This is a genomic window from Herbaspirillum huttiense (genome assembly GCF_047300815.1).
In the GTDB taxonomy this organism is placed as follows: Bacteria; Pseudomonadota; Gammaproteobacteria; order Burkholderiales; family Burkholderiaceae_D; genus Herbaspirillum; species Herbaspirillum huttiense_A.
Genome location: NZ_CP178608.1, coordinates 793345 through 849987, shown reverse-complemented (window position 1 = coordinate 849987; position 56643 = coordinate 793345). Strand labels below are relative to the sequence as shown.

Genomic DNA, 56643 nt, shown 5'->3' with positions numbered 1-56643 from the left:
CGTTGTAGCTGGGCAGCACCACCGGCGCATAGGGACCGGCCGGCGCATGCAGGGGCGTGAAGGAGGCCTCGGCGGCGGCCAGGAAGCCGGCGATCTCCTCGACCGACTCGCCCTTGATGCGCATGGCCAGCAGGATGCCACCGAGCTCGAGATCACTCACGCGGCCATCGAGCATGGCCGCATACATCAGTTGCGCATCCTCGCGCGAGAGGCTGCGGGCGCCGTCCTTGCCGCGTCCGATTTCCTTGATGAAACGGGCCGCGGCAAAGGGAGCCGCTGCGGCGGCGGCAGCGCTGGAGGCAGGCTCGACGGCCGCAGCCGGAGCAGGAATGTGGGCATCGTTTTGCATGGCCGAAGGGTACACCAAAACCGCCGGATGCCGCAGCCGGGGCGCTTGGCCGATGGCTTTCCATTACAATAGCGCCTTTGCCGCGCGGCCCCTCCGGGCTTTTTGGCGGCTGCTACATTGAGTCCATCCCCATGTTAGTTCTCGGCGTCGAATCTTCCTGTGACGAAACCGGCCTTGCTCTGTACGACACCGAGCGCGGCCTCTTGGCGCATGCCCTGCATTCGCAGATTGCCATGCACCAGGAGTACGGCGGCGTCGTCCCCGAGCTGGCCTCGCGCGACCACATCCGCCGCGCCATTCCGCTGTTGCAGCAGACCCTGTCCGATGCGCAGGTGCAAGCCGCCGACATCGACGCCATCGCCTATACCCAAGGACCGGGCTTGGCCGGAGCGCTGCTGGTGGGCGCGTCGGTGGCCTGCGGATTGGGCCTGGCGCTGGACAAGCCGGTACTGGGCATCCATCACCTGGAAGGCCACCTGCTCTCGCCGCTGCTGGCGAGCAAGCCGCCGCGCTTTCCCTTCATCGCGCTGCTGGTCTCGGGCGGGCATACGCAACTGATGCGGGTCGATGGCGTGGGCCGCTATGAACTGCTGGGCGAGACGCTGGATGATGCCGCCGGGGAAGCCTTCGACAAGTCGGCCAAGCTGCTGGGACTGGGATATCCGGGGGGACCTGCGATCTCGCGCCTGGCCGAGTTCGGCGATCCGGCCGCCTATCAGCTGCCGCGTCCGATGCTGCATTCCAAGAATCTGGATTTCAGTTTCTCGGGCTTGAAGACGGCGGTGCTGACCGTGGTCAAGCAGCACAGCGCCAATATTTGCGAGCAAGACAAGGCCAACATCGCGCGTGGTTTCGTCGATGCCATCGTCGACGTGCTGGTGGCCAAGTGCATGACGGCCCTGAAACAGACCAACCTGAAGCGTCTGGTCATCGCCGGCGGTGTCGGTGCCAATGCGCAGCTGCGCGCGGCCCTCAATGCGGCGGCGGCCAAGCGGCGTTATGAAGTGTTCTACCCGGAGCTGCAATTCTGCACCGACAACGGTGCCATGATCGCCTTCGCCGGTGCCATGCGCCTGCGTGAGGAGCCGGGTGCGGCGCGCAAGGAATACGGTTTTGGCGTGCGTCCGCGCTGGCCGCTGGATGAGTTGCGGCCGCCGCAGGCAGCCCTGCCCACGGCCTGATCGGCGCAACTTGTGGAGCACCCGAACGAGCGGCGCTCCTGACCTGGTTCTTCAACCTCAAGCGAAAGCGGCCAGCGGCGTAATCGCCTTGGCGATGGCTTTACCCTCGGACAATTGCGCCATGCGCAGGTCATAGGCCGTCTGCAGATTCAGCCAGCCTTGCGCTTCGCTACCAAAGTAACGCTCCAGGCGCAGGGCCGTATCAGCGCTCACACCACGCTGGCCTTTGACGATTTCACTCAGGCGCGAATACGGGACATGCAGTGCCAGTGCCACGGCACGCACGCTGACGCCCATGGGCTTGATGTAATCTTCGAGCAATACTTCGCCGGGATGAACCGGGCGCATTCCGTTTTTGTACATGATCGGCTCCAATATTCTCAAATTTCCGAATAGTTTAAATTTGCATCAATCGTCTCAATCTGGAAAATATTTATACAATTAAAAAAGGGCCGCAATGCAAATTGCGGCCCTTCTTTTCATCCCAATCGGCAGGCTTACTTGGCCGCCTTCTTCTTGTCGCCAATGCGGCTTTCCTTGCCCGCCAGCAGGTTGCCGATGTTCTTGCGATGGCGATAGATCAGCAGTGCGGCCATGGCGACCACGGCCAGCAGGATGCCATCGGTGGTGCCGAACAGCAGGCCGTAATAGAAGGGTGCAAACAGCGCCGCCACCAGCGCGGCCAGCGAGGAATAACGGAAAGCGAAGGCCACCGCCAGCCAGGTCGCCAGCGTGGCCAGGCCCAGCCACGGATCCAGCGCCAGCAGGATGCCCAGCGCAGTGGCCACACCCTTGCCACCGACGAAGCGGAAGAACACCGGCCACAGGTGGCCCAGGAAGACGGCCAGCGTCACCAGCGCGATGCCGGTATCGTCCACGCCATAGTGGGGTCCGAACTTCTGCGCCAGCCATACCGCCAGCCAGCCCTTGAAACCATCGCCCAGCAAGGTGAGCGCGGCGGCCTTCTTGTTGCCGCTGCGCAGGACATTGGTCGCGCCCGGATTCCTGGAACCATAGGTGCGCGGATCGGACAGGCCGAACAGCTTGGACACCACCACCGCAAAGGACAGTGAACCGATCAGGTAGGCCGCGATGGCAAAGAGGATGTTGTACATGAAGTGGGGCTTTCTGCTTGTTGCTTTCGGTTGTCTCTGTTATCGGGGAGCGGCGTCAGCGCACGTCAAGTGTCGTCAAGTTTGAACGTGACGGTTCACGCTGCATCGGCCAGCGCACACTGCACCGCCTTGGCCGGCAACACCTTCAGGATCACGGCCGGATCGATGCCGATCAGGAAACCGCGCCGTCCGCCGTTGATGTAAATCTTGTCCAGTTCGAGAATGGTCGACTCCACATAGACCGGCATGGTCTTGCGCGTGCCGAAGGGCGAAGTACCGCCGATCAGGAAGCCCGAGTGGCGATTGGCCACCTCCGGCTTGCACGGCTCGACCGACTTGCAGCCGATCTGGCGCGCCAGGTTCTTGGTGGAGACCTTGCAGTCGCCATGCATGAGCACTAAGAGCGGCTTGGCGGCCTCGTCCTGCATCACCAGGGTCTTGATGACCGCATGCTCCTCCACGCCCAGTTCGCGCGAGGACACCGAGGTGCCGCCGTGCTCCTCGTAGGCGTAGGGATGCTCGGTGAACGCCACGCCCTGCTTGCGCAGGAATTGCGTGGCGGGAGTTTCGGAGATGTGTTCTTTCTTGGCGCTCATCGGTCTCTTCCTGACGGCACACTGACCGGCCGCACAGGCCGGCCGGGCCGTCATGGGCGCACATTATGCCGCAAGATCAGCCGCGGGGGTGATGTGCGGCATGCAGTTGCTTCAGGCGCTCGCGTGCCACGTGGGTGTAAATCTGCGTCGTGGAAATGTCAGCATGGCCCAGCAGCAGCTGTACCACGCGCAGGTCGGCCCCATGGTTGAGCAGGTGCGTGGCAAAGGCATGGCGCAGCGTGTGCGGCGACAGGCGCACCGTAATACCGGCCTGCAGCGCGTATCTCTTGATGAGGGTCCAGAACATCTGGCGCGTCATCGGACCGCCGCGCGCGGTCACGAAGAGTGCATCATCGATCTGTCCCTGCAGGATCTGGCTGCGCGCCTCGGCCAGATAGCGCGCCATCCACGCACCGGCTTCTTCGCCGAAGGGCACCAGGCGCGTCTTGCTGCCCTTGCCGGTCACGCGCAGCACGCCTTCATTCATGCCGACCTCGATGCTCTTCAAGGTCACCAGTTCCGAGACCCGCAAGCCGCTGGCATACATCAGCTCGATCATGGCGCGATCGCGCAGGCCCAGCGGCGTGTAGACATCGGGCGCGGCCAGCAGCGCTTCCACCTGCCCTTCCGACATGGTCTTGGGCAGGCGCTGCGGCTGGCGCGCCGAGCGCAGCTTCAGGCAGGGATCGGCGGTGACGTGATGTTGGCGCAGGGCCAGCTGGAAGAAGCGTTTCAACACCGCCAGGCGGCGATTGGAAGAACTGGGCTTGGTCTCATCATGGCGCGCAGCGAAGTAGGCGTTGAGGTCTTCGGCCTGCGTCTCGTACAAGGCCTTGGCGCGCTCCTGATGCAGCCAATGGGCGTACAGGGTCATGTCGCGCCGGTAGGCCTCCAGTGTGTTTTTGGACAGGCCATCTTCCAGCCACAGGCTGTCGCAGAATTCGTCGATGGCCTCGCGGCTCACGGACGGGGCTTCGATCTTTGGTGTGGTGCGTCCCATGCGTCTTCTTCAGTATCCCGCCACGCCTTCATGGCGCAGCAGCCAGCGCTTGACCTCCAGGTGGAAGCCATCCTCATCATCATGATGCGAGAAGCCGCCCAGCCCGCCCGCGGCCGTCACCCGATGACAGGGGATCACCAGCGGATACCAGTTGGCCCCGCAAGCCTGACCGACCGCGCGCGGGGCGGACTGGATGCGCTTGGCGACCTGGCCATAGGTCAGCACCTGACCACAGGGGATCCCGGCAATGGCTTGCCAGACGCGCTGCTGGAAGGCACTGCCCACACTCAGCAGCGGCAGTTCGAAACGAAAAGCGGGGTCGGCCAGATAACGCGTGATCTGCTGCACCGCCTGCGCGGCCACGGCATCGGTGGCGTCCTTCTCGGCGTAATGCGGCGGCAGGTAGACCATCTCGACCAGGGCGCCGGCCTGGGTGCGCACCCCCATGCCGCCGAAGGGCGTAGGCACCACGGCGGAGAACAGGGCGGTCAATGGAGAATCTGCTGGGGTCATCGGGAGCCGTGGCATGGACCTGGGGCAGCTATTGTAAGCAATTCACGCGCGGGCTTGATACCATCAGGCAAAACTTGATGGAGACCGCATGAGCACCACCCCCTTGCACACCGAACCGGACCACCTGGTCATCACCGCCCCCACCCTCAAATCCGGCATGGTCTGGGTGCAACAGTGCCTGGGCGTGTCCATGGCCCCGCGCATCGGCGGCCAGCACGTGCGGCTGGGAACGCACAACGCACTGCTGTCGCTGGGCGAGGGCTTCTACCTCGAAGTCATCACCATCGACCCCAACGCCGATGCGGCCGAGCGGCCGCGCTGGTTCGGCATGGATCATCTGGACAAGGACGCTGCGCCCCGCCTGGCGCACTGGGTGGCGCGCACCAGCGATATCGCGGCCGCAGTAGCGGCCAGCCCCGTCTCACCGGGCGTGATCGAACCCATGAGCCGCGGTGCGCTGGACTGGCTCATCACCATCGCCGCCGACGGGAAGCTGGCCTGCGAGGGCGTCATGCCGTCCCTGATCCAGTGGCTCAGCCAGCCGCATCCGGCCAGCGCCCTGCCCGACCGAGGATGCCGCCTGCAGCAATTGATCCTGGAACATCCCGCCGCACAGGAACTGCAAGCCGCATGGCAGGCCATCGGGCTGGCCGATGCGCGTATCGTGTTGCAGGAACGAAAGCAGGCCAGCCTGCGTGCTGTGGTGTCCACGCCACACGGGGAGCGTGTGCTGGGCTGACGGCTTCGTGCGGGACGCAAAACATATAAACCGTATAAACCGTATAAACGATTTATATCCTGCATCACCACCACGCGGCACAAAGAAAAAAGGCGCATCCTCGGATGCGCCTTCAAAATACTCCAGATGCATTCCCGACCGTTTGAACGGTTTCAATCGAATGCACGTCTCCTCAGTTTCCCGGTATTGATACCGTTTGTTATGCACCACCCGCTTTGTATTCGGTGCTGCCTCGCCACGCCCGGGCCGATGTGTCGGCGGGGTCGCTGCCGAGGCAAGTACATCAACAACTCACTAGAAAAACTCAACACCAAACTCGATTGCCGGGACGGCAAATGCACGGTGCCGATTCAGCAAAGCACGCACTTTAGCAGCACTTTGTGCCGTCTCAAAGCACTTTTTCAGGGCAAAACGAACATACTTTTTAGCAACTTGACAGACATCTGACGAAATCGGCACCGGTCCGGTGCAAACCCGGTGGCGGCGCCGATTTCATCGTCTCATGCCCTGATTGCGGATCAGTTGTAGATCAGGTTGGGCAGCCACAGCGACAGGCCCGGCCAGTAGGTCACCAGCGCCAGGAAACCGAGCATGGTCAGCAGCCACGGCATGACTGCAATGGTCAGTTCGGTGATGCCCATCTTGGTGATGCCCGAGGCCACGTACAGGTTCAGTCCCACCGGCGGATGGCACATCCCCACTTCCATGTTGACCACGATGAGGATGCCGAAGTGCACCGGGTCGATGCCCAGCTTCATCGCCACCGGGAACAGGATCGGCGCCAGGATCAGCACGATCGACGACGGCTCCATCACGTTACCGGCCAGCAGCAGCAGGATGTTGACCACCAGCAGGAAGGTGATCGGTCCCAGTCCCGAATCGGTGATCCAGGCCGCCATCGTCTGCGGGATGTTTTCGCTGGTCACCAGGAAGGAGAACAGCACCGCATTGGTGATGATGTAGAGCAGCATGGCCGACATCGAGGCCGAATCCAGCAGCACCTTGGGCACCTGCTTCAGGCTCAGGTCCTTGTAGACGAAGACCGCGATGAAGAAGGCATACACCGCCGCCATGGCTGCTGCTTCCGTGGGCGTGAAGACACCGGTGTAGATGCCGCCCATGACGATGACGATCAGGAACAGGCCCCAGCCGCTCTTGCGGAAGGCTGCAGCGCGTTCGGCCCAGGTCGCCTTTTTCAGACGCGGATAATTGTTCTTGCGCGCCAGGAACCAGGTGGTCAGGCCCAGCAGGAAGGCCAGCAGCAAACCCGGCACCACGCCCGCCATGAACAATTTGCCCACCGAGGTATTGGTGGAGACCGAATACATCACCATTACGATGGAAGGCGGGATCAGGATGCCCAATGCGCCGGAGGTCGTAATCACGCCTGCACCGAATCGATTCGGGAAGCCCTGCTTGACCATCGCCGGCAGGATGATGGAACCGATCGCCACCACGGTCGCGGGCGACGACCCCGACACCGCTGCAAACAGCGCGCAGGCCAGCACCCCGGCCAGCGCCAGGCCGCCATGCCAGTGGCCCACCATGGAGGTGGCGAAGTTGATCATGCGCCGCGCCACACCGCCGTGGGTGAGGAAATTGCCGGCCAGGATGAAGAACGGGATCGCCATGATCTCGAACTTCTCGATGCCCGTGAACAGCTTCAGTGCCACCGACTGGATCGGCACTTCGGTCATCGTGAACAGGAAAGTCAGGACCGTCAGGCCGAGCGAGATCGAGATGGGCATCCCGGTCAGCATCAACCCGAACAGCAAGACGAAAATGATCAGTGCATTCATGCTTTACCTCCGCTGGTTTCTTCGTCCAGACCTTCCACGTGGGCGTGGTCATGTTTAGGCAAATCGCCGGTGCGATGGAAATTCCACGCGACCTGGAGGAAACGGAAGCACATCAGGTACGACCCCAGCGGCACGGCCAGGTAGACGATCCACATCGGCAGTTCCAGCACCTCGGAGGTGCTGTCGTGCTGTGCGATGTCGTAGACGAATTCGGCACCGAAGGTCCCGACGATGCCGGTAAAGAGCGCGCCGGCAAACAGGCCCAGCAGCACGAACTTGTTGCGCCACGGGGTGTTCATGCGGTTGATGAGCACATCGACGCCGACGTGGATGCCAGTGCGCACGCCGTAAGCGGCGCCGAACTTGGCCATCCACACGAACATGAAGATGCACAGCTCCTGGGCCCAGCTCATGTTGATCTGGATGAGCTGGTCCTGCAGCCAGGGAATATCCAGGCCCGAGGCGTAGCGGTGTACCACCGCTACAAAAATGATGAAGGTGGCCGCGGCCATGAGGAACGCGATCAGCCACTCTTCCAGGTGGTCGAGTAACTTCATGAAGTCTCCTTGCGCCAGCAGGCCGATACCACAGCGGTATCAGCCCATGACATTGCTTGTCCGGATTGTTCTTGGTGGTATTGCGCCCGCTTCATTGCGAAGGCGGGCGCCCGTTGGAGCTAACGGATTTACTTCTGGCCCAGCGCTGCCGATTCCTTGTTGACGGCGTCGATCAGCTCCTTGCCGATGCGGCTGGCCATCTGCTGCTGTACCGGCAGGAGAGCCTTGCGCCATTCTGCCTTCTGCGCGTCGGTCAGGCGGTAGACGGTGGTCTTGCCGGTCTTTTCGACAGCGGCCAGAGCAGCATCGTTTTCCTGCTGGGCGATGGCGTTGGCGTACTTGGTCGCATCCTTCATGGCGCCTTCGAGCTGGGTGCGCACGTCGGAGGGCAGGCCGTCCCAGAACTTCTTGTTGACGATCACCGCATAGCCCAGGTAGCCGTGGTTGGAGACAGTGACGTGCTTCTGCACTTCATGCATCTTCTGGGTGTACAGGTTCGAGGGCGGGTTCTCGGTGCCATCGACCACGCCGGTCTGCAGCGCCTGGTAGACCTCGGAGAAGGCCAGCACCTGCGGGTTCGCACCCAGTGCGCGCATCTGGGCATCGAGCACCTTGGAGGACTGGATGCGCATCTTCAGGCCACGGAAGTCCGAGGGCTGATGCAGAGGCTTGTTGGCCGACATGACCTTGAAGCCGTTGTCCCAGTAGGCCAGGCCGGTGATGCCCTTGGGTTCCAGCTTCTTGAACAGATCCTTGCCGATCGGGCCTTCGGTCACGCGGTACAGCACGTCCTTGCTGGGGAAGATGTAGGGCAGATCGAAGACCTCGAACTCCTTCACCCCCAGCGGACCGAACTTGGCCAGCGACGGGGCCAGCATCTGCACGGCACCCAGTTGCAGGGCTTCCAGTTCTTCCTTGTCCTTGTACAGGGTGCTGTTGGGATAGACCTCGACCTTCACGCGGCCCTTGGTGGCTTTCTCGGCCAGCTCCTTGAAGCGCTCGGCGGCCTTGCCCTTGGGCGTGTCGTTGGCCACCACGTGACTGAACTTGATGATGATGGGCTGTTGCGCGAAGGCGCTGGCCACCAGGCCGGCATTGACGACGGTGGCCGCAGCCAGCGCAAAGACGATGGACTTCAGTTTCATGCTTGTCTCCCCAATGAGATGGAAATGATTTAGTTAGTAATTTTTATGGACTAAGGCCGGTCTTGGCGGGGACCGGATTGTGCTGCCGAATTTTGCGCGGCCTCACCAAAAGGGGGCAAGTGTGGTTAACCACAATGTCCTTGCCGTCCACTTCCCGCCGCGCAGGAAGCTGGCGCAAGCCTTGGGGCGCAGCTACACTGGCGGCGTCATGAAAACCGTCCCGCCGCCCCCGATCGCTCCCCAGCCCGATGCCGCCTCGCAGCTGCAGGCCTCGGGCCGCAAGACCACCATGCGCTGGCTCATTCCCTTTCTGCTGGTGTGCCTGTTCCTGGTCACGCTGATCTGGCTGCCGCGCCAGGCGCAGCAGATGGAAGCCAGCGAACGGCTGGAGCAACTCATCGCCGATTCGCTATGGGTGGAACAGGCGATCCGTTTCCAGTTGAGCCGCGATGACGAGAGCATGCGCATCATCGGCCGCGAGATCAGCAACGGCCGCCTGCACCAGGAGCATTTCCGCAGCCGCTTGAATGCCCTGCTGCGCAACAACCGCGAGTTCTATCGCGTGACCTGGTTCAATGCCGAGGGCCATCCGGTAGCCTCCACCGAGGATCTGCCGATCAGCCGCAAGGATCTCTCGCAACCCTCGCTGATGACGGCCGACCGCGCGCGCCAGATGCGCCGTCCGCTCTACAGCCCGCCGGCCATCCCGCCCGGCATCGCCGAACCGATGCTGATGGATTATCACGTGCCGCTGTTCCATGACAATCACTACATCGGCAGCCTGGTGGCCAGCTATGCGGTGGCGCGCATCCTCAACGAGATGGTGCCGTGGTGGTTCGCCCAGGACAATGAAATCTCGCTCACCGATACCGATGACAACGTGGTGGCACGGCGTACCTCGGGCGGACCGGGCCTGAACGTCTACACCCATCGCCGCGAACTGGAGCTGCCGGGCCTGACGCTGGTGCTGCATACCAACAGCACCAAGAGTGCGCCCAAGCTGCTGCCCAACCTGCTGGTGGGCTCGGTGATCGTGCTCTCGCTGGGTCTGCTGTGGAGCCTGTGGGCACTGTGGCGCGACATCAACCGGCGCACCAAGGCCGAGAAAGCCCTGCTCAATGAAGCCGTGTTTCGCGCGGCGATGGAAAACTCGCTGGTCACCGGCATGCGGGCGCGTGACCTGCAGGGCCGCATCACCTACGTCAACCCGGCCTTCTGCAAGATGGTCGGTTACGCTGCAGAAGAACTGGTGGGCCGGATCCCGCCCATGCCCTACTGGGCGCCGGAAGCCATGGATGAATACCAGGAGCGCTTCTCCAACGTGCTGGCCGGGCGGGTCACGCCGCAATTCGAGACCATCTTCCAGCGCCGCGACGGCGAACGCTTCCCGGTGCTGATCTTCGAATCGCCGCTGGTGGACCAGGATGGCAAGCAGACCGGGTGGATGGGTTCCATCCTCGACATTTCCGAACGCAAGCGCGCCGAAGACCTCAACCGCACCCAGGAAGAAAAACTGCAGGCCAGCGCCCGCCTGGCCAGCATGGGCGAGATCGCCTCGACCCTGGCGCACGAGCTGAACCAGCCGCTGGCGGCCATCTCCAGCTACACCACCGGGGCGCTGAACATGATGCAGCAGGGCCAGGCCGATCCCAAGGCGCTGCAGCCGGCGCTGGAAAAAATCCACACCCAGGCCCAGCGCGCCGGCCACGTGATCCGCAGCGTGCACCAGTTCGTCAAGAAGCGCGAACCGGCGCGCCAGCGGCTGCAGATCCGGCAACTGGTGGACAACGTGGCCCCGCTCATCGAATTGCAGGCGCAGCAGTTCTTCGTGGTGCTGCAATGGCAGGTGCCCAAGTCGCTGCCGCCGGTGCTGGGCGACCAGGTGCTGCTGGAGCAGGTGATCCTGAACCTGACCCGCAACGGCATCCAGGCCATGGCCGCCGTGCCCTCGGCGCGCCGCATCCTGCGCGTGACGGCCGAGCTGACCCGCAATGACGATGGTGCAGAATCGGTCACGGTCTCGGTGATCGACCAGGGGCACGGGATTGCCGAGGAAGTGGCGGCGCGCCTGTTTTCCCCCTTCTTCTCGACCAAGGCCGAGGGCATGGGCATGGGCTTGAACATCTGCCGCACCACCATCGAATTCCACGGCGGCACCCTCACTTACACCGATAACCCGGCAGGCGGTACAATCTTCCGGTTTTCGCTGCCGGCCCAAAGCGGGCAGCCACAATAACGAGACGCCCCTCCCACACTGGATTCCCGCCCCGCATACCGATGCTGCACATAGTCGACGACGAAGAAATCATCCGCGATTCGCTGACCTGGCTGGCGCGCTCGCGCAACATCGCCGCCATCGGCTATGAGAGCGGCACCGCCGTGCTGGGCGCACTGGCCCATGCCACCGGCATCGATGCCGAGGGCGAATGCCTGCTGCTGGACGTGCGCATGCCCGGCACCAGCGGCGTGGCACTGTTCAATGAATTGAAAACCAAGGGCCTGCTGCACCGGCGTCCGGTCATTTTCCTCACCGGTCACGGCGATGTGCCGATGGCCGTGGACATGTTGAAGAACGGTGCCTTCGATTTCTTCGAGAAGCCCTTCAACGACAACCAGTTGATGGACCGCGTACTGGAAGCGCTGGAAGTCTCGCGCGCCGGCGGCGCCGAGGATGCCGTGCAGAGCCGCCTGGCGGCGCTGTCGGCGCGCGAGCGCGAAGTGCTGGACCTGATCCTGGCCGGCAAGATGAACAAGGTCATTGCCGATGAGCTGGGCATCAGCATGCGCACCGTGGAAGTCCATCGCGCCCACATCTTCGACAAGATGAACGTCAAGACTGCCGTCGAGCTGGCGCGGCTGCTGAAGTAATTCCAGGTGGAGATCCTCAACCTCCTGCTGCCGGATTTCAGCCTCATTGCGCTGGGCCTGCTGATCCATCGCATTTCCAACTGGGGCGAAAAATTCTGGGCCGGCATGGAAAAGCTGGTCTATTTCGTCCTCTTCCCTGCGCTGCTGTTCTATTCGACGGCGCGCCTGAAGGTCGATCTCTCGGTCACCGGCGGCATGGTGCAAACCGGGGTTGCGGCGCTGCTGGTGGGCATTGCGCTGACCTGGCTGGGCAAACCCTTCCTGCGCGCCACGCCCATGACTTACGAGTCGGGCATGCAATGCGCCTTCCGCTTCAATTCCTATATCGCGCTGGCGCTGGCCACCCGCATGGCGGGCGAAGAAGGCGCGGGCCTGATGGCCATCCTGCTGGGCTTTGGCGTACCCCTGTGCAATATCGCGGCCGTGCATGCGCTGGCTGCAAAAAACAGCAACCTGCTGCGCGAGCTGGCCCGCAATCCCTTGCTGGTGGCCACTGCTGGCGGGTTGACGTTTTCTGCACTAGGGCTGCATTTACCGGAAGTGGCCAGCGTGGTGCTCTCGCGGCTGGGCGCAGCTTCCATTGCATTGGGCCTGCTCATGGTCGGCGCCGGACTGCGGCTGTCGGGCTTGAAAGAGAGCAAGCCGGTAGTGGCCTGGTTCATCGTCATCAAGCTGCTGGCCGTGCCGCTGGCGGGCTACCTGATCGGCATGCTGCTGCAGCTGCCGCCGCTGCAGTGGCGCATCGTGGTGCTGTTCTGCAGCCTGCCCACCGCCTCCAGCGCCTACATCCTGGCCGCGCGCATGGGCGGCAACGGGCCCTTCACGGCCTTCCTCATTTCATTCGGGACGCTGCTCTCGGCATTGACCATTCCGGTCTGGCTGGCGCTGGTGCACTGAGCGGCTCGCCGCTCACCCCACCCCGTGCCGGGCCAGCGCCCATTGCACGTGTTCGAGCACCAGTGGGGAGGGGTGTGCAAGACGCGCGCGCAAGGCCGCCACGATGGCCGCATCCCCTCGATGCGAGGGCGCATCGGCCGCATTGCCCAGCCCGACGGCCAGGTTGCGTAGCCAGCGCTCGTGGCCGATGCGGCGGATGGCGCTGCCTTCGGTGTTCTTCAGGAAGACCTCTTCACTCCAGCCGAACAGCTCGACCAGGCTCGCCCGGTCGAGACCGTGGCGCGGATCGAAGTCCGGCAGGCTGGCACGCTGGGCGAACTTGTTCCACGGGCAGTAAAGCTGGCAGTCGTCGCAGCCATAGATGCGGTTGCCGATCAGCGGGCGCAGGTCTTGCGGGATGCTGCCCTTGAGTTCGATAGTGAGATAGGAAATGCAGCGCCGCGCATCCAGTTCATAAGGGGCCACGATAGCCCCGGTCGGGCAGGCCGTGATACAGGCGCTGCATTGGCCGCAGTGCGAGGTGACCGGTTCATCCACCGGCAGCGGCAGGTCGGTCAGCATCTCGCCCAGGAAGAACATCGAGCCGGCCTCCCGATGCAGCAGCAGCGTATGCTTGCCGCGCCAGCCCAGGCCGGCCTTCTCGGCCAGGGCCACTTCCATGACCGGGGCCGAATCGGTGAAGACGCGGTAGCCGAAGGGGCCGATGCGGCCTTCGATGCGGGTGGCCAGCTGCTGCAGGCGGGCGCGCAGGACCTTGTGGTAATCGCGTCCGCGCGCATAGAGGGAGACCTGGGCGGCGGCCGGATCGGCGCTGCGCGCCTCTTCGCGGGCGCGCCAGTCAGGTTGCTCGGGCTGATCCGGATCGGCGGCGGCAGGCAGGTAGGGCATGCGCACGCTCACCACGCGCACCGTGCCCGGCACCAGTTCGGCCGGCCGTGCCCGTTTCAGGCCGTGGCTTGCCATATAATCCATCTCGCCGTGATAACCCTTGTCCAGCCAGGCCTGGAAGCCCGCCTCGCGGTGCGACAGGTCGACGTCGGCGATGCGCACCTCGGCAAACCCCAGCTCCCGGCCCCAGGCCTTGATGGCGGCCGCCAGCGCCGCCAGATCGGCGGGATCGGCGATGGCAGTGCTCCCGATCGGATCGGCAGGCGTGGGGTGAATGGACATGAGCGCTTGAACCTTCAGACTAGAACCTTGTAACGAACCATCCCGGATGACCCAGAACAGCATGAGCATGCAGCGACTCCACCTCCACCTGCCCGACGAAGCCGCCACCGCCCGCCTGGGCGCCGACCTGGCCCAGGTGCTGGCGCCGGGCCTGGCGATCTACCTGCATGGCGACCTCGGGGCCGGCAAGACCGCGCTCACGCGCGCCCTGCTGCATGCGGCGGGCTACCAGGGGCGGGTCAAGAGCCCGACCTACACGCTGGCGGAGCCTTATGAAGTTTCCTTCGCAGGCCGCATGGTAACAGTCATCCACTTCGATCTGTACCGCATGGCCAGCCCGGAAGAATTTCTCGATGCCGGTTTTCGTGAACATTTCAACGAAAACTCCGTCTGTATCGTCGAATGGCCTGAAAAGGGCGATCCGGTGTTGCCGCCACCGGACATACACGTCAACCTGTCGCTTGCAGGGGACGGTCGTGATGTAGAATTGCGTGCGTTGTCCGACAAGGGTCATCAATGCCTCGCTCGACTGAAATTCGCTCCCAACCTGTGAAGTCCAAAACCCGCCGCACCATCCTCAAAGCCGGCGGCGCCCTGTTCGTCTCCGTCGTCACTCCCCTGCCCGCCCTGGCTTCGCAGATCCTGGCCGTGCGTGTCTGGCCGTCCGAGGACTACACCCGCGTCACGCTGGAAAACGACAGCGACCTCAAGGTCACCCACTTTGTGGTCAAGAACCCGGAGCGCCTGGTGGTGGACATCGAGGGCATCGACCTCAATACCACCCTGAAGGACCTGGTCGCCAAGATCCAGCCCAACGACCCCTACATCAAGCAGGTACGCGTGGGCCAGAACCGGCCCAGCGTGGTGCGCCTGGTGTTTGATCTCAAGGACGAGATCAAGCCGCAGGTCTTCACCCTGGCCCCGGTGGGCGAATACAAATACCGCTTCGTCATCGACCTGTACCCGGCCGCGCCGCCGGACCCGATCGCCGCCCTGATCCAGAAGGGCGAGTGGAACAAGGAAAGCCCGGCCACTCCGCCGCTGGCGCAAGGGCCGGTGACGCCGCCCAAACCCGATCCGGCCCCGCTGGCCGAGATCAAGCCGCAGCCGGAAGACAAGACCGAGCGCAACCCCAAGGTAGTGCCGGACGAACCGCGCATGCAGCTGACCCGCATGATCACCATCGCGCTGGACCCCGGCCACGGCGGCGAAGACCCCGGCGCTACCGGTGCGCGCGGCAACCGCGAGAAGGACGTGGTGCTGTCCATCGCCAAGCGCCTCAAACGCAAGATCGAGCAATACCCCAACATGCGCGTCATGCTGACCCGCGACGCCGACTTCTTCGTGCCCCTGGGCCAGCGCGTGGTCAAGGCGCGCAAGGTGCAGGCCGACCTGTTCGTATCGATCCATGCGGATGCCTTCGTGCAGCCGACTGCGCGCGGTTCTTCGGTGTTCGCCCTGTCGGAAAAAGGTGCCAGCTCCACCGCCGCACGCTGGCTGGCCAACAAGGAAAACTCGGCCGACCTGATCGGCGGCGTCAACATCAAGACCCATGACCGCCAGCTGGCCAGCGTCCTGCTGGACCTGTCGACCACGGCGCAGATCAACGACAGCCTGCGCGTAGGCAATGCGGTGTTGAAGGAAATCGGCGGCATCAACAAGCTGCACAAGGGCGCGGTGGAACAGGCCGGCTTTGCCGTGCTGAAGGCACCGGACATCCCCAGCATCCTGATCGAGACCGCCTTCATCTCCAACCCTGAAGAAGAAGCCAAGCTCACCGACGAGCGCTACCAGGACCAGATGGCCGATGCCATCCTGACCGGCATCCGCAACTACTTCGCCAAGAACCCGCCGCTGGCCAAGAATCGCCTGACCTGATCCTCGGCCCTGCCCAGGCGGCCGACAACAAAAAACCCGGTACTGCTGCTGCAGGCCGGGTTTTTTATCGGGTGCGTCCTGCCGGGGACGCCCACATCAGGCGTTGCTGACCTTGCGCTTGCCGCGCAGCTTGCGCCACACCTGCCACAGCGCGCCCAGCACGATGGGGATCACCGCACCGACCAGGCCGATCAGGACCAGGGTATTGAGGTTCTCCCGTACCACCGGGATATTGCCGAACAGGTAGCCCAGCACCACCAGGCTGACCACCCACAGGAAGGCGCCCAGCACGTTGAACAACTGGAAGCGGGCGAAGCTCATGGCCGAGACGCCGGCGATGAAGGGCGCGAAGGTGCGCACGATGGGGGTGAAACGGGCGATCACGATGGTCTTGCCACCGTGTTTCTCGTAGAAGCTGTGGGTCTTGCGCAGGGCTTCGGGGTTCAGCCAGCGATAGTTGTGGGTGTAGACACGTTGTCCGACCCAGCCGCCGATCCAGTAATTGAGCGTGTTGCCGGCCACCGCCGCTGCCACCAGCAGGCCCATCAACAGCCAGATATCCATCGAACCCATGGCACAGAAGGTGCCGGCGATGAACAGCAGCGAATCCCCCGGCAGGAAGGGCAGGACCACCAGCCCAGTTTCACAGAAGACGATCAGGAACAAAACCGCATAGATGAGCGTGCCGTACTGCTCGATCAGGACACCCAGGTATTTGTCCACGTGCACCAGCACGTCCAGCAACTGCAGATAATCCATAAAGCCCAATCGTTGGTGATTCATCAAGGCCGGGGCTCCCCATCGCCGCGCGGCCGGATATTTCCCCCATGCAAATGCCGGCGGGGAAACATCGTGCAGGCCAAGCTCGCTTGCGTACCTGCGCAGGCATCATACAACACTCATCCCCGCCGGACTCAAGAAGCCTCGCCAACGGCCGATAAAATCCTTGGGAGAAACCTGCCCCGCGAGAATCCTCACACAAGCTCGCGCGCCTGTTGCTACGGCCCCGGGCGCGTCGTCCCGGCACGCACAAGGGGAAGGATTTGGCATATGATCAAAGTCAGGTTCATTCAGCCTTCCCGTGCCAGATATGCATCATCACGCATGGCATGCGCCTTCCCGTACAGGGGCTGCACGCCGCAAGGCAGGCGGTACGGAGGCGCCAGGGCAGGCAGGTTTGAAGCAACCGGGTAACAACGGGGAACCCGGGCAATCGCAACTCCGCACTGCATGAGGCAAGACGCACCAGGCGTCATTACCGGCCAGAGGGGGCGCTGTATGGGGAGCCAGGAGTCATTCGTGGGCCAGTTCGATCACTCGTCGCAGCCGCTCGGGGCGCAAGGCGATTTCCAGCGCCTGCGCGAGGACGAACGCGAGGCGCTGCTGGGCGCCTTGTGGCGTTCCATGGCCATCCTCGAATTCGCCGCCGACGGCACCATCCTCGATGCCAACGACAATTTCCTCGCCATGCTGGGCTACCAGCGCGCCGACGTGGTGGGCCAGCATCACCGCATGCTGTGCGACCCGATGTACGTGGAGACCGAGGATTACCAGCGCTTCTGGCAGCACCTGCGCCAGGGCGAGGTGATTTCCGGCACCCTGCAGCGGCTCCGCGTGGACGGCACCATCGTCTGGCTGGAAGCGCTCTGCAGTCCCATCCTCGATGCCGCCGGCCAGTTGCAGAAAGTGATTTCGGTGGCCGCCGACATCAGTTCGCATATCGACGATTCACGCCACAGCAACAATGTGCTGAGCGCCCTGAACCGCTCGCTGGGCGTGGTCGAGCTCTCGCCCGATGGCAAGATTCTCGCCGCCAACCGCAACTATCTCAAGACCATGGAATACATCGCCGAGGACCTGGTCGGCCAGTCGCACAGCGTCCTGTGCTCGGCCGATTACGCCCAGAGCGAGGAATACGCCGCCTTCTGGCGCGATGTCTGCAATGGCCGCTTCTTCTCGGGGCGCTTCCCGCGGCGTACCCGCAGCGGGCGCACGATCTGGTGGGAAGCCACCTACTCCCCCCTGCTCAATCCCCAGGGCAAGGCCGAGCGGGTGATCTGCATCGGCAATGACATCACCTACCGCGTCACCCGCGAGAAAAGCGACCGCGAACACCTGCACCTGCTTTCGCTGGGCATCAACGAGACCGACAACGCCGTGCTCATTACCGACGAGCAGAACCGCATCGTCTTCCACAACACCGGTTTCACCCGCATGCTGGGCTTCCAGAGCCAGCAGACCATCGGCAAGCTGCCGCGCGAACTGTTTGCCAATCACCCGACCTTCGTCAAATCGATCGAACGCTGTCACGGCGAACTGCTGCAGGGACACAGCTTCCACACCGAGGAGCTGATCCACGACCTGCATGAGCAGCCGGTGTGGATTTCGGCGGTGGTCAATCCCATCCTCGACCCTGGCGGCAAGCTCATCAATTCGGTCTGCGTGATGACCGACATCACCAATACCAAGGTCCACGAAGTCCTCCAGTATCGCGTGCTCAACGCCATGGCGCGCGACTCGTCGCTGGCCGAGCAGATGAACCTGCTGTGCGAAGAGGTCGAGCGCGTCGCCCCCGAGGTGATTGCCTCGGTACTGCGCGTGGACGAACAAGGCCGCCTGCATACCCTGGCCGCGCCCAGCCTGCCGGAGGCCTACTCGCGTGCCATCGAGGGCATACAGATCGGCCCGCTGGTGGGTTCTTGCGGCAGCGCCGCCTATACCGGCCAGAGCGTGGTCTCGGATGACATCGCCACCGATCCGCACTGGGCCGACTACAGGGACCTGGCCCTGGGCCACGGCCTGCAGGCTTGCTGGTCGACCCCGGTCAAATCGGCCGACGGCAAGGTCATCGGCACCTTCGGCTTCTACTATCGCCAGCCGCGCCAGCCCAGCGCCTTCCACCACCTGCTGGTCGATGCCGGCCTGCATCTGTGCGCGCTGGCCATCGAGCGCGAAGCCTCGCGGGCACGCATTCATCAACTGGCTTTTTATGATTCGCTGACCGGCCTGCCCAATCGCAGCCTGCTGCTGGTGCAGGCCGGGCAGGCCATCGCGGCGGCCGAGCGCAATCGCAGCACGGTGGCGGTGATGTTCATCGACCTGGATCGCTTCAAGCAGGTCAACGATTCGCTGGGCCACCAGGCCGGTGACGAACTGCTGCGCACGGTGGCCACGCGGCTGCAATCACAGGCCCGCCGTTCGGACATCGTAGGCCGCCTCTCGGGCGACGAATTCGTGGTGGTGCTGACCCAGTACGACACCGGGCACCTGGCCGAAGTGGTCAAGCGCATCCAGGAGCGCCTGGCCATGCCCTGCCACATCAATGGCACGCCGTTGAATCCGTCGGCCAGCATCGGCGTGTCCATCTTCCCGGACAACGGCCACGACATCGAGACCCTGCTGCATCGGGCCGACATCGCCATGTACCAGGCCAAAGCCGTCAACCGGGGGCGTTTCAGCTTCTTCAGCGAAGAGATGAACAGCCTGGCCCAGGAACGCTTGGCCCTGGAAAGCGCGCTGCGCGACGCCTTGCGCGGCGGCAGTTTCGAGCTGCATTTCCAGCCGCAGATCAACCTGCACGACCACAGCCTGCATGGGGTGGAAGCGCTGGCTCGCTGGCACGACCCGCAAATGGGACAGATCTCTCCTGGCCGCTTCATCCCCATTGCCGAGGAATGCGGTCTCATCGGCGAGCTGGGCAAATGGGCGCTGGAAGAAGCCTGCTTCCAGCTGGCCGACTGGCGGCGGCGCGGCATCCAAGTGCCCTCGGTATCGGTGAACCTGTCGGCCACCAATTTCCACGATCTGGAGCTGCCGCAATTCGTCACGGGACTGCTGCGCCGCTACAGCCTGGCGCCCACCGACCTCACCCTGGAAATCACCGAAACCGTGCTCATGGACACCAATCCCAGCACCAACCAGACCATCGCCGCCGTGCATGCCCTGGGCATCCCGCTGGCCATGGATGACTTCGGCACCGGCTATTCCAGCCTGGGTTACCTGCGCAAGCTGCCGGTCTCCGAACTCAAGCTGGACCAGAGCTTCGTGCGCGACATGGCCAAGGACGAGGCCGTGAGCGCCTTGACCAATGCGGTCATCCGCATCGGCGAAAGCCTCAAGCTGACCGTGGTGGCAGAAGGCGTGGAAGATGCCGACCAGTACCGCCTGCTGATCAGCCAGGGCTGCGACGTCGCGCAGGGCTATTATTTTTCGCGGCCGATGTCGGCCGATCAGCTGGAACACTGGGTGCGCGACTATCGCAGCGCCGCGCCCACAGAGTAGGAAGCAAGAAGCAAGGAGAGCGTTGGAGACATGAGCGCAGGGAAAGCGCAGAGGCCTTGGAGACCGGGAAATCCCATGCCAAAAAAGCACTTTCTCGCTGGAAAAACAACAGCACAGTTGGATGTGGGCGCAAACATTCGAAGTATTTTGATGCAGCGCAATACGCTGACGATATACTGACGACCTCCCCCGCAAGTACCGTGATTGCCGCACCTACGTTGGACCTCCCTGAAAGGCGGCCCCTGACGTTTGCGACCACGTTGCGTTGCCGTTTCGGCAATCCTCTGCAGCACGCCGCCCTCTGGCCGGCAAGGCAGCGGTATGTACGCACAGTGCTGCAGGACTTTCCGGACGATGGAAACAAGGAGGGCAAACGATGGTGATTTGAATGCGTCAGCAGCAACCGCCGTCGGTCCCTGGATGTTTTTTTCCGGTATTGGCATTTCCACACCCTTAATCTTCAAGAACAACAACAGCCATGGCTAATGACTTGTCTGGTGCGCGCGGCGCATCCCTTTTCCACCGCTCGGTCGGTGCAAAACTGACTGCCATGACGGTCGCCCTGGTGGGCATCGTCTTCGTGATCGCACTGCTGCTGATCACCTACTCCGCCTCGCGCATGGTGGAAACACGCTCGATCGAACAGATGGGCAACGATGCGCGCGGCGTGGCCAACATGGTCGGCATCTTCGACCGCTCGGTGAACAGCCAGGTGGACCGCTTCTCCAACATGTTCGACAAGGAATTCGGCAAGCTCACACTGGACGACAGCCGCACCGTGCAGATTGGCGAGCGCGCCACGCCGGTACTGTCCAACGACGGCCGCGAACTGAACCTGGATTTTTCCATCCCCGACCGCTTCACCGGGCGCACCGGTGTAACCGCGACCATCTTTGCCAAGACCGGCGATGACTTCGTGCGCGTGTCAACTTCGGTCAAGAAAGAAAACGGCGAGCGCGCCGTCGGCACCCTGCTCGACCGCACCCATCCCGGCTATGCGGCCCTGAAGTCCGACAAGACCTACAGCGGCCTGGCCACCCTGTTCGGCAAGCAGTACATCACCAAGTACGTCCCCATCAAGAATGACGCCGGCCAGATCATCGCCGCGCTCTACGTGGGCATCGACATCTCGGCCGACGTGAAGGCATTGAAGGACCAGATCAAATCGCTCAAGATCGGCGAGACCGGCAACTTCTACGCGCTCAACGGCCGTGAAGGCAAGGACCAGGGCGTGATGATTGCCGGCGCCCCGCGCGAAGGCAAGGAAGAAGGCGGCAACCTGATCGAAGCCAAGGATGCCGGCGGCGAAACCTACATCAAGACCCTGGTGCAGCAGAAGGAAGGCCAGCTGCGCTACACCGGCAGCGATGGCCGCCAGAAAATTGCAGTCTTCACCCACTATGCCCCGTGGAACTGGGTCATCGTGGGCGAAGCGGCGGTCGATGAGATCACCCGCGAAGTCAACGCGATGCGCAACCTCTACATCGGCCTGGGCCTGCTGTTCCTGGCGGTGCTGGGCGCGATCCTGACCGTGATGATCAACCGCATGATCACCCGTCCGCTGGATGCGGTATGCGATGCCGCCGACCGCATCGCCGGCGGCGACCTCACTACCCGCCTGCACGTTCACAGCAGCGACGAGATCGGCCGCCTGATGGGTGCCTTCAACGGCATCAGCATGGGCTTGTCGGAAGTGGTCTCCAGCGTGCGCGCCGGTACCGAGGAAATCAACACTGCCGCCAGCGAGATCGCAGCCGGCAACCTGAATCTTTCTTCCCGCACCGAGCAGCAAGCCGGCGCCCTGGAGGAAACCGCCTCGGCCATGGAAGAGCTGACCTCGACCGTGAAGCAAAACGCCGCCAACGCAATTCAAGCCGATGAACTGGCCGGTTCCGCTTCGGAAGTCGCCAGCCACGGCGGCGACGTGGTCGGCCAGGTGGTGCAGACCATGGACGCCATCAACAGCTCCTCGCAGCGCATCGTCGACATCATCAGCGTGATCGATGGCATCGCTTTCCAGACCAACATCCTGGCCTTGAACGCCGCCGTGGAAGCGGCCCGCGCCGGTGAGCAGGGACGCGGTTTTGCGGTGGTGGCCACCGAAGTGCGCACGCTGGCCCAGCGCAGCGCCTCGGCCGCCAAGGAAATCAAGGAACTGATCGACGCCCCGGTGCAGACCGTCGCCGGTGGCGGCCAGCTGGTCTCGCAGGCCGGCAGCACCATGAATGACGTGGTGGCCAGCGTGCAGCGCGTCTCCACCGTCATCAGCGAAATCACCACCGCCAGCCGCGAGCAGAGCGAGGGGATCGACCAGATCAACCGTGCCATCGCGCAGATGGATGAGAGCACCCAGCAGAACGCGGCCCTGGTGGAACAGGCTGCAGCGGCGGCACAGTCGCTGCAGCAGCAGGCCGAACGCCTGGCGGCAGCGGTGAGCACCTTCCGCGTGTAAATCGTTTATATCGTTTTCATCATTTTCAGCGTGGCAGTCTCAGGATTGCCCGGCAGTAAAAAACTGATGCCGCAAGCACGCACGAAGCCGCCTCCGGGCGGCTTCGTCACATCCGGCCTGCGGCACTGGCAGGTATAATCCCGCCATGAACGCACCGCACTCTTCCCCCGCTTCCGAACCGGCTGCCGCCCCCTCCCCTCGCCCCATCCAGGCCCTGCCCGATCAGCTGATCTCGCAGATCGCCGCTGGCGAGGTGATCGAACGTCCGTCGGCCGTGGTCAAGGAATTGCTGGAGAACGCGCTCGATGCCGGCTCCACCCAAATCACCGTGCGCCTGGAGCAAGGCGGCGTCAAGCGCATCGCCATCACCGACAACGGACGCGGCATTCCGCCGGAGCAATTGCCGCTGGCGCTGGCCCGTCACGCGACCTCCAAGATCGCCTCGCTGACTGACCTGGAGAATGTCTCCACCCTGGGTTTCCGTGGCGAAGCGCTGGCCTCGATTGCCTCTGTGGCCCAGCTGACAGTAACCAGCCGCACCGCCGATGCCCCGCACGCCTGGGAAATCACCGGCTCCCAATTCGGCACCGTGGCCCCGGCCTCGGGCGCGCAGGGCACCACCATCGATGTGCAGGACCTGTATTTCAACACCCCGGCGCGACGCAAATTCCTCAAGTCCGAACAGACCGAATACGGCCACTGCGCCGAGGTCGTGCGCCGTATTGCGCTGGCGCGTCCGGATGTGAGTTTTTCGCTCTCGCATAACGGCAAAACGGTCGATCACTGGAACGTCGGTGAATTCGCCAAGCGCAGCGCCCACATTCTCGGCGACGACTTCGCCAATGCGCGCCTGCCGCTTGACGAGAGCGCGGGCCCGCTGCGTCTGCACGGTTTCGTGGGCCTGCCGACGGCCTCGAAGGCACGCGCCGATGGCCAGTACTTCTACGTCAACGGCCGCTTCGTCCGTGACAAGCTGCTCACCCACGCCGTGCGTGCCGCGTACCAGGATGTGCTGCATGGCGACCGCTATCCGGCCTATGCGCTCTCGCTCACGCTGGACCCGGCGCTGGTGGATGTGAACGTGCATCCCTCCAAGATCGAAGTGCGCTTCCGTGACAGCCGCGCGGTGCACCAGTTCGTTTTCCATGCGGTGTCGCGCGCGCTGGCGCAGACCTCGGCAGTCTCCTTCGGCAATCTGCCGCAGCAGCAGACCGAGAGCGCCGAGGGTGCACCCGCGCCGGCCAGTGGCCCGAACGCCCCGCTGCCCTGGATGCGCGAACAGACGCAGCAGAGCTTCTCGGCCCAGTTCGCCGAACAGCCGCGGCCCTTCTCCTTTGGCGGCAACGGCGGCTTTGGCGTACGCCAGGATCGCGCGGCCTACGGCAACATGTTCCGCAGCGAACCGGCTGCGCAAGGCGGTGCATCCTCTGCCGGAGTCAACAACGCTGCCTTCGCGCCTTCCGCGCAACCTGCCGCAGCGCTGCCCGAGGGCGACTTCCCGTTGGGCTTTGCCCTGGCGCAATTGCACGGCATCTACGTGCTGGCCCAGAACCAGGCGGGCCTGGTGGTGGTGGACATGCACGCAGCCCATGAACGCATCCTCTACGAACAACTGAAAACGGCGCTCGATGGCAACGAGATGTTCGTGCAGCCGCTGCTGATCCCGGTCACTTTCTATGCCGATCCGGTGGAAGTGGGCACGGTGGAAGAACATCAGGAAACGCTGTCGGCACTGGGCTTCGATATTGCGGTGATGTCCCCGACCACGCTGGCCGTGCGGGCCGTCCCGGCGCTGCTCAAGAACGCTGATGCGCAAACGCTGGCACGCGACGTCCTGCGCGATGTGCGCGAGTACGGCGGTTCACGCGTCTTGCTGGAGCGCCGCAACGAACTGCTCGGCACGTTGGCCTGCCACACTGCCGTGCGCGCCAATCGCAGCCTGACGCTCCCTGAAATGAATGCCCTGCTGCGCCAGATGGAAGCGACCGAACGTTCCGACCAGTGCAACCACGGCCGTCCGACCTGGACCCAGATGGGCTTGTCAGATCTGGACAAGCTTTTCCTGCGTGGCCAGTAAGGAGCCCCTGATGACCCAGCGTCTGCCTTTGGCCGTGGCCATCATGGGCCCCACCGCGTCCGGCAAGACGGCCGCCGCGCTGGAGATCGCCCGCCACCTGCCCTGCGAAATCATTTCCGTCGATTCGGCCCTGGTCTATCGCGAGATGGACATCGGCACCGCCAAGCCCAGCCCGCAAGAGCTGGCCGCCGTGCCGCACCACCTCATCGACATCATCGACCCGACCGAAGCCTACTCGGCCATGCAGTTCCGCCAGGATGCGCTGCGCCTCACGCTTGAGATTGCAGCGCGCGGCAAGCTGCCCCTGCTGGTGGGCGGCACGATGCTGTATTTCAAGGTGCTGCGCGACGGGCTTGATGAGCTGCCGCAGGCCGATCCGGCATTGCGTGCGCAACTGGATGAGGAGGCGGCACGCATCGGCATGCCGGCCATGCATGCGCGTCTGGCGACGCTGGACCCGGTGACGGCGGCGCGCCTGAAGCCGACCGACAGCCAGCGCATCCAGCGTGCGCTGGAGATCAGCTTGCTGACGGGGCAGCCGATGTCGTCGCTGCTGTCGCAGAAGCCGCCTGAGCCGCTGCCTTTCGAGATGCTGCCGCTGGCGCTGGAACCAGCCGATCGCGCGGTGCTGCATGAGCGCATTGCGCTGCGCTTTGACCTGATGCTGCGTGGGGGCGCGCTGGAACGTGAAGTCGCCGCTTTACGTGCGCGGGGCGACCTGCATCTGGGGCTGCCATCGATGCGTTGCGTGGGATATCGCCAGATGTGGGAATACCTCGACGGCAGCATCGATGCCACGGCCCTGCGCGAGAAGGGCATTGCGGCCACGCGCCAGCTGGCCAAGCGCCAGCTGACCTGGCTGCGGTCCATGCCGGAGCGTATCAGCATCGATTGCAACCGCCCGGAGGCGACGGCCGAAGTGCTGGCAAGGGTGCAGCAGGCCTTGGCGGAACGGCGCGGCGGATGAGCTGCCGGGGGCTGTGGATAAAATTAAGAGGGAAATGCGGAAAAAAGTATTGACAGAAGGCGATTGGACCTCTATAGTCTCGGGCTTGCCTCCTGGTGATATAGCTCAGCTGGTTAGAGCACAGCACTCATAATGCTGGGGTCGGTGGTTCAAGTCCACCTATCACCACCAGATACCCGTCGCTGCATGTGCAATCATGCGTATGCGGCGCCGTCCGAAAAACCCGCCTCTTCGAAAGAAGGGCGGGTTTTTTGTTTTGGGCCTACGCTTTTGGGCGCAACCCAGCAGCACTATCACCCCACACCTTACTCAACCCAAATTAGGCCTGCACTTGAGACAGACTTGAGCAGAAATAGCGCTCAGGCCAATTATTGTTGATTTGCATTGAAAACTGACCCACTTTCCCAGGAAATTTGCATCCAAAGTTGACCCATGTTTAGACCACAATCCTGCTCATGACAGCGAGCGGGAGAACGGAGTGATAGACGTGGCCCTACTTGGAATTATTCGACGCTGGTACATCAGAGACCGCATCTCAATTCGGGAAATCGCCCGCAGGCTCGACATATCCCGCAACACAGTTCGCCGCTACATCCGATCCGATGTCAGCGAACCTGCTTATCCAGCAAGGCGTTCGCCAAGCTCGCTCGATGACTTCACCGCCAGGCTCTCCGCTTGGCTCAGCGCAGAGGCGGTCAAATCTCGGAAGCAAAGAAGGACCCTGAAACAGATGTTCCTGGACTTAAGAGAGCTGGGATACGAGGGGTCGTATGACCGGGTGGCTGCCTTCAGCAGGCAATGGAAGGTGGGTCAAATGGAGAGGGTCAAATCTGCGAGCAAATCAACAGTTTCCCGGCACCAAGCCGTTGGTGAAACGTGATTAAGATACTCAGCCACATATTTCTGATCGTAAATTTCCAGAACTTTGCGGAGTAATAGCAGGTCTTCGGCGCGAGCGTCCATGTGATGTCTTAAAAAAGGAATAATCGAGTGACATAATATCACTCAAATGACCCAGCGAAAGCGGCGGCAGCTACTAGTAGAGTTTGAGTAGGTGCTTTCCATTCCGCTAAAGACGAATCAAAAGGAATCAGGGATGTTTTTCGCAAGACATAAAAGACTGCTTCTTTTGACCTGTTCCACGCAATAAATTGAGAGTAGCCGCTGCGTATCTACACCTGCGAAGTCCTTCCCTGACCGAGCGCGCGAAGTGGAACGTGCGACATGGCACGACAGCGACGGACACACACCGCCCCCCCTTGCCCCGCTTACTCGATTCCCCAAGAAGCAAATGCGAAATCGTTTGTTGGGCCACTGAAGAGCCCTGCCTATACTGGCATCCCTCTTCCCACCCTTCAGACCTTTCTCGCAAACAGGCCCTTCATGACCGCTTCCCCCTCACTCACCCAACGCTGGATACCAAAGCTCACCGTACTGCTCGCCAGCCTGGCCGCAGCAGGCAGCATCCTTGCCGCACCGCTGAAAATCGGCGTAGTCCCCGGCGTCTTCGCCGACTCCGTGGAAGTGGCCGCCAAGGAAGCCAAGAAGCAAGGCCTCGATGTGCAAGTCATCGAATTCAGCGATTGGGCCACCCCCAACATTGCACTGGATGCCGGCGACATCGACCTGAACTACTACCAGAACAGCAATTACCTCGCCAATGCCGTACGCAGCAAAGGATTCAAGTTGACCAGCGTGCAGGCCGGCATCCTCTCCTACCTGGGCCTATACTCCAGCAAATACGACTCCCTCACCGATCTGCCCAACGGCGCCAAGGTCGCCATCGCCAGCGATCCCGTCAACGTCGGCCGCGGCCTGCGCCTGCTGCAGCACGCAGGCCTGATCACGCTGCGCCCCGATACCGGGCTGCTCGGCACGCAAGCCGACATCGTCGCCAATCCCAAAAAGCTGCAGTTCGTGGAAGTCGAAGGACCGCAGCTGGTCCGCGTGACACCCGATGTGGACCTGGCGCAGGGCTTCCCCTATTTCATCATCGCCTCCAAGGCCTTCGATGCCCACAAGGGATTGTCCTATACCAGCTACGAGGATGACTCCTGGGCCATCCAGTTCGTGGCCCGCAGCGACAAGACAAACGATCCGCGCATTGCCCAGTTCCTCACCATCTACAAAAATTCGGAAGCCGTGCGCAGCAATATCCAGGCCTTCTACCACAACGACCAGAAACTCTATCGCCTGGCCTGGCTGAAAAAGTAAGCCAGCCCTGTGGAAACGAGCGCCCGGATCACCATCATCCGGGCGCTTGCACATCACCGGCCATCACAAGATCAGATGCCACACAGCCGCTGCGAGCAGATGCCTGCAGCCCGCACTATACTTGGCGCTCGCTTTGCCCGGACCTCATCCGTAGCACCACTCACACCAGAAGAGGGAACACCATGATCGCATCCACCATCCTCCATCGCGCGTTGCTGGCTGTCTCGTTGCTGGGCCCGGCACTGGCCATGGCACAGACCGCCAACTTCGACCTCAAGGGCAGCAACGAAGTACCGGCCAACGGCTCTGCAGCCGGCGGCTCCGGCAGCATCACCGTCGCCGCCGACAAGACCGTCACCGGCAACATCACCACCACCGGCATCGAAGGCCGTGCAGCGCATATCCACACGGGCGCTGCCGGTGCCAACGGTCCCGTGATCGTGCCGCTGAGCAAGAATGGCGACAACGGCTGGACCGTACCGGCAGGCGCCAAACTGAGCGATGAACAATACGCCGCCTATGTGGCAGGCACGCTCTACGTCAACGTCCATAGCGCAGCCTTCCCGGGTGGGGAGATTCGCGGACAGCTGCAACCGAAGTAATCGCATCAGGGAATCAAGTTGAGCAGCCGTCACTGCGGCGACGGCTGCTCAATCCTGCAATTCAATTCTTTACTTCACTTCAACAATCCCGCCATCCTGCTCCCCTCCGCCTCAAATCGCTCAATGAGAAAATCCAGCACCGCCCTCACCCGCGGCGCCATATACCGCGTACGCTGATACAAGGCATGCACCGGCGCATCGGCCATGCGCCACTTTGGCATGAGCAATTTGAGCCGTCCGGCACGCAGGTCTTCGGCGACGTCCCACACTGATTTCATCACGATGCCCTGCCCTTCCAGCGCCCACTGGCGGGCCAGTTCACCGTCATTGGTTTCGCGCGAAGTCGCCGCCAGCACGGTATAGGTCTGCACTTCCCCCTCGCGTTCAAAGCGCCACTCATTGGCCAGCCCGCCCGCGCCGAACAGCACGATGCACTCAAAACGATGCAGATCCGCCGGCCGCCTCGGCATGCCCCGCTTGGCGAGATACGAAGGCGCCGCGCACAGCACCCGCCGGTTCGGCGCCAAGGGCCGGGCCACCATCGAGCTGCTGGGTGGCACCCCGAAGCGAATGGCCAGATCCAGGTCATCCTGCAGCAGGTTGGCCATCGAGTCCCCCAGCACCAGCGCCAGCGTGATCTGCGGATAGCGCTCGTTGAATTCCTCCAGCCAGCCCCGCAATACATGCCGGCCAAAATCGGAGGTGGCCGCAATGCGCAACTTGCCACTGACCACGCTGCGCCCGGCCTGCAACGCAGCCTGGGCATCGTCCAGGGCCGCCAGTGCCTGCTGGCAATGCGAGAGGTAAAGCGCGCCTTCTGCCGTGAGCCGCAAGTGGCGCGTGGTGCGTTCGAACAAGCGCGTGTTGAGCTCGCCCTCCAATTTCACCAGGCGCGCACTGGCCGCAGCCGGGGACAGGCCGATCTTGCGGCCCGCAGCAGAAAGGCTGCCCAAGGCAGCGGCTTCCACGAAGAGGCAAATGTCGCCCAGGTTGTCTGCGGCCATTATTCTGCTCCATTTGATAATCCTTCAAATACTAGCCCAATTATCAAATGGCGTCGGCATTTGCATAATGGCCTCCATCAACTCATTCATGGAGCCCGTCATGTCAACCCCATCCACTCTGCTGAGCCCGCTCAAGCTAGGCCAGCTCACCCTTCCCCATCGCATCGTGATGGCCCCGATGACCCGCGCGCGCAGTTCGCAGCCGGGCGATATTCCCAACGCGATGAACGCGCTGCATTACGCCCAGCGCGCCTCGGCGGCCCTCATCATCACCGAGGCGTCGCAGATCTCGCCGCAGGGCAAGGGCTACTCCTTCACCCCCGGCATCTACAGCGCCGAGCAAGTGGAAGGCTGGCGCCTGGTCAGCCGCGCCGTGCACGATGCGGGGGGACGCATCTTCCTGCAGCTGTGGCACGTGGGCCGGATGTCGCATCCGGATTTCCACGACGGTGCCTTGCCGGTTGCACCGTCGGCCCTGCCCTTTGAAGGCCAGATCTGGAAGGTCGATCCGGCCACCGGCGCAGGCGGCATGGTCGCCAGCCCCACCCCGCGCGCCCTGGAACATGCCGAGATCAAGGCCATCGTCGAGGACTTCCGCAGCGCTGCCCGCAATGCCATCGCCGCAGGATTCGACGGCGTGGAAATCCATGGTGCCAACGGCTACCTGATCGACCAGTTCCTGCGCACCACCTCCAATGTGCGGACCGATGAATACGGCGGCTCGCGTGAAAACCGCCTGCGCTTCCTGAAGGAAGTCATCGATGCCGTCGCCGATGAAGTCGGCGCCCATCGCACGGCGATCCGCCTGGCACCCTTCCTGACCGCACGCGGCATGGATTGCCCGGACATCCTGCCCACCATCCTGGATGCGGCCAGCTTCCTGCAGCAGCGCGGCATCGCCTACCTGCATCTGGTGGAAGCGGACTGGGACGACGCCCCCGTGGTCACCGAGCGCTTCCGCCAGCAACTGCGCGAGCGCTTCAGCCATCCCATCATCGTGGCCGGCAATTACAACAAGGCACGTGCGCAATGGGTGCTGGAGCACGGCTATGCCGACCTGGTGGCCTTCGGCCGTCCTTTCGTCGCCAATCCGGATTTCCCGCGCCGCCTGGTGGAAGACCTGCCGCTGGCCGACTTCGACGGCGCCACGCTCTTCGGTGGCGGTGCGGCCGGCTATACCGACTATCCGCCCCTGCCGCTGGACGCCTCGCCTGCCCCGGCTGCAGCCTGAACGGCTAGCGTTTCTTCAAGGAGCCTCATCATGCAAGACCAGAAAATCATCGTCATCGGCGGCCTCAGCGGTATCGGCCGCGCCGTGGCTGAACAGGCCGCCGCCCAGGGCGCGCAAGTCATCGCAGCCGGACGCCGTCAGGCCCCCGCAGATTTCCCGGCCCACATCGCCACCGCACAGGTCGACATCAGCGATGATGCCTCGGTGGCACGCTTCTTCGAGGGCATCGGCGCCTTCGACCATCTGGTCGTCACCGCCGGACCAGTGATCGGTTCCGCAAAACTGGCCGACCTGCAGATCGCCGATGCCATCGCGGCCTTCAACGTCAAGTTCTTCGGTCAGCTGCGCGCAGCCCAGCAGGGCTTGCGCCATCTGCGTGCCAACGGCTCCATCACCTTCACTTCCGGCCTGCTGGCACGCAAGGCGGCGCCGGGTTCGCTGGTGAAGGCCACCATGAATGCCGCCACCGAAATCATGGCCAAGACGCTGGCCAAGGAACTGGCACCGCTGCGCGTGAACGTGGTCAGCCCCGGCATGGTGGAGTCCGGCATGTGGGGCGACATGAGCGAGGCCGACCGCAAGGCCATGGCCGAGCGCGTCGGCGCCAAACTGCCGGTGGGCCGCGTGGGCCAGGGCGAGGATCTGGCACAGGCCTATCTGCTGCTGATGCAGAACGGTTTCATGACCGGCAGCGTCGTGGATGTGGATGGCGGAGGCTTGCTCTGAGCGCACCATGCAACTGGATCACATCACCATCGTCGCGCACGATTGCCGCCGCCTGCGGGACTTCTTTGTGGACGTGGCCGGCATGCAGGACGGTCCCCGGCCACCCTTCACGGTGGCCGGCCATTGGCTCTACCTCGGTCACAAGGCTGTGCTGCATCTGATCGAGCGTGCGTCACCGGCCGGCACCTCCCGTCCGCAGGCACGCGCACCAGCGTCTCGCATCGATCACCTGGCGCTGCGGGTCGACAGTGCCGAGCAATGGGAACAGTTGCTGCTGCGCCTGGCCGAGCGCGCCATCACCTTCCAGGTGGCGCCGCCCAATGCCGGGCAGGAGCGGCAATTGTTCGTCATGCCGGCGCCCGATGTCCGCGTGGAATTCGTGATTGCCCAACAGCATCTCGCACGCAACGGCTGAGCACGGCCCGTATCGCCTCGCCGGTTTGCCATGCCTGATGGCAACAACCGGCCCGCAATTCTCATCAACCCTCCTCGCACGATGGCCAGAGTGTGGATGGCGCGCACACTTAATTCCATTCAAGCAGCATTGGCCAACAATTCGGTAAAACCTAACTGTTAGAATTTACCCCGCACGTGACCAGTAATTAAGCGGCCCGCCCAAGGGCCCACATCACATCCGCGGGAGGAAATTCAATGCGGCAGTTCCAAGCCATGTCCATGCAGCGCATTCGCGAGGATGCAGGGCTGACCGCCGTGGCCGTCATCGTTGCCGCACTGCCTGCAAAACGCCTGCTGACGCTACGCAGCGTCTCGCCATCATCCGTGCGCAGCCTGCGTGCTGGCACGATGTCTGCATGCCTCACCGGCATTGCTTTGCGCCATCGTGCGCACTCCTGAGCAAGGCATCCCGGCACGCAAGAACATGAATTTGCTCTCCAAGCATTCCCTGGCAGTCCAGCTGCTGCGCATCATCTTCGGAAGTTACTTTCTGGTTACGTTGATCGTGACCTGCCTGCAACTCGGGGCCGAATATGAACACACGCAATCCGGGGTGGACAATGAATTGCGCGCCATGGACCTGACCTTTGGCGCCAGCCTGGCCAGCTCTACCTGGCGCTTCCAGGGTGACGTCCAAAAGGCCACCCTGCGCGGCATCAGCAACCTGCCGGTGGTCACGGGCGTGAAGATCGAAGACCCGCAAGGCAAGCTGGTCATGGCGCTGGGCAACATCATCGATCACGATGGACGGCAGATCCACGTCGAGCCGGATGGCGCGCGCAGCGCGGTCAAGCCGGGCTTCTTCAATGCTGCCACCAGCCACCGCTTCCCGATTCTCTATCGTGATGAACATGGGGTCACGCACGATATCGGTGCCTGGACGGTTTATTCCAGCCGCCATGTGGTCATTGGCAAGGTGGCGTATGGCTTCACGCTCATCCTCATCAACTCGGTCATCAAGACGCTGGTGCTGTGGTTCATCTTCCTGTACGTCTTCAATCGCTGGCTGGGGCAGCCGATGACGCGCCTGGCCGGCTTCGTGCGCGGGCAGGACCTGAATCAGCCGGACCAGCCCGATACGCCGCAACGCATCGACCTGCCCGGCCGCACCCGCCATGAACTGCACTTCCTGGCCGATGCCATCAATGCCATGCTGTCCAACCTGCGCAAGCAGTCGCGCCAGAACCGCGCCCTCTACGCGCAACTGGAACAGGAAAAGGAATCCCTGCGCGCCCTCAACAAATCGCTGGAGCTGCGCATCGCCGAACGCACGCGCGACCTGGCGCAGGCCAATGAACGCCTGCGCTCGCTGAGCCTCACCGATGGCCTCACCGGCATCGCCAACCGCCGCAGCTTCGACGAGACGCTCGACCTGGAATGGCGGCGCAGCCTGCGGCACGCCAAGCCGCTGACGGTAGCCTTCATCGACGTCGACTGGTTCAAGCCCTACAACGATCATTACGGCCACGTGGCCGGCGATGCCGTCTTGCGCCAGGTGGCGCAGACGCTGCAGGACACCATCTGCCGCGCCGGTGAAACGGTGGCGCGCTATGGCGGCGAAGAGTTTGCGCTCATTGCGGCCGATACCGATGGCGAGCAAGGCCTGCAGATCGCGCAGCGCATGTGCGATGCCATCCATGCGCTGGCGCTGCCGCATGCCGGCTCGGCCCTGGGCCGCATCACCATCAGTGCCGGTGTGGCCGCGTGCATCCCGGCGCACCCGCAGGCGCGGCTGGAGACCCTGCTGCAGGCCGCCGATGGCGCGCTCTACCAGGCCAAGACCGCAGGCCGCAACCGGGTGCTGCTGGCACCGGCCGAACCCCTTGCCTCCCCCCACGCTGATTGAAGAAGAGAGTCCGGCATGTCCTCCCGTATCCTGCCTGCCCTGCTGACTTGGGCGCTGTCCTGCCTCGCACTGGTGGCCGTGCTGCCCGAGGCGGCAGCGGCTGACCAGATCGTCTGGGGCAAATACAATGTGCCGCCCTACATGATCCGCAGCGGTGAATTTGCGCACCAGGGCATCTTCGACCAGACGTTGGACATCATCAAAAAAGACTTGCCGCAATACGAACACGTGGAGCTGGAAGCGCCCTTCCCCCGCATCAACAGCGAGATCCGCAAGGGCAGCCACTGGTGCTACAACGGCATGCTCAAGACGCCGGAACGCGAACGCGTGGGCTACCTGTCGTTGCCGACCTCGATCTTCCTGCCCCTGCGCATCATCGTGCGGCGCGACCGGCTGGCGCAGTTCCGGGGAAAGCTGTCGCTGAAGGCACTGCTGGAGAATCCGCAGCTGAGCACCTCGGTGATGCGCGACCGCTCCTACAGCCCCACCGTGGACAAGCTGCTGGCCGCCTATCCGCCGCGGGAGAATTATTCGGAACAGGTGGAATCCATCGGCATGCTGCTGGCCGGCCGTATCGACTACATGGTCGAGCTGCCGCTGCTGGCCTTTGAACAGGCGCGCGCCATGGGCCAGCCGGACGCCCTGGTGGCCTTGCCCATGCAGGAAGCCGACGAAGTTGTCTTCAATCGCGTGATGTGCCCGCGCAATGAATGGGGCCGGCAAGTGGTGGAACAGGTCAACAAGGTCCTGCTGGCCGAGCGCACCAAGCCGTCGTATCGCGCCATCGTCGAAAAATGGCACGATCCCGAATCGGTAGCAGAGATCCGCAAGATCTACGACAAGGTATTCCTCAAGATCCCCTGACGGCCGCCCTCACTCGCGCAGGCCGCCCGCTTCCATCACGTCCCAGCAGGCGCCCATGGTGTGATAGTCCACCTTGCCAGCGGGGGACTTGGTGTCTTCCAGCTTGCTGCCATCGGCGGCCAGGATGCGGAACCAGGCACCATGATGATGATCCACCAGATGCGCCCAGCTCCAGGCCCAGATGGCGTGATACTGCTGGCGGAAACGTGCTTCGCCGGTCGCGCGCCATAGCCGCCACGCGCTGGCGAAGGACTCGGCCTGGACCCAGAAATATTTATCCGTGTCATAGGGGCGCAGGTCCGGATCGAAGCCGTAGATCAAGCCACCGTAGAGCGCATCCCAGCCGTGCTGCCAGGCCGCGTCCTGCAATTGCGCGGCACGCTCCACATAGGCCGCACGCGGCTGCTGTGCATGGGCGATCAGCAGCAGCTTGGCCCACTCGGTCTGGTGCCCGGTCTGGAAACCCCAGGGCTTGAAGATGTTGTCGCGGTTGCCGCGGTTGTAGTCGTGATCCAGGGACCAGTCCTGGCGGTAATGCTCCCACACCAGATCCTGCGATTGCCGCGCCAGACCAAAGACGAAACGCTCGATCAGCAGTTGCGCCCGTTCCAGGTAGACCGCGCGCCCCGTCGCAGCGTGCGCCGCCAGGCAAGCTTCGCACATGTGCATGTTGGCGTTCTGGCCGCGATAGGCGATCAGCTCGCCCGCTGGCGTGATCTCGTCCGCATACGCTTCATGCGCAGGCTCGAAGAAGGCGCTCTCCATGCGTTCATAGGCCTGTGCCACCTGCTGCGCATCGCACAGCCCGACGCGATGCGCATGCGCAAACGCCAGCAGCACGAAGGCCTGGCCATAGGCCATCACGGTGCCATCCTCGATCCGGCCATCCCGCAAGGTCCACGCGTAGAGGCCAGCCAGTGGCCCCTCCGCATGGCGGAAGCGTTCCAGGTGCGCCAGTGCATGGCGTGCCTGTTCCAGGTAGCGTGGCTGCGCGGTGTGCAGATAAGCCATCGATTGCGTGAAGACCAGGCGCGTGGCACTGACCAGGTGGCGATGGCTGTGATCGTAGACGCTGCCATCGTCCTTCAGGTAGTGAAAGAATCCGCCTGCCGGGTCAATGGCATGGCGGTCGTAGAAGGCCAGCGTATCGGCCACATGCGCCTGCAGGAAGGCGCGGCTTTCAACATCGGGAAGAGTCATGGTGGCTCCGGTTGCGGAAGAGTGTGTCATTGCGCCGCATCCTTCTGGCGCCATTTGTCGAGGATCACGGCCAGCACGATCACCGCGCCCTTGGCCACGTATTGCCAGAACGAAGACAGGCCCAGGATGGTGAGCCCGTTGTTCATCACGCCGATGATGAGCGCCCCCACCACCGTACCCCAGATCGTCCCCACGCCGCCCATGAGGCTGGTGCCGCCCAGCACCACGGCGGCAATCGCATCAAGTTCATATCCACTGCCCCAGTTGCCGTTGGCCCCATACAAGCGGCTGGCCGACATGGCGCCGGCCAGGCCGGCGAACAGGCCGCTGATCGAATACACGAACAGCAGCACCAGCCCCACGCGGATGCCGGTCAGGCGCGCGGCCTGCAGGTTGCCGCCGATGGCGTAGATGTGCATGCCCAGCACCGTCTTGCGCAGGATCACCCAGGACAGCAGCACCACCGCCACCGCCACCCAGATCAGCCAGGGCACATGCAGGAAGTCGCCATTGCCGATCCATTCGAAGCTGGGAATCTCGTTGTTGAGCACCGTGGTGCCATCGGCCAGCAGGTAGGCTGCACCGCGAAACGCCGTCATCGTGCCCAGCGTCACCACGAAGGCATTGATGTTGAGGAAGGCCACCATGGCGCCATTGACCATGCCCATCAACAGCCCCGAGAGAACGAACATCGGAATCGACCAGCCCGGTGCGGCACTGAGCGATATCTGCATGCCCAGCACGGCAGAGACCGCCAGCACCGAACCGACCGACAGGTCGATGCCGGCCGTGAGGATGACGAAGGTCATGCCGGCCGCCAGCACCAGGTTGATGGCGACCTGGCGCAGGATGTTCATGGTGTTTTCGGTGGTGGCAAAGTTGGAGCTGCCGTCGCCGCTGAGATAGATCGTCAGTGCATAGAACAGCAGATACAGCACTACCAGCACCGGCAACATGCCCAGCCGGTGCAGCAGCCATTGCGACGCCGTGGAAGAGGAACGCGCAGCAGCGTCGTGCTTGGAAACGGAAGTGGAATCAGCCATGACTAGGAGGAATGGGAAGAAGGAGAAGAATGGACCGCCGCAGCGTCGATGGCAGGCGGCCGGGCGCCCTGTGCATGCGTGCCGTGCATGCGGGCGGTATCGGTGGCCAGGTGCATGATGGCCTCCTGGGTGATGGCGGCACCGGCCAGTTCGCCGGTGATGCTTCCCTCGCGCATGACCAGCACGCGGTCGCAGATGCCGATGACTTCCGGCAGCTCGCTGGAGATGACCACGACGGCCAGGCCCTGCCCGGCCAGCTTGTGGACAAGTTGATAGATCTCGCTCTTGGCATAGATATCCACACCCCGTGTGGGCTCGTCCAGGATCAGGACCTTGGGCGCAATCTCCAGCCAGCGCGCCAGCAAGACTTTCTGCTGGTTGCCGCCGGAGAGCTTGCCCACCGCCACTTGCGGATGGGCGACCTTGACGTTGAGCCGCTGGATGGCACCGCGTGCCACGCCATCCAGGGCGCCGCTGCGCACCAGCCCCATGCTGCTGTGGCGGCCGGCCACGTTCATGATGGCGTTGGCACCCACGGCCATCTGCAGGAACAGGCCCTGGCCCTTGCGGTCTTCGGGCACGTAGGCGATACCGGCGCGCATGGCCGCACGCGGCTCATCGATCTGCACGGCCTGGCCTTCCAGCAGGAGGTGGCCACCGCTGCGGGGGTCCGCCCCGAAGAGCAGGCGTGCCAGCTCGGTACGGCCGGCACCGACCAGCCCGGCAAAACCCAGCACCTCGCCCGCCCGCACCGAGAAGCTGGAAGGCTTGACCTTGCCACCGGCCAGATCCTGCACTTGCAGCACCACCGGCAGGGTCGCCGCACGTTCAGGCGCCATGCGGGTGTGCTGGTAGAACTCGCCCAGCGAGCGGCCCACCATCATCTGCACGATGCGTTCGGAATCGATCTCCTCGCGCGCCAGTTCGCCCACGAAGCTGCCATCGCGCAGCACCGTCACGCGGTCCGCCAAGGCAACCACCTCGGCCATGCGATGGCTGATGTAGATGATGGCCAGGCCCTCATCGCGCAGGCGTTTCACTACGCCGAAGAGATGCTCGGTCTCGCGTTCGGAGAGTGCCGCCGTCGGTTCATCCATGATGACGATGCGGCTGCGGTGGACCAGGGCACGGGCGATCTCGACCTGCTGCTGTTCGGCAATCGAGAGCCGCCCCGCACGGTCCGTTGCCCGGAAGGCCGCGCCCAGTTGCCTGAGCACGGCATCGGTGCGACGGCGCATGGCGGCGTGATCGATCAGCCCCCAGCGCGTGCGCAGTTCGCTGCCCATGAAGACATTGGCGGCCACGCTGATGTTGGGGGCGACCGCCAGTTCCTGGTAGATCAGGTTGATGCCGGCAGCGCGGCTGGCGCCGGGGTCGCGCAGCGAGACAGGTTGGCCGTCCAGCAGGATCTGTCCGTCATCCGGCGTATGGACGCCGGAAAGCACCTTCATGAGCGTACTCTTGCCGGCGCCGTTCTCGCCCATGAGGGCGTGGATCTCGCCGGGACGGATGCTCAGGTGCATGTCCGACAGCGCGCGCGTGGCCCCGAAGGACTTGCTGATGCCGGTCATCTGCAGAATGGGAGTGGAAGTCATGGCAATCGGAGAATGCAGCCGCGTAGCGGCAAGCGCGTCCCGCAGCAGGAAGCTCTCCTGGCTGCGGGCGCTGCGGATCGGGCACGCTCACCTGTGAGGTGAGCTGCCAGATGCGTGGCTTCAGTTGGCCGGGACCCAGCCCTTGTAATCCGCCACGTTGTCGCGCGTGATCAGCTTGACCGGCAGCAGCTTGACGGCCTTCTCGGGGGCGCGGCCATTCATGACCTGATAGCCGATGGCCACGCTTTCGGCGGCCATGCCATACGGGTCCTGTGCAGGCGAAGCAGCGAAGAGCGACTTGCCATCCTTGAGCGCACGCTCGGCATCGGGCGCGCCATCCACACCGGTGATGACCTTGATGTCGCTGCGCTTGGCCTGGCGGATGGCCAGTTCGGCGCCGATGGCGGTGGGGTCATTGATGGCGAAGACGCCATCGATCTTGCCTTGCGCGGCCAGCAGGTTGGACATGGTGGTCATGCCGCCATCACGGCTGCCGCCGGCGTTCTGGTTGTCGGAAAGAATCTTGATGCCGGGCGACTTCTTGAATTCGGCCTTGCAGCCGGTGACGCGATCCATCACCGCCGACACCGGCGGACCATTGACGATGACCACATTGCCCTTGCCCTGCAGCTTGTCGGCGATGAACTTGCAGGACTCGGCGCCGGCCATGGTGTTGTCCGACATGACGGTCACATCCGCACCTTCGGCGGCCACGTCTACGGCCACCACCACGATGCCGGCCTTTTTGGCCTTCTTCACGGCCGGGCCCACGCCCTTGGAGTCGGCCGCATTGAGCACGATCATGTCGACCTTGTTGGCGATGAAGTTCTCGATCTGGCCGACCTGGGTGTTGAGGTCATACTTGGAGGAGACCACGGTGACCTTGGCGTCCGGATTGATCTTGTGGGCGCCGCTTTCCGCACCCTTGGCGATGGCTACGAAGAAGGGATTGGCCAAGTCGCCGAGGGTGACGCCCACCGATTTCAGGGGCTTGTCGGCGGCCTGCGCCGGGGCCGTGGCAGCGCCCAGGGCGAGGGTGGCGCAGGCGATGGCGAGGGTTTTCTGGATCATGCTGGTCTCCGTTCTTGTTGGAAGTTCGAGGGGGATGGCTGGGGCCTGTCGCGGCCCTTTGCTGCTTGCTGCTTGCTGCTCACAACACGCCGGAACCGTCAGTCCCGGCGAACAATCTGGTCGGCACGGCTGCGTGTGGTCTCGATCAGCGCTGCATTGATCTCATCGCTGTTCATCACCCACGCCTCGGCCTCTTCGGGACTGCGTCCAAACTGCGCGTGGCGTGCGATCAGCCGCTGCAGCCGCACGGCGGGATCGACATCGACATACCAGACCTCATCGAGCAAGGGCCGCACGCGCGCCCAATGGCCGCGATCGAGCAGCAGGTAATTGCCTTCGGTGATGATGAGCTGCGTCTCGGGGGCAATGGCGATGCTGCCGGCGATGGCTTCTTCGATCTCGCGCAGGAATTGCGGTGCATAGATGAGCTCATCGGCCTGCTGCTGGCGCAGTCGGGCCAGCAAATGGACATAGCCGGCACTGTCGAAGGTATCTTCCGCGCCCTTGCGCGCGGCGCGGCCCAGGCGCGCCAGCTCTGCATTGGCGAGGTGGTAGCCATCCATGGGCAGGATCACGGAATGTGCCAGCCCCTGCGAGCGCACATGCTCAAGCAGCGCCTGCGCCAGGGTGGACTTGCCGCTGCCGGGCGGGCCGGCAATACCGAGTATGGTGCGCCGGCCGCTGGCCAGCAGGGCCGCAAGCCGGTCGTTGAAGACTGCCGGAATCATGGTCGACTCATTCCTTTTTCTAAGGATCGCCCGCAGGGCCATCCGCACGCGGCATGCACGCGCTTTATTGAAATGCAGCACAACAGCAAGGGCTGCCGTTGCGCTCGCTTCGCCCATCGGCCGCACTGCAGGCGGCTGTCGTGCCAACCGGATGCGGACATGCGCGAATTGCGGAAAGCCGACAAACTAAGCGATTTTGTCTCCTGAATTTCAGCGCTCCTGAATATTCATGCGTAATTTCTAATTATTGCTAGTTCCGCGTCATCAACGTGATGAAATTTTCTTTGAATATTGTCGATATCGATCTGCTTATGAGTAAGTCAGCGCCATGAAAAAAGGACGCTACGGGTGAGGTAGCGTCCTTGCCTGGCCTGCAACAATCTGGGGCGTCTGAGCGCGTCAGTTTTTCGCCAGCGCCGCTGCATCGGCCATCACCGTGGCATAGCGATCGGCCAATTCGGTCAATGCCACACGCTGCACTTCGGCGGCACTCACCGGCGCGCCGCCCAGCGGGTCCGGCAGGTCGCGGGTGGCGCAGGCGGCGGCCACGACGGTAGAGGCATAGCCATGGTCCAGCGCCGAGCGCACGGTCGCGCTCACGCACATGTGGGTGGCAAAGCCGCTCACGATCAGGGACTTGCGGCCGGTCTTCCTGATGGCCTCATCCAGCCCGGTACCGGCGAAGGCATTGGGCAGGCCCTTGGGCAACACCAGCTCCTCACCCTGCGGCTGCACGCCGTCGATGATGGCCACGTGCGGACCTTGCGGATCGAACATGGCACTGCCCGGCTTGCTGTGGTGGACGATGTGGATCACCGGCGCGCCGGCGGCACGGGCCTGGCGCAGCAGCTCGGCAATCTGGCCGACGGCCGCATCGATGCCGGCCAGCGGGGCGCGTCCGGTGGTGTATTCGGTCTGGTGGTCGATGATGAGCAGGACGGCTTCCTGCCAGGTGGCAGCGCGGGCGCTGCCGCCGGCGATCTGGATGAGGGTCTGGGGAGAGGACATGGATGGTTCCTTGTTAAAAAACGTTCGAAAGAAGTCGATAAAACGCTGCAACTGATCGTCTATGCACAGTGACGGACCATCTTAGTCCGATAAAATTCGCACTGCCATTCACCGAAATCGCCAGCCCCCTGTGAAAAAATTAACAGCCCCCAGCAAGGCCACGCCCTTGCCCTCCCCGCAAGCCACACATGCTGCCATGCATGCCGCCCTGGATGCCGACTGGGAAAGCTTGCGCAGCTTCGCCGCCTTCGTCGAAGCCGGCAGCCTCTCCGGCGCGGCCCGTGCGCTGGGCGTCACGCATGCCACCATCGGCCGCCGCCTGCAACTGCTGGAAGAGGCCCTGCAGGCGCCGCTCTACCTGCGCCGCGCCGAGGAGGTGGAACTGACCCGCCTGGGCGAGAGCGTGCTGGCCGCCGCCAGCGCCATGCAGGAACAAACCCGGCAACTGGCCCGCACGCTGGCCGGCGGAGACTTGCGGCTGGAAGGCAAGCTGCGCCTGGCCTGCACCGATGCCATCGGCACCATGTTCCTGGCGCCGCGCCTGCCCGCCCTGCTGGACCAATGGCCGGCGCTGGATGTGGAATTCGCCCTGGGCCACCAGACCCTGAGCCTGGCACGGCGCGAAGCCGACCTGGCCCTGCGCTTCGGCAAACCCCAGGATGGCGAACTGATCGCCAGGCCGCTGGGCGCGGTGCGCTTTTACCTGTGTGGTACGGCGGACAACGTCGCCCTCTGGCGGCGGGCGCGCAAGACAGCGCCCTTCGTGGCCTATGACGATGGCGTGCCGGACATTCCGGAGACACGCTGGATCGCCGACCATGCGGCCGGCAACCCGGTGCGTTTTCGCAGCACCAGCCTGGTGGCGCAGTGCATGGCCGCGCGTGCCGGGGTCGGACTGGCCTTGCTGCCAAGCTATCTGCTGGCCCCGGAACTGCAGACTGTGGAGCCTGCGCCACAGCTGCAGCGCGAGCTGTGGGCGGTGTTCCACCGCGACCTGAAAGCCCTGCCCCGGCTGCGCGCCGTGCTGACGTGGCTGCAGGACTGCTGCACGCAACTCTGAGAATTGCCGCACGGACAAGTCCGGCCGGCCCTGGCGGCCGCTGCCCGTGACGTGCGGTGCTATAATCGCGAACCTCCGGGGATGGGCTCCTCCACCGCTGCAGCAGCAGATTCCAGCGGCCCGCCGCCCTCCTCCTCGCCGGCGCGCGCATGTTCCATGCGTCCTTCCTGCGCTCTTCGCCTGATAAAGATCTATGCAGAAAAAAGTATTCATCAAAACCTTCGGCTGCCAGATGAACGAGTACGACTCGGACAAGATGGCCGACGTGCTCCATCTCGCCGAAGGCCTCGTCAAAACCGATCGTCCGGAAGAGGCCGACGTGATCCTGCTGAACACCTGCTCGATTCGCGAGAAGGCGCAGGAGAAGGTGTTTTCCGACCTGGGCCGCCTGCGTGCGCTCAAGAAGGACAAACCCGACCTGCTCATCGGCGTGGGCGGCTGCGTGGCCTCGCAGGAAGGCGACGCCATCATCAAGCGCGCGCCCTTCGTGGACATGGTGTTCGGCCCGCAAACCCTGCATCGCCTGCCGCAGATGATTTCCGAGCGGCGCTACAGCGGCCGCCCGCAGGTGGACATCAGCTTCCCGGAGATCGAGAAGTTTGACCACCTGCCGCCGGCCCGCGTGGAAGGAGCAACGGCCTATGTCTCCATCATGGAAGGCTGCAGCAAGTATTGCAGCTACTGCGTGGTGCCCTATACGCGCGGCGAAGAAGTCTCGCGCCGCTTTGAGGATGTACTGACCGAAGTGGCCGGGCTGGCCGACCAGGGCGTCAAGGAAATCATGCTGCTGGGCCAGAACGTCAACGCCTATCGCGGCGTGATGGAAGATGGCGAGATCGCCGACTTCGCCCTGCTCATCGAATACATCGCCGAGCTGCCGGGCATCGAACGCATCCGCTTCGTGACCAGCCATCCCAAGGAATTCTCGCAGCGTTTGATCGACACCTACGCCAAGGTGCCCAAGCTCTGCAATCATCTCTACCTGCCGGCGCAACATGGCTCGGACCGCACGCTGGCGGCGATGAAGCGCGGCTACACCGCGCTGGAATACAAGTCGGTAATCCGCCGCATGCGCAAGGTGCGCCCGGACATCACGGTGCAATCAGACTTCATCGTCGGCTTCCCCGGCGAGACCGAGGAAGATTTCGAAGCGCTCATGAAGCTGGTGGCCGATGTGGGCTTCGACAACAGTTTCTCCTTCATCTTCAGCCCGCGTCCCGGCACGCCGGCCGCCAGCCTGGCCGACGACACCCCGCAGGAAGTCAAGCTGGCCCGCCTGCAGCGCCTGCAGGCTGCGCTCAACGACAACGCGGCCAAGATCAGTGCCGCGCAGGTCGGCACGGTGCAAAAGGTGCTGGTGGAAGGCATTTCCAAGCGCCGCGAGCATGAGCTGCAAGGCCGCACCGAGAGCAACCGCGTGGTCAACTTCGACGGTGGCCCGAATGGCCAGCGCCTCATCGGCGAGATCCTCGAAGTCCGCGTGACCGAAGCCTTCCCCTTCTCGCTGCGTGGCGAGATCGTGACCCGTCATTGATGATTCAATCCCCTTAACCGGAATCGTGCATTGAAAAAAATCCCCAATCAGCCTCATCACTTCACGCCCCAGCCGCTGGACAACCGGCGCCTGGCCAACCTGTGCGGCGCCCTCGATGAAAACCTGCGGCAGATTTCTGCCGCGCTGGACGTGACCATCTTCCGCCGTGGCGACCGCTTCGTGGTCACCGGCACCAATGCACAGCGCGCCGTGGAAGTGCTGGAACGTTTCTACGAGAAGGCCGACCGTCCGGTGGCCGTGGACGATATCCAGCTGGCCCTGGTGGAGCAGCGTGCCAACGCCGCCGCCGATGAAGAGGCCGGCCTGCCGCCGCTGCCGGCGCGTCGTGGCAAGGCCGCTGCGGCAGCGCCTGCTACGGCTGCTGCGACTGCCGCCGACGACAAGGACAGCCAGGACCCGCTGCCCGAGAGCCCCATCCTGAAGACCCGCAAGCACGACCTGCGCGGACGCACGCCGCATCAGAGCCAGTATCTCAATGCCATCCTGGAACACGACATCACCTTCGGTGTCGGCCCGGCCGGCACCGGCAAGACCTACCTGGCCGTGGCCTGCGCGGTCGATGCGCTGGAGCGCGATGCCGTGCAGCGCATCGTGCTCACGCGCCCGGCCGTGGAAGCGGGCGAGCGCCTGGGCTTCCTGCCGGGCGACCTGGCGCAGAAGGTCGATCCGTATCTGCGTCCGCTGTATGACGCGCTCTATGACCTGCTGGGTTTTGACCGCACGCAGAAGCTCTTCGAGAAGCAGGCCATCGAGATCGCCCCGCTGGCCTACATGCGCGGCCGCACGCTCAATCACGCCTTCATCATTCTGGACGAAGCGCAGAACACCACGCCGGAACAGATGAAGATGTTCCTGACCCGCATCGGTTTCGGCAGCAAGGCCGTCATCACCGGCGACGTCACGCAGGTTGACTTGCACCACGGCCAGAAGAGCGGCCTGGTCGATGCGCTGTCGGTGCTGCATGATGTGCGCGGCATCGCCTTCTCGCGCTTCACCAGTGCCGACGTGGTCCGTCATCCGCTGGTGGCGCGCATCGTCGATGCCTATGATGCGGCCGGCAACCCCCGCCCCGATACCGCGCGCGCCACCGCCCGCACTGCCACCAATCTCCTGACCAAATCCGCCAAGCCGCGCCATGCCAAAACATAAACTCACGCTGTCGGTGCAATATGCCGACGACCGCCTCAAGGACAGCATCACCCGCCCTCTCCTGCGCCGCTGGGTGCAGGCCGCCCTGTTTGCGCCGGCCGAACTGACGCTGCGTTTCGTCGGTTCCGAAGAAGGCCGTGACCTCAACCGCGACTATCGCGGCAAGGACTACGCCACCAACGTGCTGACCTTCGCTTATACGGAAGATGAAGACAGCGAAGTCACCGAAGCCGACATCATCTTCTGCACCGACGTGCTGGAGAAGGAAGCCGCAGAGCAGAAGAAGACCGTGGAAGAACACACCGCTCACCTGGTGGTGCATGGCGTGCTGCATGCGCAGGGCTATGACCACGAGGACGACGAGGAAGCCAACGAGATGGAAGCCCTGGAAACCGAGATCCTCGCTACCCTGGGCTACGCCAATCCCTACAAGTCACGATGAGCCAGGAGACTGCCTTGCCGCTTCGGCAAGGCAGCCTGATGTTGCAAACGAAACGGTCTGCTGCGGCAGGCCGTTTTTGTTTTCGGCGCCGGTTTCATTTTTGTTGCTTTGTCTCAAGCCGTTGCCGCTTTATCACGCTAAAAAGTGATCGAGTTTCCCGATGTGATCATCGATTTTTCCGTTTTCATGTTGGGGTGACAATTTGCCTGTGAATTTCCCCTGAGTTTTAAGTAGGCAATTCAGGAAAAGCCCGATGGGAAGCGGACTCCGGCTGAACGAGAATGCTTCCACACCAATTAAACCCATCGGGGAGGATGTCATGAAGAACTTGAAGATCGGCCATCGTCTTGGCCTTGGCTTTGCCGCCGTACTGGTCCTGCTGGTGGCCGTTGCCAGCTTCGGCCTGCAGCAAGTGTCGCGCCTGAACGATCGCATCATCTTCCTGACCTCCGTCGATGAGGGCAAGCTCGAAGCGCTTTCCAAAGTGCAATTCGCCGTGGGCCTGCGCGCCATTGCGGCCCGCAACCTGACGCTGGTCAATGGCGCTGCTGAACAGAAAGGCGATGTCGACCTGGTCGGCAGCGCGCAAAAGGATATCGATTCCGGCCTGGCCGAACTGACCCGCCTGATGCAAGATCCGGCGACCACGCCGCAGGAGCGCGAGATGCTGGAGCAACTGCGCAAGCTGGAAGCGCAATACTTGCCGGTGGCCGTCAACATCGTCAAGCTGGCGACCTCGCAACAGACTGATGCGGCCCGCGCTTCGCTGGTCAAGGATTGCATGCCCATTCTCAAGCAGGTGATTGCCCATGTGGAGCAATTCAACAAGCTGCTGCGCAAGAATTCCGAAGCCAATGTGGAAGCGGCCGAAGCCGCCTACGCCATGGCCAAATGGACCATGATGGTGGCAAGCATTGCGGCCCTGGCCCTGGGCGGCCTGATCGCCTGGCTGCTGACCCGCTCGATCTCCCGTCCGCTGGCCCAGGCCGTGAGCGTGGCGCAAAGCGTGCAGTCGGGTGATCTGGGCAGCCGCATCGAAGTCACCAGCAAGGATGAGCTGGGCCAGCTGATGGCTGCACTCAAGGGCATGAATGACAGCCTGGTGGCCATCGTCGGTGAAGTGCGCCAGGGTACTGACACCATCGCCGTGGCTTCCGATGAAATCAAGCGCGGCAACATGGACTTGTCCCACCGCACCGAACAGCAAGCCGGCTCGCTGCAGGAAACCGCCTCGGCGATGGAGCAGCTGACCGCCACCGTCAAGCAGACTTCCGACAATGCCCGCGAAGCCAAGCGCCTGGCCGACAATGCATCCGACGTCGCCAGCAAGGGCGGCGCTGCGGTCGGCCGCGTGGTGGAGACCATGCACGCCATCAGCACCTCGTCGCACAAGATCGTGGACATCATCAGCGTCATCGACGGCATCGCCTTCCAGACCAATATCCTGGCCCTGAATGCCGCCGTGGAAGCGGCCCGTGCCGGTGAGCAAGGCCGCGGTTTCGCGGTGGTCGCCTCCGAAGTGCGCTCGCTGGCCCAGCGCTCGGCGGTTGCCGCCAAGGAAATCGAGGCGCTCATCAATGAATCGGTGGCCAAGGTCGCCACAGGTGAAAAGCAGGTCAGCGAAGCCGGCTCGACCATGGATGAGGTGGTCAAGAGCATCCAGAGCGTGACCCACATCGTGCAGGACATCAGCGCCGCCAGCGCCGAGCAGACCGCCGGCCTGGAACAGATCAACAACGCCGTGGCCCGGATCGACGAAACCACCCAGCAGAACGCCGCCCTGGTGGAACAGGCTGCCGCGGCCGCCGCCTCCATGCAGCAACAGAGCGTGGCCCTGACCGATGTGGTGAGCATCTTCAAGCTCACGGCCGAACAGGCTGGCCCGACCGCAGTGCGCGCCCCGCAGCATGCCGCCGTGCAGTATTCCCAGGACACGGCGATGCCGGCCCTGAGCTACGCCTGAGCACCAGGCAGAAAGTTTTTCCCTGAGGGTGTATTTGCCGGCATCGTGAATGCCGGCTTTTTTTTGCCTGCTGCATTGGCGCGCAAACATCGGGATTTCCAGGGAGCAAGCGGGACGGCGGCCCGCTGTGGCCGGGCCTTTAGTGGACTTGTCACATAATTGTTGTATCCTATGGCTCTTCGAAACTACGTCGGGCTCGCGCCTAACGCCATGCAAGATCACCCTAGTAGCGTCAAGTCTGACGCTAAACCCCATCGTTCCCTGTTTGAACGACTCACCGCACTGATTTCCCCCGAGCCCGAGAACCGGGCAGAACTGCTCGAAGTGCTGCACGATGCGCACGAACGCAATCTCATCGACGCCGATGCGCTGTCGATGATCGAAGGCGTGTTCCAGGTCTCCGACCTGGCCGTGCGCGACATCATGGTGCCGCGCTCGCAGATGGACACCATCGACATTTCCAAGCCGATCGAAACCTGGATGCCCGAAGTGCTGGCCACGTCCCACTCGCGCTTCCCCGCCGTGGATGGCGAGCGCGACAAGGTGATCGGCATCCTGCTGGCCAAGGACCTGCTGCGTTACTACGCCGAGGAATCCTTCGACGTGCGCGACATGCTGCGCCCGGCCATCTTCATTCCCGAATCCAAGCGCCTGAACGTGCTGCTGCGCGACTTCCGCGCCAACCGCAACCACATGGCCGTGGTGGTGGACGAATACGGCGGCGTGGCTGGCCTGATCACCATCGAAGATGTGCTGGAGCAGATCGTCGGCGACATCGAGGACGAATACGATTTCGATGAAGCCGAAGACAATGTGCTGGCCTTGAAGGATGGCCCGCACGGCGCGCGCTGGCGCGTCAAGGCCCTCACCGAGATCGAGCAGTTCAACGCGGAAGTGGGCAGCCGCTTCTCCGACGAAGACGCCGACACCATCGGCGGACTGGTCGCCAATCACGTGGGCCGCGTGCCGCGCAAGGGCGACGAATTCGACATCGATGGCCTGCACTTCGAAGTGCTGCGCGCCGATGCGCGCCAGGTCCACGTGCTGCTGGTGTCCAAGCTGCCGCCGGCACCGCTGGACGACGAGTGAATCGCCTGATCTGCCTGCCGTTGCAACCGTGACTTCCCCCTCCTCCCAAGACCTGCCGCTGCCGCGCGGCGCGACCGCTGCGCGCGGTCGCCTCGGCACGGCGCTGGCCCTGCTGCTGCCGGTCGCAGCGGGCGCGGTCAACGTCTTCGCCTTTGCGCCCTTCAAACTGTGGCCCTTGCAGATCCTGGCCCTGGCCTGGCTGTTCCATGGCGTGCTGGCGCAAGCCTCCACTGGCCGCCACTTCCTGCACGGCTGGCTGTACGGTTTCGGCTGGGCGGCGGCGGGCGTGCACTGGCTTTACATCAGCATGCATGACTACGGTGGCATGCCGGGCTGGATGGCGGCACTGGCCGTGGGCTTGCTGGCGCTCTATCTGGGCTTGTATGCGGGTGCGGCTACCGCGCTGGCAGGCTGGCTGCGCCATCGCTGGTCGTCCTCGCCGCTGGTGCTGGCGCTGTTCATGCTGCCGGCGCTGTGGGCGCTGTCGGAGTGGGCGCGCGGCTGGGTCTTCACGGGATTCCCCTGGCTGATCTCGGGCTATGCGCATACGGCCGGCCCGCTGGCCGGATTCGCACCGGTGGGCGGCGTCTATTTCGTCGGCTGGGTCGCAGCGCTCATCGCTGGCAGCCTGGCGCTGCTGTGGATGGGCCTCGCGCGCAAGGGCGTGGCCGGCACCGGGCAGCGCATCGTGCTGCCGCTGTGTGCCGCGGCCCTGCTGTGCGCGGGCGGCGTGGCCTTGCGGCTGGCGCACTGGACCACGCCACAAGGCCAGCCAATCACGGTGCGCCTGCTGCAGGGGAACATCCCGCAGGAAATGAAATTCTCCAACGATGCCCTGGTCTCCACCCTGGGCATGTACGAGCAGATGATCAGCGCCGCCCCGGCCGACCTGATCGCCACCCCGGAAACGGCCATCCCGCTGCTGCCGCAGCAATTGCCGCCGGATTATCTGGAACGCATCGCGCGCTTCGCGCAAAAGAGCGGCAGCCATCTGGCGCTAGGCATTCCGCTCTCCGATGGTCCGCAGCTGTATGCCAATTCGGTGCTGGGCTTCGGCCCGGGACTGGGATCGGCCTTGATGCCCTACCGCTACGACAAGCACCATCTGGTGCCCTTCGGTGAATTCATCCCGCCGGGCTTCCGCTGGTTCGTCGACCTGATGCACATCCCGCTGGGCGACATGACGCGCGGCGCGCCGGTGCAGTCGCCCTTCGGCGTGAAGGACCAGTGGGTGCTGCCCAACATCTGCTACGAGGATTTGTTTGGCGAAGAAATCGCCGGCCAGTTGCGCGATGCCTACCGTGCCGGCCAGCCTCAGGCCAGCCTGCTGCTGAACCTGTCCAACATCGCCTGGTTCGGCAACTCGATCGCCTTGCCCCAGCACCTGCAAATCTCGCAGATGCGCACGCTGGAAACCGGCCGCCCGATGCTGCGCGCCACCAACACCGGGGCCACGGCGGTGATCCTGCCGGGCGGCGCGGTCAGCGAACTGCCGCCCTATACGCGCGGCGTGCTCTCCGGCCAGGTACAGGGCTATGGCGGCCAGACCCCCTACATTCTGCTGGGCAACAAGCTCATCGTCGGGCTGGCGCTGCTGATGCTGCTGCTGGCCTGGGGCCGCAACAAGGCCGCGCGCATTCGCCACTGATCTCAAATGCCAGGGGCCGGCAGTGCCGCGCCCTGGCAAAACCGGGTCAAACGCCCCAAAAGGCGCTAAAATTCAAGGTTTTCGCAATTCCTCCGCCGGTTCGCCAGGCCACCACACACGATGCTGACATTTCAACAAATCATCCTCAAGTTGCAAGAATATTGGGACGCCCAGGGCTGCGCACTGCTGCAACCCTACGACATGGAAGTCGGCGCGGGCACCTCGCACACGGCAACCTTCCTGCGCGCGATCGGCCCGGAACCGTGGCGCGCTGCCTATGTCCAGCCTTCGCGCCGTCCCAAGGATGGCCGCTATGGCGAAAACCCCAACCGCATGCAGCACTACTACCAGTACCAGGTGGTCCTGAAGCCGGCACCGGAAAACATCCTGGACCTGTACCTGGGCTCGCTGGAGGCGCTGGGACTGGACCTGAAGCAAAACGACGTACGTTTCGTCGAGGATGACTGGGAAAACCCCACCCTGGGCGCCTGGGGCCTGGGCTGGGAGGTCTGGCTCAATGGCATGGAAGTGACGCAATTCACCTACTTCCAGCAGGTCGGCGGCCTCGACTGCAAGCCGGTGCTGGGTGAGATCACCTACGGCATCGAGCGCCTGGCGATGTACCTGCAGGGCGTGGAAAACGTCTATGACCTGGTCTGGACCGAGTGGACCGAGAACGGCGTCAAGAAACACCTGACCTATGGCGACGTGTTCCACCAGAATGAAGTGGAACAATCCACCTTCAACTTCGAGTACTCGAACACCGACTTCCTGTTCTCGCTGTTTTCCAACTACGAAGCCGAAGCCAAGCGCCTCATGGAAGTGCCGCTGGCCCTGCCGGCTTATGAACAGGTGCTCAAGGCCGCCCACACCTTCAACATGCTCGATGCCCGTGGCGCCATTTCGGTCACCGAGCGCGCCGCCTACATCGGCCGCATCCGCAATCTTTCGCGGGCGGTGGCACAGGCTTACTTCGAATCGCGCGAGCGCCTGGGCTTCCCCATGCTGGGCCAGGCACCGGCACAAGCGGCCGCCTGAGACGCAGCAACACGACATCATGCGGCACCGGTTGACTTGACCGGTGTCCCGAGCAAGACAGCAAGACAGACAACATGAACCAGACACTCCTCGTAGAACTCGTCACCGAAGAACTCCCGCCGAAGGCGCTGGCCAAGCTGGGCGACGCCTTCGCCAACGGCATCTTCAATGGCCTGCAAAGCCGCGGCTATCTCGATGCCGGCGCTGCCGCCACCGCCTACGCGACCCCGCGCCGCCTGGCCGTCTCCATCACGCAAGTGCGCGCGGCCTCGCCGGACAAATCGATCCGCGAAAAAGTGCTGCCGGTGACCGTCGCACTGGACGCCGAAGGCCGCCCGTCGGCCCCGCTGGTGAAGAAGCTGGCCGCACTGGCCGCCTCCACCGGTGCCACCGTCATCACCCCGGACCAGCTGGAACGCGCCCAGGATGGCAAGGCCGAGAGCTTCTTCTACACCTACACCGCCAAGGGCTCGGCCCTGGCCGTGGGCCTGCAGGCTGCGCTCGACGAGAGCCTCTCCAAGCTGCCCATCCCCAAGGTCATGAGCTACCAGCGCCAGTTCGGCCGCGCGGCCGGTGAGACTGTGCACTTCGTGCGCCCGGCCCACTACCTGGTGGCGCTGCTGGGCAACGACGTGGTACCCATCAATACGCTGGGCCTGGATGCCGGCCGCACCACGCTGGGCCATCGTTTCCTGTCTTCGGGCGCGCTGCAGATCGCCTCGCCCGATGCCTATGTCGAGGCACTGGCCAAGCAAGGCAAGGTCATCGCCAGCTTCACCGAGCGCCGCGAAAAAATCCGCACCGCACTGCTGGCCAAGGCCGGTGGCGACCAGGTGCTGATGCCGGATTCGCTGCTGGACGAAGTCACCGCGCTGGTGGAATGGCCGGTGGTCTACGAATGCAAGTTCGAGGATGAATTCCTGGCCGTGCCGCAGGAATGCCTGATCCTGACCATGCAGACCAACCAGAAATATTTTGCGCTGACCGACGCCGATGGCCGTCTGCGTTCGCGCTTCCTGATCGTCTCCAACCTGGAGACCGATCGCCCGGAGCACATCATCGGCGGTAACGAGCGCGTGGTGCGCCCGCGCCTGTCGGATGCCAAGTTCTTCTTCGAGCAGGACAAGAAAAAATCCCTGGCTGATCGCGTGCCGCAACTGGCCAACGTGGTCTACCACAACAAGCTGGGCAACCAGCTGCAGCGCACCGAGCGCGTGCAGACACTGGCCGGCAAGATCGCCAGCCTGCTGGGCGGCGACGTCAAGCAAGCCGAGCGCGGCGCACTGCTGGCCAAGGCCGACCTGCTCACCGACATGGTCGGCGAGTTCCCGGAGCTGCAAGGCATCATGGGCACGTACTACGCGCGTCATGACGGCGAGTCCGATGAAGTGGCACTGGCCGCTTCCGAACACTACCAGCCGCGCTTTGCCGGCGACGCCTTGCCTGCCACCGCCACCGGTACCGCCGTGGCCCTGGCCGACAAGCTGGAAACCCTGGTCGGCATCTGGGGCATCGGCCTGCAGCCCACCGGCGACAAGGATCCGTTCGCCCTGCGCCGCCATGCCCTGGGCGTGCTGCGCATGCTGGTCGAAAAGCGCCTGCCGCTGTCGCTGAGCGCCTTGCTGGATGCAGCAGCGGGACTGTTCGCTGGCAACGCCAACTTCAAGGATCCGCGCGCCGACGTGCAGGCCTTCATCTACGACCGCCTGCGCGGCCTGCTGCGCGAGCGCGGCTTTGCACAAAACGAAGTGGAAGCCGTGGTGGCCCAGCAGCCTGACGTGCTGGACAACGTGGTGGAACGCCTGCAAGCCGTGCAAGCCTTCGCCGCCTTGCCGGAAGCCGAAGCCCTGGCCGCTGCCAACAAGCGCATCACCAACATCTTGAAGAAGATCGAGGGCGTGGCCATTGACGCCCACGGTGCCGTGCAGGAAAACCTGCTCCAGGAAGCCGCCGAGCAAGGCCTGTTCGCCGCCATGCAGACCACGCGTCCGCAGGTGCAGGCAGCCTACGCCGCGGGTGACTTCGCCGGTGCGCTCAAGGCCCTGGCGCAACTGCGCGAGAACGTCGATGCCTTCTTCAACGACGTGATGGTCAATGCCGAGGACGAACAGCTGCGCAAAAATCGCCAGGCACTGCTGGCCTCGCTGCATGGCATGCTCAACCAGGTGGCCGACATTTCCAAGCTGGCGGCGTAATCCATCACGCTACCGGCTGTCGTACACGCAACACCGATCCGCCGCGCACGGGCTTGTCCTGGCGCGGCGGTATTCATGAAGGAAAGCAGGAATGAAACTGATCATTCTCGACCGCGATGGCGTCATCAACCAGGATTCCGATGCCTTCATCAAGTCGCCCGACGAGTGGATCCCCATCAAGGGTTCGCTGGAAGCGATCGCGCGCCTGAACCAGGCCGGCTATCGCGTGGTGGTGGCCACCAACCAGTCTGGCGTGGCGCGCGGCTTGTTCGACATCAAGACCCTCAACGCCATTCACCAGAAGATGCACAATGCGGCCCAGCAGGCCGGTGCTGATATCGATGCGGTGTTCTTCTGCCCGCACTCGGCCGATGACAATTGCGATTGCCGCAAACCCAAGCCGGGCATGTTCCACGAGATCGCCAAGCGCTTCAACATCAGCCTGCGCGGTGGTGTGGCGACGGTGGGCGATTCGCTGCGCGACCTGCAGGCCGGATATGTGGCCGGCTGTGCGCCCTACCTGGTGCTGACCGGCAAGGGCGAGAAGACCCAGGCCAAGGGCGGCTTGCCGCCGGGTACGCTGGTGTTCCCGGATTTATCGGCAGTGGTTGATTTCATTCTGAAGTCGCCGGTCGGAGTCTCGGTATAGTGCCGTCACTGCGAACGCGCAGCCAACCCCATTCATTACAACAACATGCTTCGGCATGGGAGAAACGATTTTGCGCCTTGTCCTGATTCTGCGTTCGGTGATCTTCATGGTCTTGATGGCCGTGGCCACCATCATCTGGTCCTTCGCCTGCCTGCTGTCGGCCCCCTTCCCCTACGCCCAGCGCTACTGGTGGACTTCACGCTGGAACGTCTTCGTGATCTGGACCGCGCGCGTCATCTGCGGCATCCGCTACGAAATGCGCGGCACCGAGAACCTGCCCGATGCCCCGGTGATCCTGCTCTCCAAGCACCAGTCGGCCTGGGAAACCATCTTCTACGTCATCAACATGCCGCGTCCGCTGGTGTTCGTGTTCAAGAAGGAACTGACCTACATCCCCTTCTTCGGCTGGGGCATCGGGCTCTTGCGCATGATCCCGATCGATCGCAAGAAAGGCCGCGACGCCTTTGCGCAAGTGCTGGAACATGGCCGCCGCCGTCTGCGCGATGGCCAATGGATCATGATGTTCCCGGAAGGCACGCGCACTGCCGTGGGCTCGCAGGGCAAGTACAAGGCCGGTGGTTCGCGCCTGGCCGTGGAAACCAATACGCTGGTGGTGCCGGTGGCGGTGAACTCGGGCGAGTGCTGGCCCAAGGGCAGCTTCGTCAAGAAGCCGGGCGTCATCACGGTCTCGATCGGCAAGCCGATTTCGCCGGAAGGCCTGAATCCCCAGGAATTGAACGAGCGCGTCGAAAATTGGATAGAATCCGAGATGCGCGTGATTTCGCCGGACGTCTACAAAAACAGCGCGCCCCGGCCGGCCGCCTCGACTGCATCGCAGTAATGCCGCGCGGCCAACTCCTTAGCCAACAGCAACACAGGACGCCGCGACTGCCTTGATACTGCTCCGCAAACCCAAACCCAATCCCGACCAGCTCTCGCTGCAACTGGATTTGTTTGGCGCGCCCGCCGCTGCCCCGGCAGCGGCGCCCGTCGATCCGGGTCCGGCGTTGCCGTCACCTACGGTGCAGCCGCCGCTCATCGTGACACCGCATCCGGTCGTCCACGCGGCACCGCTGCCGACACCCCTCATTCCCGAGCCGCCCTCACCTCCCAGCCCGCTGCTGGCCCCGCCGACCACGGCCCGTCCGGCCGATGGCAAGCGCCGCATCCAGCTGGGCGAGCACACCATCGATTTCGCGCTGCTGCGTTCCAAGCGCCGCACCATCGGTTTCCTGGTCAGTGATGAAGGGCTGCGTGTGACCGCGCCCAAGTGGGTCACCTTAGCCGAGATCGACAACGCCATCCGCGAGAAACAGCGCTGGATCCTCTCCAAGCTCAACGAGCGCCGCGAGCGTTCGGCGCGCCGCCTGCAACCGCAGATGCAATGGCGCGATGGCGCCACCCTGCCCTACCTGGGGGCCGATATCACGCTGCGCATCCGCACCGGCCAGCGCCAGGCGGTGTTCCTCGACGAGCTCACGCGCGAACTCAACATCAGCCTGCCGGCCGACGCCGGCGAGCAGCAATTGAAGGATCGCGTCCAGGGCTGGCTACAGGCGCGCGCCGAAGAACTGTTCGGCAAGCGGCTCATGATCTATGCCGAGAAGCTGGGCGTGCAATACCGCTCCTACGCACTGTCCTCGGCCACCACGCAATGGGGCTCCTGCACGTCGGATGCGCACATCCGCCTGAACTGGCGGCTGATGCATTTCGCGCTGCCACTGATCGATTACGTGATCGCGCATGAACTGGCGCACCTGCGCGAGATGAACCACAGCCCGCGCTTCTGGGCCACGGTGCAATCGATCTTCCCCGAATTTGAATCGGCCAAGAAGGCCTTGCGCGACAGCGCAGCCGAGACCATGCCGATCTTCTGATCGGCCGGGTCCCGCCCTTGCTCAATCAAAAGCGTACGTTCACGCCCACGTCCAGCGAGCGCCCGTAGCCCGGCAAGGCTTGCAGGCTGCCGCTTCTGGTTTTGGCCAATCCCGACAGGTAGACCCCGCCCAGCGCATCCGCGTAGTTGCGATTGAACAGGTTGCTGATGCCTGCGCTGACGCTGATGGCCTGGTTGAATTGATAGCTGCTGCGCAGGTTGAAGACGGTATAGCTGGCAGTGACCGGCTCCAGGCGATTGCTGTCCACCAGTGTCTTGCGTGCGACATAGTTCACTTCCGCACGATTGGTCCACGCGCCCTGCTGCTGCTCCAATGCGGCCAGCACGTTGAAGGGCATCATGTGATACAGGTTGCCGCCATCGACGCGCTTGCCGCGCGTGAGGCCGGCCTTGCCGGTGAAGGCGATGTCCCCCAGTCCGGCAGTGCGCAACAGCGGCCACTTCCACGAGGCGTTGATGCCATACAGACGGGCATCGTGATTGGCGAATTGCAGCAGCGCACCCGAGGCGGTGCTGACGCTGTAGGGATTGAAGCGGCCGATGACGTCGGCATCGATGTAGTTCTCGACGTAGCTGAAATACGGCGTCAGCTTGAAGAACCAGCGCGGTCCGTTGCCGTCCTTGTCGGCCGCATGCCAGTCAGCGGTGGCCGAGAGCGTATGCGCCACTTCCGGCTTGAGATCGATGTTGCCCACGTAGCCGTTGCCATCGCCGAACCAGTTGGTCATGGTCATGGCCATGGTGCCGCGGCCCCAGGTGTAGCGCTCGTAGAGATTGGGCGAACGC

52 protein-coding genes and 1 tRNA gene (2 of these 53 cut by a window edge) are annotated in these 56643 nt (G+C 63.6%); 33 read left to right on the top strand and 20 right to left on the bottom strand.

Translation table 11 applies throughout. The features are described 5' to 3' along the window. Positions 1-349, bottom strand: partial view of a DNA-binding protein YbiB gene (gene ybiB / locus ACLRDN_RS03985; RefSeq protein WP_413459061.1) — the start only. It extends 671 nt beyond the left edge of the window; the window shows 349 of its 1020 coding nt (coding positions 1-349); it begins with the start codon at positions 347-349; its stop codon lies off the left edge, out of view. Positions 350-480: 131 nt separating this feature from the next. Here ybiB and tsaD point away from each other — a divergent pair, with 131 nt between their 5' ends. Next, positions 481-1530, top strand: coding sequence for a tRNA (adenosine(37)-N6)-threonylcarbamoyltransferase complex transferase subunit TsaD (gene tsaD, locus ACLRDN_RS03980; protein WP_413459060.1), 1050 nt, complete (start codon positions 481-483; stop codon positions 1528-1530). A gap of 57 nt (positions 1531-1587) precedes the next feature. Here tsaD and ACLRDN_RS03975 read toward each other — a convergent pair whose 3' ends face one another. The 5 genes from ACLRDN_RS03975 to ACLRDN_RS03955 all read right to left on the bottom strand — a co-directional run bounded on the left by ACLRDN_RS03975 (position 1588) and on the right by ACLRDN_RS03955 (position 4754). Further along, complete coding sequence (locus ACLRDN_RS03975; RefSeq protein ID WP_284077426.1) at positions 1588-1893, bottom strand: HigA family addiction module antitoxin; 306 nt, start codon at positions 1891-1893, stop codon at positions 1588-1590. Positions 1894-2027: 134 nt separating this feature from the next. Further along, positions 2028-2645: a glycerol-3-phosphate 1-O-acyltransferase PlsY gene (plsY, locus tag ACLRDN_RS03970; RefSeq protein ID WP_413459059.1), complete on the bottom strand. Its 618-nt coding sequence runs from the start codon at positions 2643-2645 to the stop codon at positions 2028-2030. 95 nt (positions 2646-2740) lie between these two features. Beyond that, positions 2741-3241: an aminoacyl-tRNA deacylase gene (locus ACLRDN_RS03965; protein WP_034334293.1), complete on the bottom strand. Its 501-nt coding sequence runs from the start codon at positions 3239-3241 to the stop codon at positions 2741-2743. Positions 3242-3317: 76 nt separating this feature from the next. Further along, on the bottom strand, positions 3318-4241 hold the full coding sequence (gene xerD / locus ACLRDN_RS03960) for a site-specific tyrosine recombinase XerD (protein ID WP_413459058.1): 924 nt from the start codon (positions 4239-4241) through the stop codon (positions 3318-3320). A gap of 9 nt (positions 4242-4250) precedes the next feature. Beyond that, on the bottom strand, positions 4251-4754 hold the full coding sequence (locus tag ACLRDN_RS03955) for a methylated-DNA--[protein]-cysteine S-methyltransferase (protein WP_413459057.1): 504 nt from the start codon (positions 4752-4754) through the stop codon (positions 4251-4253). 88 nt (positions 4755-4842) lie between these two features. On the opposite strand from ACLRDN_RS03955, the gene ACLRDN_RS03950 reads away from it, so the two are divergent. After that, entirely contained in the window at positions 4843-5493 is a 651-nt protein-coding gene (locus ACLRDN_RS03950) for a VOC family protein (RefSeq protein ID WP_413459056.1), read from the top strand. Between the two features lie 518 nt (positions 5494-6011). Here ACLRDN_RS03950 and ACLRDN_RS03945 read toward each other — a convergent pair. From ACLRDN_RS03945 to ACLRDN_RS03935, 3 genes are all read right to left on the bottom strand, one after another. Further along, positions 6012-7292 (bottom strand): TRAP transporter large permease, encoded by a 1281-nt coding sequence (locus ACLRDN_RS03945; protein ID WP_204727168.1) that lies wholly within the window; start codon positions 7290-7292, stop codon positions 6012-6014. Further along, positions 7289-7849, bottom strand: a complete 561-nt coding sequence (locus tag ACLRDN_RS03940) for a TRAP transporter small permease (protein ID WP_413459055.1) — start codon at positions 7847-7849, stop codon at positions 7289-7291. The genes ACLRDN_RS03945 and ACLRDN_RS03940 overlap by 4 nt, the downstream gene beginning before the upstream one ends. Positions 7850-7977: 128 nt before the next feature. Then, positions 7978-8994 (bottom strand): TRAP transporter substrate-binding protein, encoded by a 1017-nt coding sequence (locus ACLRDN_RS03935; RefSeq protein WP_088754662.1) that lies wholly within the window; start codon positions 8992-8994, stop codon positions 7978-7980. 208 nt (positions 8995-9202) lie between these two features. Between ACLRDN_RS03935 and ACLRDN_RS03930 the strand changes: the two genes are divergently transcribed. Genes ACLRDN_RS03930 through ACLRDN_RS03920 form a run of 3 tightly spaced genes read left to right on the top strand, consistent with a single transcriptional unit; the run spans position 9203 to position 12759 of the window. Continuing rightward, the gene (locus tag ACLRDN_RS03930; RefSeq protein WP_413459054.1) at positions 9203-11230 is read left to right on the top strand and encodes a PAS domain S-box protein; all 2028 of its coding nucleotides are present in this window, start codon (positions 9203-9205) and stop codon (positions 11228-11230) included. A 41-nt stretch (positions 11231-11271) separates the two neighbouring features. After that, positions 11272-11862, top strand: a complete 591-nt coding sequence (locus ACLRDN_RS03925; RefSeq protein ID WP_413459053.1) for a response regulator transcription factor — start codon at positions 11272-11274, stop codon at positions 11860-11862. 6 nt (positions 11863-11868) lie between these two features. After that, positions 11869-12759 (top strand): AEC family transporter, encoded by an 891-nt coding sequence (locus ACLRDN_RS03920; protein WP_413459052.1) that lies wholly within the window; start codon positions 11869-11871, stop codon positions 12757-12759. A 12-nt stretch (positions 12760-12771) separates the two neighbouring features. Here the strand turns inward: ACLRDN_RS03920 and queG are convergent, their stop codons facing one another. Beyond that, positions 12772-13929, bottom strand: coding sequence for a tRNA epoxyqueuosine(34) reductase QueG (queG, locus tag ACLRDN_RS03915; protein WP_413459051.1), 1158 nt, complete (start codon positions 13927-13929; stop codon positions 12772-12774). A 67-nt stretch (positions 13930-13996) separates the two neighbouring features. On the opposite strand from queG, the gene tsaE reads away from it, so the two are divergent. Continuing rightward, positions 13997-14482 carry a tRNA (adenosine(37)-N6)-threonylcarbamoyltransferase complex ATPase subunit type 1 TsaE gene (gene tsaE, locus ACLRDN_RS03910; RefSeq protein WP_039790104.1) on the top strand — a complete coding sequence of 162 codons (486 nt, stop codon included), beginning with the start codon at positions 13997-13999 and terminating at the stop codon, positions 14480-14482. Further along, positions 14446-15807 carry an N-acetylmuramoyl-L-alanine amidase gene (locus tag ACLRDN_RS03905; protein ID WP_413459050.1) on the top strand — a complete coding sequence of 454 codons (1362 nt, stop codon included), beginning with the start codon at positions 14446-14448 and terminating at the stop codon, positions 15805-15807. The genes tsaE and ACLRDN_RS03905 overlap by 37 nt, the downstream gene beginning before the upstream one ends. A 96-nt stretch (positions 15808-15903) precedes the next feature. Here the strand turns inward: ACLRDN_RS03905 and ACLRDN_RS03900 are convergent, their stop codons facing one another. Beyond that, positions 15904-16566, bottom strand: a complete 663-nt coding sequence (locus ACLRDN_RS03900) for a VTT domain-containing protein (RefSeq protein WP_413459049.1) — start codon at positions 16564-16566, stop codon at positions 15904-15906. Positions 16567-17085: 519 nt separating this feature from the next. Here ACLRDN_RS03900 and ACLRDN_RS03895 point away from each other — a divergent pair. The 6 genes from ACLRDN_RS03895 to ACLRDN_RS03870 all read left to right on the top strand — a co-directional run bounded on the left by ACLRDN_RS03895 (position 17086) and on the right by ACLRDN_RS03870 (position 26464). Further along, complete coding sequence (locus tag ACLRDN_RS03895; protein ID WP_413459048.1) at positions 17086-20088, top strand: EAL domain-containing protein; 3003 nt, start codon at positions 17086-17088, stop codon at positions 20086-20088. Between the two features lie 478 nt (positions 20089-20566). After that, positions 20567-22540, top strand: coding sequence for a Cache 3/Cache 2 fusion domain-containing protein (locus ACLRDN_RS03890; RefSeq protein WP_413459047.1), 1974 nt, complete (start codon positions 20567-20569; stop codon positions 22538-22540). A gap of 145 nt (positions 22541-22685) precedes the next feature. Further along, the gene (gene mutL / locus ACLRDN_RS03885) at positions 22686-24617 is read left to right on the top strand and encodes a DNA mismatch repair endonuclease MutL (protein ID WP_413459046.1); all 1932 of its coding nucleotides are present in this window, start codon (positions 22686-22688) and stop codon (positions 24615-24617) included. 10 nt (positions 24618-24627) lie between these two features. Continuing rightward, complete coding sequence (gene miaA, locus ACLRDN_RS03880) at positions 24628-25584, top strand: tRNA (adenosine(37)-N6)-dimethylallyltransferase MiaA (RefSeq protein ID WP_413459045.1); 957 nt, start codon at positions 24628-24630, stop codon at positions 25582-25584. Positions 25585-25678: 94 nt separating this feature from the next. After that, positions 25679-25755, top strand: a tRNA-Met gene (locus ACLRDN_RS03875). A 307-nt stretch (positions 25756-26062) separates the two neighbouring features. Then, positions 26063-26464 (top strand): winged helix-turn-helix transcriptional regulator, encoded by a 402-nt coding sequence (locus ACLRDN_RS03870; protein ID WP_413459044.1) that lies wholly within the window; start codon positions 26063-26065, stop codon positions 26462-26464. Here ACLRDN_RS03870 and ACLRDN_RS03865 read toward each other — a convergent pair. Then, positions 26395-26547: a hypothetical protein gene (locus ACLRDN_RS03865; RefSeq protein ID WP_413459043.1), complete on the bottom strand. Its 153-nt coding sequence runs from the start codon at positions 26545-26547 to the stop codon at positions 26395-26397. The genes ACLRDN_RS03870 and ACLRDN_RS03865 overlap by 70 nt on opposite strands. Positions 26548-26967: 420 nt before the next feature. Here ACLRDN_RS03865 and ACLRDN_RS03860 point away from each other — a divergent pair, with 420 nt between their 5' ends. Continuing rightward, positions 26968-27798 (top strand): MetQ/NlpA family ABC transporter substrate-binding protein, encoded by an 831-nt coding sequence (locus ACLRDN_RS03860; RefSeq protein WP_413459042.1) that lies wholly within the window; start codon positions 26968-26970, stop codon positions 27796-27798. A gap of 182 nt (positions 27799-27980) precedes the next feature. After that, on the top strand, positions 27981-28400 hold the full coding sequence (locus tag ACLRDN_RS03855; RefSeq protein WP_413459041.1) for a CHRD domain-containing protein: 420 nt from the start codon (positions 27981-27983) through the stop codon (positions 28398-28400). A gap of 74 nt (positions 28401-28474) precedes the next feature. On the opposite strand, the gene ACLRDN_RS03850 is transcribed toward ACLRDN_RS03855, so the two are convergent. Next, on the bottom strand, positions 28475-29404 hold the full coding sequence (locus tag ACLRDN_RS03850; protein ID WP_413459040.1) for a LysR family transcriptional regulator: 930 nt from the start codon (positions 29402-29404) through the stop codon (positions 28475-28477). Between the two features lie 100 nt (positions 29405-29504). Here ACLRDN_RS03850 and ACLRDN_RS03845 point away from each other — a divergent pair, with 100 nt between their 5' ends. From ACLRDN_RS03845 to ACLRDN_RS03820, 6 genes are all read left to right on the top strand, one after another. Continuing rightward, positions 29505-30635: an alkene reductase gene (locus ACLRDN_RS03845; protein ID WP_413459039.1), complete on the top strand. Its 1131-nt coding sequence runs from the start codon at positions 29505-29507 to the stop codon at positions 30633-30635. A 30-nt stretch (positions 30636-30665) separates the two neighbouring features. Beyond that, positions 30666-31361, top strand: coding sequence for an SDR family oxidoreductase (locus tag ACLRDN_RS03840; RefSeq protein WP_413459038.1), 696 nt, complete (start codon positions 30666-30668; stop codon positions 31359-31361). A 7-nt stretch (positions 31362-31368) separates the two neighbouring features. Continuing rightward, positions 31369-31776 (top strand): VOC family protein, encoded by a 408-nt coding sequence (locus ACLRDN_RS03835; protein WP_413459037.1) that lies wholly within the window; start codon positions 31369-31371, stop codon positions 31774-31776. A 236-nt stretch (positions 31777-32012) separates the two neighbouring features. Then, complete coding sequence (locus tag ACLRDN_RS03830) at positions 32013-32216, top strand: hypothetical protein (RefSeq protein ID WP_413459036.1); 204 nt, start codon at positions 32013-32015, stop codon at positions 32214-32216. Positions 32217-32241: 25 nt separating this feature from the next. Beyond that, a complete protein-coding gene (locus ACLRDN_RS03825) occupies positions 32242-33663 on the top strand; it encodes a GGDEF domain-containing protein (RefSeq protein ID WP_413459035.1) in 1422 nt (473 codons plus the stop codon). 15 nt (positions 33664-33678) lie between these two features. Then, on the top strand, positions 33679-34527 hold the full coding sequence (locus ACLRDN_RS03820) for a TIGR02285 family protein (RefSeq protein WP_413459034.1): 849 nt from the start codon (positions 33679-33681) through the stop codon (positions 34525-34527). 9 nt (positions 34528-34536) lie between these two features. Here the strand turns inward: ACLRDN_RS03820 and ACLRDN_RS03815 are convergent, their stop codons facing one another. The 6 genes from ACLRDN_RS03815 to ACLRDN_RS03790 all read right to left on the bottom strand — a co-directional run bounded on the left by ACLRDN_RS03815 (position 34537) and on the right by ACLRDN_RS03790 (position 41172). Then, positions 34537-35727, bottom strand: a complete 1191-nt coding sequence (locus ACLRDN_RS03815) for an AGE family epimerase/isomerase (RefSeq protein ID WP_413459033.1) — start codon at positions 35725-35727, stop codon at positions 34537-34539. 26 nt (positions 35728-35753) lie between these two features. After that, a complete protein-coding gene (locus ACLRDN_RS03810; protein WP_413459032.1) occupies positions 35754-36770 on the bottom strand; it encodes an ABC transporter permease subunit in 1017 nt (338 codons plus the stop codon). A 2-nt stretch (positions 36771-36772) separates the two neighbouring features. Next, positions 36773-38365 carry a sugar ABC transporter ATP-binding protein gene (locus ACLRDN_RS03805; protein WP_413459031.1) on the bottom strand — a complete coding sequence of 531 codons (1593 nt, stop codon included), beginning with the start codon at positions 38363-38365 and terminating at the stop codon, positions 36773-36775. Between the two features lie 120 nt (positions 38366-38485). Then, a complete protein-coding gene (locus ACLRDN_RS03800) occupies positions 38486-39436 on the bottom strand; it encodes an ABC transporter substrate-binding protein (protein WP_413459030.1) in 951 nt (316 codons plus the stop codon). Positions 39437-39534: 98 nt separating this feature from the next. After that, positions 39535-40164, bottom strand: a complete 630-nt coding sequence (locus ACLRDN_RS03795) for a nucleoside/nucleotide kinase family protein (RefSeq protein WP_413459029.1) — start codon at positions 40162-40164, stop codon at positions 39535-39537. 399 nt (positions 40165-40563) lie between these two features. After that, on the bottom strand, positions 40564-41172 hold the full coding sequence (locus ACLRDN_RS03790; RefSeq protein WP_413459028.1) for a cysteine hydrolase family protein: 609 nt from the start codon (positions 41170-41172) through the stop codon (positions 40564-40566). 130 nt (positions 41173-41302) lie between these two features. On the opposite strand from ACLRDN_RS03790, the gene ACLRDN_RS03785 reads away from it, so the two are divergent. The 12 genes from ACLRDN_RS03785 (at position 41303) to ACLRDN_RS03730 (ending at position 55837) form a co-directional block, all read left to right on the top strand. Continuing rightward, the gene (locus ACLRDN_RS03785) at positions 41303-42232 is read left to right on the top strand and encodes a LysR family transcriptional regulator (RefSeq protein ID WP_413459027.1); all 930 of its coding nucleotides are present in this window, start codon (positions 41303-41305) and stop codon (positions 42230-42232) included. Positions 42233-42425: 193 nt separating this feature from the next. Next, complete coding sequence (miaB, locus tag ACLRDN_RS03780) at positions 42426-43766, top strand: tRNA (N6-isopentenyl adenosine(37)-C2)-methylthiotransferase MiaB (protein ID WP_413459026.1); 1341 nt, start codon at positions 42426-42428, stop codon at positions 43764-43766. Between the two features lie 30 nt (positions 43767-43796). Further along, positions 43797-44936 carry a PhoH family protein gene (locus ACLRDN_RS03775; protein ID WP_413459025.1) on the top strand — a complete coding sequence of 380 codons (1140 nt, stop codon included), beginning with the start codon at positions 43797-43799 and terminating at the stop codon, positions 44934-44936. Beyond that, positions 44923-45378, top strand: coding sequence for an rRNA maturation RNase YbeY (gene ybeY, locus ACLRDN_RS03770; RefSeq protein WP_413459024.1), 456 nt, complete (start codon positions 44923-44925; stop codon positions 45376-45378). Before ACLRDN_RS03775 ends, ybeY begins: the two co-directional genes overlap by 14 nt. A 319-nt stretch (positions 45379-45697) precedes the next feature. Then, positions 45698-47341 carry a methyl-accepting chemotaxis protein gene (locus ACLRDN_RS03765; protein WP_413459023.1) on the top strand — a complete coding sequence of 548 codons (1644 nt, stop codon included), beginning with the start codon at positions 45698-45700 and terminating at the stop codon, positions 47339-47341. 210 nt (positions 47342-47551) lie between these two features. Beyond that, positions 47552-48430 (top strand): HlyC/CorC family transporter, encoded by an 879-nt coding sequence (locus ACLRDN_RS03760; RefSeq protein WP_034332131.1) that lies wholly within the window; start codon positions 47552-47554, stop codon positions 48428-48430. A 28-nt stretch (positions 48431-48458) separates the two neighbouring features. Next, entirely contained in the window at positions 48459-50078 is a 1620-nt protein-coding gene (lnt, locus tag ACLRDN_RS03755) for an apolipoprotein N-acyltransferase (RefSeq protein ID WP_413459022.1), read from the top strand. Positions 50079-50198: 120 nt separating this feature from the next. Beyond that, positions 50199-51116 (top strand): glycine--tRNA ligase subunit alpha, encoded by a 918-nt coding sequence (glyQ, locus tag ACLRDN_RS03750; RefSeq protein WP_413459021.1) that lies wholly within the window; start codon positions 50199-50201, stop codon positions 51114-51116. Between the two features lie 74 nt (positions 51117-51190). Further along, positions 51191-53311 (top strand): glycine--tRNA ligase subunit beta, encoded by a 2121-nt coding sequence (gene glyS, locus ACLRDN_RS03745; RefSeq protein WP_413459020.1) that lies wholly within the window; start codon positions 51191-51193, stop codon positions 53309-53311. A gap of 91 nt (positions 53312-53402) precedes the next feature. Further along, positions 53403-53960: a D-glycero-beta-D-manno-heptose 1,7-bisphosphate 7-phosphatase gene (gene gmhB, locus ACLRDN_RS03740; protein ID WP_017451462.1), complete on the top strand. Its 558-nt coding sequence runs from the start codon at positions 53403-53405 to the stop codon at positions 53958-53960. Positions 53961-54015: 55 nt separating this feature from the next. After that, complete coding sequence (locus ACLRDN_RS03735) at positions 54016-54801, top strand: lysophospholipid acyltransferase family protein (RefSeq protein WP_134221403.1); 786 nt, start codon at positions 54016-54018, stop codon at positions 54799-54801. A gap of 52 nt (positions 54802-54853) precedes the next feature. After that, complete coding sequence (locus tag ACLRDN_RS03730) at positions 54854-55837, top strand: M48 family metallopeptidase (RefSeq protein ID WP_413459019.1); 984 nt, start codon at positions 54854-54856, stop codon at positions 55835-55837. Positions 55838-55862: 25 nt separating this feature from the next. Here ACLRDN_RS03730 and ACLRDN_RS03725 read toward each other — a convergent pair whose 3' ends face one another. Further along, positions 55863-56643: the final stretch of a TonB-dependent receptor gene (locus ACLRDN_RS03725; protein WP_413459018.1), read on the bottom strand. The gene runs 1343 nt beyond the window's last position; 781 of the gene's 2124 nt are visible here — the last part of the coding sequence; its start codon lies off the right edge, out of view; the stop codon is at positions 55863-55865.

What these genes read in the sequence shown, in the direction of transcription:
- tsaD (WP_413459060.1), top strand. Translation starts at nt 481, where the DNA reads ATGTTAGTTCTCGGCGTCGAATCTTCCTGTGACGAAACCGGCCTTGCT.
- ACLRDN_RS03975 (WP_284077426.1), bottom strand. Translation starts at nt 1,893, where the DNA reads ATGTACAAAAACGGAATGCGCCCGGTTCATCCCGGCGAAGTATTGCTC.
- plsY (WP_413459059.1), bottom strand. Translation starts at nt 2,645, where the DNA reads ATGTACAACATCCTCTTTGCCATCGCGGCCTACCTGATCGGTTCACTG.
- ACLRDN_RS03965 (WP_034334293.1), bottom strand. Translation starts at nt 3,241, where the DNA reads ATGAGCGCCAAGAAAGAACACATCTCCGAAACTCCCGCCACGCAATTC.
- xerD (WP_413459058.1), bottom strand. Translation starts at nt 4,241, where the DNA reads ATGGGACGCACCACACCAAAGATCGAAGCCCCGTCCGTGAGCCGCGAG.
- ACLRDN_RS03955 (WP_413459057.1), bottom strand. Translation starts at nt 4,754, where the DNA reads ATGACCCCAGCAGATTCTCCATTGACCGCCCTGTTCTCCGCCGTGGTG.
- ACLRDN_RS03950 (WP_413459056.1), top strand. Translation starts at nt 4,843, where the DNA reads ATGAGCACCACCCCCTTGCACACCGAACCGGACCACCTGGTCATCACC.
- ACLRDN_RS03945 (WP_204727168.1), bottom strand. Translation starts at nt 7,292, where the DNA reads ATGAATGCACTGATCATTTTCGTCTTGCTGTTCGGGTTGATGCTGACC.
- ACLRDN_RS03940 (WP_413459055.1), bottom strand. Translation starts at nt 7,849, where the DNA reads ATGAAGTTACTCGACCACCTGGAAGAGTGGCTGATCGCGTTCCTCATG.
- ACLRDN_RS03935 (WP_088754662.1), bottom strand. Translation starts at nt 8,994, where the DNA reads ATGAAACTGAAGTCCATCGTCTTTGCGCTGGCTGCGGCCACCGTCGTC.
- ACLRDN_RS03930 (WP_413459054.1), top strand. Translation starts at nt 9,203, where the DNA reads ATGAAAACCGTCCCGCCGCCCCCGATCGCTCCCCAGCCCGATGCCGCC.
- ACLRDN_RS03925 (WP_413459053.1), top strand. Translation starts at nt 11,272, where the DNA reads ATGCTGCACATAGTCGACGACGAAGAAATCATCCGCGATTCGCTGACC.
- queG (WP_413459051.1), bottom strand. Translation starts at nt 13,929, where the DNA reads ATGTCCATTCACCCCACGCCTGCCGATCCGATCGGGAGCACTGCCATC.
- tsaE (WP_039790104.1), top strand. Translation starts at nt 13,997, where the DNA reads ATGCAGCGACTCCACCTCCACCTGCCCGACGAAGCCGCCACCGCCCGC.
- ACLRDN_RS03905 (WP_413459050.1), top strand. Translation starts at nt 14,446, where the DNA reads ATGCCTCGCTCGACTGAAATTCGCTCCCAACCTGTGAAGTCCAAAACC.
- ACLRDN_RS03900 (WP_413459049.1), bottom strand. Translation starts at nt 16,566, where the DNA reads ATGGATTATCTGCAGTTGCTGGACGTGCTGGTGCACGTGGACAAATAC.
- ACLRDN_RS03895 (WP_413459048.1), top strand. Translation starts at nt 17,086, where the DNA reads ATGGGGAGCCAGGAGTCATTCGTGGGCCAGTTCGATCACTCGTCGCAG.
- ACLRDN_RS03890 (WP_413459047.1), top strand. Translation starts at nt 20,567, where the DNA reads ATGGCTAATGACTTGTCTGGTGCGCGCGGCGCATCCCTTTTCCACCGC.
- mutL (WP_413459046.1), top strand. Translation starts at nt 22,686, where the DNA reads ATGAACGCACCGCACTCTTCCCCCGCTTCCGAACCGGCTGCCGCCCCC.
- miaA (WP_413459045.1), top strand. Translation starts at nt 24,628, where the DNA reads ATGACCCAGCGTCTGCCTTTGGCCGTGGCCATCATGGGCCCCACCGCG.
- ACLRDN_RS03865 (WP_413459043.1), bottom strand. Translation starts at nt 26,547, where the DNA reads ATGGACGCTCGCGCCGAAGACCTGCTATTACTCCGCAAAGTTCTGGAA.
- ACLRDN_RS03860 (WP_413459042.1), top strand. Translation starts at nt 26,968, where the DNA reads ATGACCGCTTCCCCCTCACTCACCCAACGCTGGATACCAAAGCTCACC.
- ACLRDN_RS03855 (WP_413459041.1), top strand. Translation starts at nt 27,981, where the DNA reads ATGATCGCATCCACCATCCTCCATCGCGCGTTGCTGGCTGTCTCGTTG.
- ACLRDN_RS03850 (WP_413459040.1), bottom strand. Translation starts at nt 29,404, where the DNA reads ATGGCCGCAGACAACCTGGGCGACATTTGCCTCTTCGTGGAAGCCGCT.
- ACLRDN_RS03845 (WP_413459039.1), top strand. Translation starts at nt 29,505, where the DNA reads ATGTCAACCCCATCCACTCTGCTGAGCCCGCTCAAGCTAGGCCAGCTC.
- ACLRDN_RS03840 (WP_413459038.1), top strand. Translation starts at nt 30,666, where the DNA reads ATGCAAGACCAGAAAATCATCGTCATCGGCGGCCTCAGCGGTATCGGC.
- ACLRDN_RS03835 (WP_413459037.1), top strand. Translation starts at nt 31,369, where the DNA reads ATGCAACTGGATCACATCACCATCGTCGCGCACGATTGCCGCCGCCTG.
- ACLRDN_RS03830 (WP_413459036.1), top strand. Translation starts at nt 32,013, where the DNA reads ATGCGGCAGTTCCAAGCCATGTCCATGCAGCGCATTCGCGAGGATGCA.
- ACLRDN_RS03825 (WP_413459035.1), top strand. Translation starts at nt 32,242, where the DNA reads ATGAATTTGCTCTCCAAGCATTCCCTGGCAGTCCAGCTGCTGCGCATC.
- ACLRDN_RS03820 (WP_413459034.1), top strand. Translation starts at nt 33,679, where the DNA reads ATGTCCTCCCGTATCCTGCCTGCCCTGCTGACTTGGGCGCTGTCCTGC.
- ACLRDN_RS03815 (WP_413459033.1), bottom strand. Translation starts at nt 35,727, where the DNA reads ATGACTCTTCCCGATGTTGAAAGCCGCGCCTTCCTGCAGGCGCATGTG.
- ACLRDN_RS03810 (WP_413459032.1), bottom strand. Translation starts at nt 36,770, where the DNA reads ATGGCTGATTCCACTTCCGTTTCCAAGCACGACGCTGCTGCGCGTTCC.
- ACLRDN_RS03805 (WP_413459031.1), bottom strand. Translation starts at nt 38,365, where the DNA reads ATGACTTCCACTCCCATTCTGCAGATGACCGGCATCAGCAAGTCCTTC.
- ACLRDN_RS03800 (WP_413459030.1), bottom strand. Translation starts at nt 39,436, where the DNA reads ATGATCCAGAAAACCCTCGCCATCGCCTGCGCCACCCTCGCCCTGGGC.
- ACLRDN_RS03795 (WP_413459029.1), bottom strand. Translation starts at nt 40,164, where the DNA reads ATGATTCCGGCAGTCTTCAACGACCGGCTTGCGGCCCTGCTGGCCAGC.
- ACLRDN_RS03790 (WP_413459028.1), bottom strand. Translation starts at nt 41,172, where the DNA reads ATGTCCTCTCCCCAGACCCTCATCCAGATCGCCGGCGGCAGCGCCCGC.
- miaB (WP_413459026.1), top strand. Translation starts at nt 42,426, where the DNA reads ATGCAGAAAAAAGTATTCATCAAAACCTTCGGCTGCCAGATGAACGAG.
- ybeY (WP_413459024.1), top strand. Translation starts at nt 44,923, where the DNA reads ATGCCAAAACATAAACTCACGCTGTCGGTGCAATATGCCGACGACCGC.
- ACLRDN_RS03765 (WP_413459023.1), top strand. Translation starts at nt 45,698, where the DNA reads ATGAAGAACTTGAAGATCGGCCATCGTCTTGGCCTTGGCTTTGCCGCC.
- ACLRDN_RS03760 (WP_034332131.1), top strand. Translation starts at nt 47,552, where the DNA reads ATGCAAGATCACCCTAGTAGCGTCAAGTCTGACGCTAAACCCCATCGT.
- glyQ (WP_413459021.1), top strand. Translation starts at nt 50,199, where the DNA reads ATGCTGACATTTCAACAAATCATCCTCAAGTTGCAAGAATATTGGGAC.
- glyS (WP_413459020.1), top strand. Translation starts at nt 51,191, where the DNA reads ATGAACCAGACACTCCTCGTAGAACTCGTCACCGAAGAACTCCCGCCG.
- gmhB (WP_017451462.1), top strand. Translation starts at nt 53,403, where the DNA reads ATGAAACTGATCATTCTCGACCGCGATGGCGTCATCAACCAGGATTCC.
- ACLRDN_RS03735 (WP_134221403.1), top strand. Translation starts at nt 54,016, where the DNA reads ATGGGAGAAACGATTTTGCGCCTTGTCCTGATTCTGCGTTCGGTGATC.